This window comes from Streptomyces lydicamycinicus, assembly GCF_000829715.2.
GTDB classification, from domain to species: Bacteria; Actinomycetota; Actinomycetes; order Streptomycetales; family Streptomycetaceae; genus Streptomyces; species Streptomyces lydicamycinicus.
Genome location: NZ_BBNO01000010.1, coordinates 342,346 through 399,333, shown reverse-complemented (window position 1 = coordinate 399,333; position 56,988 = coordinate 342,346). Strand labels below are relative to the sequence as shown.

The window sequence follows — 56,988 nt, the reverse complement described above, 5'->3', positions numbered from 1 at the left end:
CCAGGTGGTCTCGACCGACCACTGCCCGTTCTGCTTCCAAGGGCAGAAGGAGCTCGGCCGCGGCGACTTCTCCAAGATCCCCAACGGGATGCCGGGCGTGGAGAACCGGATGGACCTCCTCCACCAGGGCGTCGTGGAGGGCCGGATCAGCCGCCGCCGCTGGATCGAGATCGCCTGCGCCACCCCGGCCCGGATGTTCGGCCTCTACCCGAAGAAGGGCACCCTCGCGCCCGGCTCCGACGCCGACCTCGTCATCTACGACCCCACCGCCCAGCAGACCGTCTCCGCCGAGACCCACCACATGAACGTCGACTACTCGCCCTACGAGGGCAAACGCCTCACCGGGCAGGTCGAAACCGTGCTCTCGCGGGGCGAACTCGTCCTCGACCGGCGGGAGTTCACCGGACGCGCGGGACACGGCCAGTACATCCCGCGTGGCACCTGCCAGTACCTCATCTAAGGAGCCCGCTGTGGACTTCGGAGTTGTCCTTCAGGCCGACCCGCCCGCTTCCGCCGTTGTGTCCCTGATGCGCCGCGCCGAGCGCAACGGCTTCCGCTACGGCTGGACCTTCGACTCGACCGTCCTGTGGCAGGAACCGTTCGTCATCTACAGCCGGGTGCTGGAACACACCGAGCGGCTGATCGTCGGCCCGATGGTCACCAACCCCTCCACCCGCACCCCCGAGGTCACCGCCTCCACCTTCGCCACCCTCAACGACATGTACGGCAACCGCACCGTCTGCGGCATCGGGCGCGGCGACTCCGCGATGCGGGTGGCCGGGCGCCCGCCCAACACCCTGGCCCGGCTGGGCGAGTCGATCGGCGTCATCCGTGATCTCGCCGAAGGCCGGGAGGCGTACATCGGCGACCACCGGATCAAGATCCCCTGGGTCAAGAACGGCAAGCTCCCGGTGTGGATGGCCGCCTACGGGCCCAAGGCCCTCGCCATGGCCGGCGAACTGGCCGACGGCTTCATCCTCCAGCTGGCCGACCCCTTCCTCACCGAATGGATGGTCAAGGCGGTGCGGAAGGCCGCGGTGGACGCCGGCCGCGATCCGGCCGACGTCACGATCTGTGTCGCCGCACCGGCCTATGTGGGCGACGACCTGGACCACGCCCGCGAGCAGTGCCGCTGGTTCGGCGGCATGGTCGGCAATCACGTCGCCGACCTCGTCGCACGCTACGGCGAGCACTCCGGCATGGTGCCGGACGAGCTGACCGCGTACATCGCGTCCCGGGAGAGCTACGACTACGCCCACCACGGCCGGTCGGGCAACCCCGACGCGGGCTTCGTGTCGGACGCGGTCGTCGACCGCTTCTGCCTGCTCGGCCCGGTCGCCGCGCACATCGAGAAGCTGCGGCAGCTCCAGGCGCTGGGCGTGGACCAGTTCGCGCTCTACGCCATGCACGACGCCAAGGAATCCACCATCGACGCCTACGGAGCAGAGATCCTTCCCGCGTTCGCCGACTGAACAGGCTCCGGGAGCAGGCGCGTTGCGGCCCCGCGCGCCGCCCCGGCCCGTCGGCCGGGCGCGGCGACCGTGCCACCGCCGTGCCGCCCGGCGACCGGCGGCCCGCACCCGGACGAAAGGTCCCCGCATGCCCGCGACCTCACCCGTGCCGCCGGAACTCCCCATAACGCCCACGGACCAGATCACCGCACCGGACGGCCGCGTCGAACCGGCGCCGGGCGCCATCGCCGCGCACGGCCGGTACGTCAACGCCGATCTGTACCCCGTGCCGCTGGCCGAACGCCGCTGGACCACCTACAACTTCGCCGCCCTGTGGGTCGGCATGGCCCACAACATCCCCTCCTGGACGCTCGCCTCCGGCCTGGTCGCACTCGGTATGGACTGGAAGCAGGCGGTCTTCACCATCGCGCTGGCGAACCTCGTCGTGCTGGTCCCGATGCTGCTCACCGGGCATGCCGGCCCCAAGTACGGCATCCCCTTCCCCGTCCTCGCACGGGCGTCGTTCGGGCTGCGCGGCGCCAACCTGCCGGCGCTGGTGCGTGCCGCCGTGGCCTGCTGCTGGTTCGGCATCCAGACCTGGATCGGCGGCCAGGGCATCTACATCCTGCTGGGCAAGATCTTCGGCGGCGACTGGGCCGGGGCGACGGAGATCGCCGGCTACCCCTGGACGCTGTGGCTCTGCTTCCTGGTCTTCTGGGCCGTCGAACTCGCCATCATCCTGCGGGGCATGGAGACCCTGCGCCGCTTCGAGAACTGGGCCGCGCCCTTCGTCCTCGTCGGCGCGCTGGCGCTGCTCGGATGGATGGCCGCCAAGGCGGGCGGGTTCGGCCCGCTGCTGGACCAGCCGAGCACCCTGGGCTGGGGCGAGAACTTCTGGCCGGTCTTCTTCCCGTCCCTCATGGGGATGATCGGTTTCTGGGCGACCCTGTCGCTGAACATCCCCGACTTCACCCGCTTCGGGGCCGGTCAGCGGGCCCAGGTATGGGGGCAGTCCCTGGGGCTGCCGACCACCATGACGGCGTTCGCCCTGCTCTCCGTACTGGTCACCTCGGGTTCGCAGGCGGTGTACGGGGCGCCGATCTGGGACCCGGTCGCGCTGGCCGGCAAGGCCGACAATGTCTTCGGCCTGCTCTTCGCGCTGGTCACCGTCCTGATCGCGACCATCTCCGTCAATATCGCGGCCAATGTCGTCTCGCCCGCCTACGACCTGGCCCATCTGGCGCCGAAACTCATCAACTTCCGTACGGGCGCGCTGATCACCGGTGTGGTCGGCGTGATCATCCTGCCGTGGAAGCTCACCGCCACCCCCGAGCTGTACATCTTCACCTGGCTCGGGGTGGTCGGCGGACTGCTCGGCACCGTCGCCGGCATCCTCATCGCCGACTACTGGATCATCCGCCGTACCGTCCTCGACCTCGCCGAGCTCTACCGCCCCGGCGGCCGCTACTGGTACACGGCCGGCTGGAACTGGCGGGCCGTCCTCGCCTTCGTCATCGGCGGACTGCTGGCGGTGGGCGGCTCCTACTCGCAGCCCGGCAAGGGACCCTTCCCCGCCGGCGGCCTCCTCCCGTTCCTGAAACCGCTGGCCGACTACGGCTGGGCGGTGGGCCTCGGCGTCGCGCTGACCCTCTACACGGTGCTGATGCGCGCCACGGGCGGTCCCGTGAGCGAACTCCGGGGAACGGAGGGCCGGTTGGGGTGAGGCGGCCCGGGGCGTGGCAGCTGCGCCGCTCATGAACCGCGTGACGACGCCCGCCCCCCACTGGGACCGTCTCGCCACCGCGGGCGATGTCACTGCCCCGCACTACGGTGGCGCGCATGACCGAGATCAGTTTCTGGACATCGCCGCCCGACCGGATGACGCGAGGCAGCGGTTGCCGCTACAACATCACCGTCGTTCAGCCCCCGTTCGAGGTGCGGGCGGAGGATCTGCCGCCCCATGACCCGGCCGCCGCGCGCGCCTTCGCCGAGACGTTCCCGACCGTCGACGCGGTGCTGGAAGAGCTGGAGCCGGTGGCCGCCTGCGCGAATCCCTATCTGGCGACGCGCGCCGACCTGGACGTGATCCAGGTGGGGTGCTGGGGCAACGTGACGGCCATATCCGATCCCGCGATGGCCGACAACGGCAATGACACCCCGCTGTGGTACGAGGTGAACAGGCTGCATGAGCGGTTTCCCGAAGCCCGGATCGTCGGCCGGGTGGAGGTGGACTGCGGCGAGTCCCATACCGAGGACATCATCCGCCTGCCGGGAGGACCGGTGTTCCACGCCTCGGGGTGGCCGACGATGGATCCATGGGAGCTGACCGGCGACCCCCGTGCGGTCGCCGCCGCGCTGGGCATCGGCGCCGACGTGCTGCAAGAGCATGACCTCGACTTCGACGCCGACCCCGGCGACGTCGAATGGGCGGACTTCGCCACCCTCGCGCTGGGGGAGGCCGACCCGTGGCCCATGAGCAGCCTCACGACCTCCGTCTTCCGCGTCCGGCACACCGAGTCCGCCACCCGGACGATGGAGGAGCTGTACTTCCTCGGCGGCTGAGCAACGCGCGGTCCGGGAAGGTCAGTTGGACGGGTGTTCCGCCAGCCCCGCCAGCAGCCGGGGCAGCGCACTGCCGATCGGCTCACGGATCACCTCGGCGGCGAGCTCGTCGTACGGGGTCGGCTCGGCGTTGACGATGATCAGCCGGGCGCCGTGCTCCGCGGCCACCCCCGCGAGCGAGGCCGCCGGCTGCACCTGAAGCGTCGTACCGACCGCGAGGAAGACCTCCGCCGCCTTGGCCACGCCCAGTGCCGTACCGAGCACCTGCGGATCCAGTCGCTCACCGAACATCACCGTCGCCGACTTCAGAATCCCGCCGCACACCAGACACGCCGGATCCGGCTCGCCCGCGGCCACCCGCGCCAGCGCCTCCTCCATCGAGGAGCGGGCATGACAGCGGGTGCAGGTCACCTTGCGTACCGTGCCGTGCAGTTCGAGCACCTTGCGTTCGGGCATCCCGGCGCGCTGATGCAGCCCGTCGACGTTCTGCGTGATCACCCGCACCGGAGTCCCGGACCGCTCCAGCCTGGCCACCGCCTCGTGCGCGGCATTCGGCTGCGCGCGGAACGCCGGGCTCTCCTGCCGCATCCGCCACGACCGCCGCCGGATCTCCGGATCGCCCATGTACGCGTCGTAGGTGACCAGCTTCTCCGCCTCCGGGTCCCGCCGCCACAGCCCGTTCGGCCCGCGGTAATCGGGAATCCCGGAGTCGGTGGAGATACCCGCCCCGGTGAGGATCGCGACGAGGGGGCGGCGGGGCGGCTGGTCCGGGGAGGGGGCGGTGCGGGTCATGGGGTGAGCGTATGCACTCCGTGGGCCGGCCGTCTTGTCAGCTATCGGTGTCGGGGTGCCGGCCGGGCGAGTGCGTTCCAGGCGGCGGGGCCGCCGGGGAGGGGCCGGCCCCGGGTGGGGTGAGAGCCGGCCGCGGCAGTCGTGCGCGGGGCTTTCGCTGAATGGGGCGAAATGGCCGCGGTCCGGATCGTGCTGCGCCAGCGTGTTCCGGTAGGTGTCGACCGCGTAAGCGGATCTGCCCGGCCGTAGTTGCCAATCCCCTTCATGCGGCGGCCCGTTGGTGCTCTCCCGTAGCGCGGTGGCGAAGTGATGCGCCCACCGGGCGCACCGGGCGTCCTCGTCCGGGCAGCTCTGCCGTCTCCGTGGCCCCTACGTACGATCGCGAGGGGCCGGCCGCCGACCGCCCGCGCCCGAGTGGCCCGTCCCGCACCGCTCTCACCGCAGCACAGAGGAGTCACCGTGTTCACCACCCGCCCGACCCTCCAAGGCACCTTCGGTATGGCCTCCACCACGCACTGGCTGGCGTCCCAGTCCGCGATGGCCGTCCTGGAGGACGGCGGAAACGCCTATGACGCAGCGGTGGCTGCCGGGTTCGTGCTGCATGTCGTGGAGCCGCATCTGAACGGTCCGGCGGGTGAGGTGCCGATCATCCTGGCGCCCGCGGACGGGCCGGTGCGGGTGCTGTGCGGCCAGGGCCCGGCACCGGCCGGTGCGAGCGTGGCGCACTACACCTCGCTGGGGCTCGACCTGGTGCCCGGCACCGGACCGCTCGCCGCCGCGGTCCCCGGTGCCTTCGACGCCTGGATGCTGCTGCTGCGCGACCACGGCAGCAAGTCCCTGGCCGAGGTGCTGCGGTACGCCATCGGCTACGCCGAGCACGGCCATCCCGCCGTCGAGCGGATCGGCGCGACCGTCGCCACGGTCCGTGAGCTCTTCGAGACGGAGTGGATCTCCTCCGCCGAGATCTATCTCCCCGACGGCCGGCCCGTCGCCCCCGGAGGGCTGCTCAGGAACCGGCCGCTGGCCGCCACGTGGCGCCGGCTGACCGCCGAGGCGGAGGCCGCCGCGACCGGCCGTGAAGCGCAGATCGAGGCCGCCCGCCGTATCTGGCGCGAAGGCTTCATCGGCGAGGCGCTCGCCGGCTTCGCGGCCCGCCCCGCCATGGACACCTCCGGCGAACGCCATGCGGGCACCCTCACCGGCGACGACCTGGCCGCCTTCACCGCCACCTACGAGGCGCCCGTCACCCACGACTGGAACGGCTGGACCGTCGCCAAGGCCGGCGGCTGGTCCCAGGGCCCCGCCTTCCTCCAGCAACTCGCCCTGCTGCCGCCGGAGTTGCCCGCGTACGGCAGCCCCGAGTACGTCCATCTGCTCATCGAGGGCAGCAAGCTGGCGATGGCCGACCGCGAGGCCTGGTACGGCGACGCCGCCGAGGTCCCGCTCGACGCCCTGCTGAGCGACGGCTACAACGCCGGCCGCCGGGCCCTCATCGGCGAGCGCGCCTCGTACGAGCTGCGCCCCGGCAGCCCGGACGGCCGCGCCCCGCGGCTGAGCAAGCACGCGGTGGCGGCCGCGACGGGCGCGGCCGGCTTTGACGCGCGGGGTGCCTCCGGGCGCGGGGCGGGCGAGCCGACCGTCGCGCACGGGGTGCCGGGGGCGGCCGGGCCGGGCGTACCGGCGGATGTCGCCCCCGAGATCGACCGGAACGGCGCCACCCGCGGCGACACCTGCCATATCGATGTCGTCGACCGCTGGGGCAATCTGGTCTCCGCCACCCCGTCCGGCGGCTGGCTCCAGTCCAACCCCGTCGTCCCGGCGCTCGGCTTCCCGCTCGGCACCCGGCTCCAGATGGCCTGGCTGGAGGAGGGCCTGCCCAACTCGCTCACCCCGGGTCGCCGCCCCCGCACCACCCTCACGCCGTCCCTCGCGCTGCGCGAGGGGGTCCCGGTGATGGCCTTCGGGACGCCGGGCGGCGATCAGCAGGACCAGTGGCAGGTGCACTTCTTCCTGGCCGTGGCGCTGCGCGGGGCGGTCCGTGGCGGCCTCGACCTCCAGGGCGCCATCGACGCCCCCAACTGGCACCAGGACTCCTTCCCCGGCTCCTTCTTCCCCCGCGGGATGCGGCCGGGGAGCGTGACGGTGGAGTCCCGGATCGGTCAGCGGGTCATCGACGGGCTGCGCCGGCGTGGTCACCGGGTCACGGTGGGTGATGCCTGGTCCGAGGGGCGGCTGTGTGCGGTGGCACGGGACCCGGAGTCCGGTGTGCTGTCCGCGGCGGCGAATCCGCGGGGGATGCAGGGGTACGCGGTCGGGCGCTGAGGCGCTGTACGGGGCCGGGGACGGGTGCGCGTCCGGCGTTCACCGGGCGGCCCGGGCCCCGGCCCGTGCCCGCCGCGGCATCCGGAATTCACCTGGAGTCCAGTCCTCGTGTCAGTGGCTCGTGTTTCGATGGACACATGATCGAAGCACTTCGTACCCAAGAAGCAGGAGAGACCGCGATTACCCCGATTGCCGCCACCCCGTCCGCCGCGACCCCGGGCCCCGCCCCGGACGGCCCGTCGCTCGACCTCTCGGCCCTGGACCTGGCCGCCGTCGAGGCCGCCGTCCGCCGTGCCGCGGCCGACGAGATCATGCCCCGCTTCCGGCAGCTCGCCGCCGAGGACATCGTCGAGAAGAACGGGCCGCACGACCTCGTCACGGTCGCCGACCGGCTCGCCGAGGAACACCTCACCGTCTCGCTCACGGCCCTGCTGCCCGGCTCCCGGGTGGTCGGCGAGGAAGCGGTGCACGCCGACCCGGGCGTGCTCGACGCGCTGCACGGTGACGCCCCCGTCTGGATCGTCGACCCGGTCGACGGCACCCGCCAGTTCGTGCACGGCGACCCCGGCTTCTGCACGCTCGTCGCGCTCGCCCACCGCGGCGAGGTGCTGGCCTCCTGGACGTACGCCCCCGCGCTCGGCCTGATGGCCGTCGCCCGCCGCGGTGCCGGCGCCCGGCTGAACGGGGTACCGCTCCAGGCCGGCAGCCCGTCCGCCGGTGCCGTCCTCGATGTCGCCACCTCCCACTACGACTTCACCGACGACGAGCAGAAGCGGGTGCTCGCCACCCTGGAGACCGGCGGTATCGCCCCGCGCCCCTGTGGCTCGGCGGGCCTGGAGTATCTGCACATAGCCCGCGGCGAGATCGACGCCACGGCCTTCAGCTGGGAGAACGCCTGGGACCACGCGGCCGGGCTGCTGCTGGTCCATGAGGCGGGCGGCGCCAGCGGCACGGTCGCCGGGCAGCCGTTCCGTATCGAAGGCGGCAATGCGCTGCCCTTCACCGCGGCGCGGGACGCCGAAACGGCGCGGCGTATCCTCGGACTGCTGGCAGCCGCCAACTGACCCTCAACGCCGAGGGCCGGACGTGAGGGGAGTGGCGCAGGTGCCGAGGATGCTCGATGCCGTGGTGATCGGAGCGGGACCCAACGGCCTGACGGCGGCCGCCGAACTGGCCCGCCGCGGTATGTCCGTGGAGGTCTTCGAGGCCCGCGACACCATCGGCGGCGGCGCCCGCACCGAGGAGCTGACCCTCCCCGGCTTCCGCCACGACCCCTGCTCGGCGGTGCACCCCACCGGCGTCGGCTCGCCCGCCTTCTCCGCCATGCCGCTGGACCGCTACGGCCTCGAATGGCTGCACCCCGACCTCCCGATGGCGCACCCCTTCCCGGACGGCACGGCCGCCGTGCTCGCCCACTCCGTCGGCGAGACCGCCATGTCCTTCGGGCCGCGGGACGCCGGCGCCTACCGCAGGCTGGTGGCGCCCTTCGTCGGCAAGTGGGACACCATGGCCCACGACTTCCTGCGCACCCAGTGGCTCGGCCTGCCGCAGGACCCCGTGACCTACGCCCGCTTCGGCCTGGTCGGGATCCAGCCGGTCAGCCTCCTCAACCGCCGCTTCCATGGCGCGAAGGCCCGCGGACTGCTGGCCGGACTCGGGGCGCACGCCAACGCCCCGCTCAGCGGCATCGGCACCTCCGGTATGGCCTTGATGTTCGCGCTCGCCGCGCACCACAAGGGCTGGCCGGTACCGCGCGGCGGCTCCCAGGCCATCTCCGACGCGCTCGCCGGTCTGCTGCGCGCCCACGGCGGAGTGGTGCACACCGACTTCGAGGTCAAGCGCCTGGACGATCTGCCGCCGGCCCGTGCGTATGTCTTCGACACCTCACCGACCGCGCTCGCCCGGATCGCCGGACTGGGCAACGCCTACCGCGAGGTGAAGTACGGCCCCAGCGTCTTCAAGATCGACTACGCGCTGTCGGCCCCGGTGCCGTGGACGGCCAAGGAGGCGCACCGCGCCGGCACCGTCCACATCGGCCCCACCAGCGGTGAGATCGGCGCCTCGCTCAACGCCGCCACCCACGGCCAGGACCCCGCCGTCCCCTTCCTGATCACCGCTCAGCCCAGCCTGATCGACCCCACCCGCGCCCCCGAGGGCAAGCACACCTTCTGGGCGTACGGGCATGTCCCCAACAGCTGGGAGGGCGACGCCACCGAGGTCGTCGAGCGCCAGATCGAGCGCTTCGCCCCCGGCTTCCGCGACCTGGTGCTGGCCCGCGCGGTCGCCGGCCCGCCCCAAATCGCCGCCCGCAACGCCAATTACGTCGGCGGCGACACCAACACCGGCTCCGCGGCCGGCCTGCGCCTGCTCATCCGCCCCAAGCTCGCCCGGGTCCCGTACGAAACCGCCCACCCCGCCATCTACCTCTGCTCCCAGGCCACCCCGCCCGGCCCCGGCGTCCACGGCATGTCCGGCCACTACGCCGCCAAGACCGTCTGGCGCCACCTGCGCGCCAACCACCGCTGAACGACGGGCCGTTCGGTCCTGCCGCGGGGCTACGGGGCAGGGGCGCCATGGGACCGCGGGCCAGGGGTGCCGTGGATCCCCGGCGTCCCCGGCCGCCCCGCTCGTCGTTCCCGGAGATCCGGCGGGACACGGCCTAGGCTCGTCCCCCATGAGCACCTCCCTCACCCTCATCCAGGGCGACATCACCGAACAGGCCGTGGACGCCGTGGTCAACGCCGCCAACTCGTCACTCCTCGGCGGCGGGGGAGTGGACGGCGCGATCCACCGGCGCGGCGGCCCGGAGATCCTCGACGAGTGCCGCGCCCTGCGCGCCGCCCAGTACGGCCGCGGTCTGCCCACCGGTCAGGCCGTCGCCACCACCGCCGGCCGGCTGCCGGCCCGCTGGGTCATCCACACCGTCGGCCCGGTGTGGGCGAAGAGCGAGGACCGCTCCGAGCTCCTGGCCTCCTGCTACCGCGAGTCCCTGCGGGTTGCCGACGACCTGGGCGCGCGGACGGTCGCCTTCCCGGCCATCTCCACGGGCGTGTACGGCTGGCCGCTCGCCGACGGCGCCCGCACCGCCGTCGCCACCGTCCGTGCCGCGGTCGCCGTGTCCCCCGACGCCTTCGACGAGATCCGCTTCGTCGTTTTCGACGACCACGCGCGCGAGACGTACGAGACGGCCCTGGCGGAGGAGGGCGGGGCGGGCTGACGGAGGAGAGCGGCGGGCCGCCCTGGTCACCCCACGTTGATGTCGGATTCTCGCCAGCCGGGGCGCCTCCGCTGAGGAATCCTGAGGTCATGCACACCGACACCGAGCGCTGTCTGCGCGCCGTGCAGTCCAAGGACGCCCGCTTCGACGGCTGGTTCTTCACGGCCGTGCTCACCACTCGTATCTACTGCCGTCCCAGCTGCCCCGTGGTGCCTCCCAAGCCGGAGAACATGCGCTTCTACCCGAGCGCGGCCGCCGCCCAGCAGGCCGGTTTCCGGGCCTGCAAGCGGTGCCGGCCGGACGCCAGCCCGGGGTCCCCGGAGTGGAACGAGCGGGCCGACCTCGTCGCCCGCGCCATGCGGCTGATCGCCGATGGCATCGTCGACCGCGAGGGTGTCCCCGGACTCGCGGCCCGGCTCGGCTACAGCACCCGGCAGACCGAGCGACAGCTGCTGGCCGAGCTGGGGGCCGGTCCGCTCGCCCTGGCCCGGGCCCAGCGGGCGCAGACCGCCCGGCTCCTGGTGGAGACCACCACACTGCCGATGGCCGAGGTCGCCTTCGCCGCGGGTTTCGCCAGCATCCGCACCTTCAACGAGACGGTCCGGGAGGTCTTCGCGCTGTCCCCGACGGAGCTGCGGCAGCGCGCCCGGCCGGGCCCGAGGGCGACGGTGCCCGGTGCGCTCGCGCTGCGGCTGCCCTTCCGGCAGCCGCTGAACCCCGACAACCTCTTCGGGCATCTCGCCGCCACCGCGGTCCCCGGCGTCGAGGAGTGGCGGGACGGCGCCTACCGCCGGACCCTGAACCTCCCCTACGGGCACGGCATCGTGGCCCTCGCGCCCCGCCCCGACCACATCGACTGCCGGCTCTCCCTCACCGATCTGCGCGATCTGGCCGGTGCCATCGCCCGCTGCCGCCGGATGCTCGACCTCGACGCGGACCCGGAAGCCGTCGACGGGCTGCTCCGCGAGGACCCGCGGCTGGCCCCGCTCGTCGACAAGGCGCCCGGCCGCCGGGTCCCGCGGACGGTCGACGCGGACGAATTCGCGGTCCGTGCCGTCCTGGGCCAGCAGGTCTCCACCGCGGCGGCCCGCACCCACGCTGGACGGCTGGTCCGTGCGCACGGCGAACCGGTCGACGACCCGGACGGCGGCCTCAGCCATCTCTTCCCGTCCGCCGCCGCGCTCGCCGGGCTGGACCCGGAGCAACTGGCGATGCCCCGCACCCGCCGGGCCACCCTCACCGGCGTCATCGCCGCCCTCGGCTCCGGTGCGCTGCAACTGGGCGTCGGCAGCGACCGGGACGTCGCCCGGGCGCAGCTCGCGGCGCTGCCCGGCATCGGCCCCTGGACCGTCGAATGCATCGCCATGCGCGCACTCGGCGACCCGGACGCCTTCACCCCCACCGACCTCGGGCTGCGCCGCGCGGCCGCCGGCCTCGGCCTGCCGCACACCCCGGCGGCCCTCATCCGGCACTCCGCGCTCTGGCGCCCCTGGCGCGCCTACGCCGTCCAGTACCTCTGGGCGACCGACGACCACCCCATCAATCACCTCCCGACGAACTGAGCCGCCATGACCGTGCACGCACCCGAACCCGCCGCCCCCGTCACCCACACCGTCCTGGACGACACCCCGGTGGGGCCGCTCACCCTCGTCGCCACCGGCGAGTCCCTCAGCGGTCTCTACATGACCGACCAGCGCCACCGCCCGCCCCAGGAGACCTTCGGCCACCCGGCGGACCCCGGCGAGCCCCCGTTCGCCGCGACCATCACCCAGCTCCGGGCCTATTTCCGCGGCGAGTTGACCACCTTCGACCTGCCGCTCGCCCTGCGCGGCACACCCTTCCAGCGCCGCGTGTGGGCGGCGCTGTGCACCATCCCGTACGGCGAGACCGTCTCCTACGGACAGCTCGCCGAGCGGCTCGGCACCCCGTCGGCGTCCCGCGCGGTCGGCCTGGCCAACGGCCGCAACCCGGTCGGCATCATCGTCCCTTGCCATCGCGTCGTCGGCGCCAACGGCAGCCTCACCGGCTACGGCGGCGGCCTCGACCGCAAGCGCCGCCTGCTCGCCTTCGAGCGCACGGCCGACACGCTCTTCCCGGCGGAGGCGTGCGGCTGACGGGGCCACCGCAGACCCCGCGCGATGCGCGCTGCGCCGGGACGGGGCCTCCGCCGGGGCGGGCCTCCGCCGGGACGGGCTCTGCCGGGTCGTGCCTCTGCCGGCACGGGGCCTTCGCCGGGACGGGCCCCTCGCTCCGCGAGCCCCGCCCTAGCCCCCCGTCACCTCCCGTACCTCTGCCACCAGCTCCTCCGCCGCAGTCAGCGAGCGGCCCAACTCCTCTTCCGTGTGGCCGAGTTCGCCGAGCAGGGCTTGGGCGCGGGCACCGAAGCCGGGCGGTGTCTCCGGCATCGCCGCGGCCGCCGTGAGTGCGCCCTTCTCGTTGAGGCACCAGGTGCGGTGGTGGGCGTGCAGGGCCTGGACGAGGTAGCCGACGGCGCGGGAGAGACACAGGGCGGAGTGCAGCACGTCCCGGGCGGCGTACGACTTGCCGGCCATCGCCACCGAGAACCCGGCGTCCCAGACCGCGCCGCCGGTCAGTGCCTTGCGCAGGGGCTCCGGATAGTCCTGGGTCTCCTGCCGGAGCCGGGCCAGTTCGCCCCCGGGGTCGGCGAGCACCCGGCCCAGCGCCGCCTCGCCCGGATAGGCGGGGGACCAGAAGCCGAGCGGGTGACCGGCCTGTACGCCGATCTCGAAGCGGCCCGCGCGGCACTCCTCCCAGACCTGCCGCACCCGGTCGACGTCCCGCAGGATCCAGTCCACCTGACGGCCGTCGGGCAGCTCCAGCCAGGCGCCGCCGTTGACCCACGCGCCCCAGGCCCCCGGCCCGTACACCTCGACGGGACCGCCGGTCACCTCCGCGGCCAGCGTCTCCAGCGCCGCCAGGTCCGGCTCACCCCGGTAATAGACCCCCAGATCCCAGTCGGAGTCAGGCCGGTGGGTGCCCCGGGCCCGGCTTCCGCCGAGCATCACCCCGACGATTCCCGGCACCTGTGCGATCTTGGCTGCGATGGCTTCCATGGCGGTCAGCCTAGGGAGCACGGCCGCCCCGGTGTCCACCTCATTTCGACGGGCCGTCAGCCCCGTTCGGCGGAACTCCGTCTTCCAGTTCTGTCGGGCCACGGCCGGCCGCGAGGGCCTTCAGCGCGGCGTCGACACGCAGCGCCATCTCCCGGTTCACCAGCGTCTGGGCCTCGTCCCAGTGCACCATGCGCCAGGACAGCAGCTCGGTCTCCTGGAGGCGGATCGCGGACAGCTGGGCGGCGTCCAGCACCCCGCCGTCGTAGAGGTACGACACCAGCGGCGGGCGGTCCGTGCCGCGTACCCAGTCGATGGCGAGCAGCGCGCCCGGCTCGATGTCCAGGCCGATCTCCTCGGCGGTCTCGCGGCGGGCGGCCTGCCGCGGCGATTCGCCGGCGTCCGACTCGACGGTGCCGCCGGGCAGGATCCAGGTGTCGCGGTAGTTGGGCTCCACGAGCAGCAGACGGCCCTCCGCGTCGCGGAAGAGGGTGCCTGCGCCCGCGATCACACGGGGCAGACCGGCGATGTAAGCGGCGTAGTCCATGGTCGTCACGGCGCGAGCCTAGATGGCGCGGGTCCGGGGCCGCGCCCGCCCGGCGGATCTTCGAGGGGCGCACACCGGGGGCGCTCGGCGGCACCGCGGACCGGTGTGCCCTGTTCGCCGTGGCGCGTGCCGGATAAGGTCACAGCGGCGCGACTGCCAGTTCGAAAGCAAGGGGAAACACGGTGGCGGACGCATCAAGGACACCCACAGCACATGTGCTGATCGCCGCGGACAAATTCAAGGGCTCGCTCACGGCCGTCGAGGTCGCCGAGCATGTCACCGCCGGTCTGCGGCGCGCGGTCCCCGGGCTGGCGGTCTCGGCCGTCCCGGTCGCGGACGGCGGCGACGGCACGACACAGGCGGCTGTCGCCGCTGGATTCGCGCCCCACAGGGTGCAGGTGACCGGTCCCACCGGCACGCCGGTCACGGCCACTTTCGCGCTGCGGGCCGACGGCACCGCGGTGGTGGAGATGGCGGAGGCCTCCGGACTCCAGCACCTCCCCGAGGGCGTCTTCGCGCCCCTGACGGCCACCACGTACGGCACCGGCGAGCTGCTGCTCGCCGCCCTCGACGCGGGCGCGACCTCGATCGTCTTCGGCGTCGGCGGCAGCGCCACGACCGACGGCGGGGCGGGGATGCTCGCGGCGCTCGGCGCGCGGTTCCTGGACGCGGACGGCGAGCCGGTCGCCCCCGGCGGCGGCCCGCTGCGCGACCTGGCCACCGCCGATCTGTCGGGGCTGGACCCCCGGCTCGCGAAGACCGCGATCGTGCTCGCCAGCGACGTCGACAACCCGCTCACGGGCCCGAAGGGCGCCCCGGCGGTCTACGGCCCGCAGAAGGGGGCGAGCGAGGAGGACGTGGCCACCCTGGACGCGGCCCTGGCGCACTATGCCGAGGTGCTGGCGGGTGCGGTGGGCCCCAGGGCCGCGGAACACGCCCTGGCGCCGGGCGCGGGCGCCGCGGGCGGTATCGGCTACGGCGCACTGGTCGGCCTGGACGCGGCCTTCCGGCCGGGCATCGACGTGATGCTGGACGTCCTGGGCTTCGCCCCGGCGCTGGCGAAGGCCACCTTCGTCATCACCGGCGAGGGTTCGCTCGACACGCAGACCCTGCACGGCAAGGCGCCGGCCGGGGTCGCCGCCGCGGCCCGTGCGGCCGGTCTGGACGTGGTCGCGGTCTGCGGCCGGCTCCAGCTGCCCCAGGAGGCGCTCGCCGCGGCCGGCATCCGGCGGGCCTACGCCCTGACGGATCTGGAACCGGACCCGGCCCGCTGCATGGCCGAGGCGGGCCCGCTGCTGGAGCGGGCGGCGGAGCGGCTGGCGCGGGACTTCCTGGTCTGAGGCCCGGTGCGGCCTCCGGCGGGCCGCACCCACCACGAACGCCGCGGGCCCCGAGCGAATCATTCGCTCGGGGCCCGCGGCGTGTGCTGCGTTCCGTTACGGGAGCTGTGCGGCGCGGGACTCCGCGCGCGACTCACGGCGGTTGTCGCGGAAGGTGTTGACCCTCCGGGCCGTCGCGAACAGCGGGATCATCGCGCCCAGGACCACCTGAAGGGAGCAGCCGGTCTGGAGCAGCAGCTGACCGCCGGGGGCGTCCAGGGCCCAGGCGGCGAGCATGCCCATGCTGAGCACGATCCAGCTGAGCATCGCCACCGCGAGGCGGCCCCGCGGCTTGGGGTACTCGACCCGGCTCACCATCAGCCAGGCCACGCCGATGATCGCCAGCAGCGTCGGCAGGAACGGCAGCTCCAGCAGCACGATGGCGACGACGGTCAGGGCGCCGAACGGGCTCGGCATGCCCTGGAAGATGCCGTCACGCAGCGTGACACAGGAGAACCGCGCAAGCCGGAGCACCACCGCCAGCAGCACCACGACCGCCGCGACGACCGACACCCGCTGATGCGCGTCCTGGGCGACCATGCCCCAGGTCACGACGAAGTAGGCGGGCGCCAGTCCGAAGCTGATCAGGTCGGAGAGGTTGTCGAGCTCGGCCCCCATCGCCGAGGCCCGCAGCTTGCGTGCCACCAGTCCGTCGAAGAGGTCGAAGACCGACGCGAGCAGCATCAGGATCACGGCCATCGCGGCACTGTGCCGGGCCATCCCGCCGTCCTCGTTGCCCGTCAGATGCGGGATGAGGACCCCGGTGGTCGTGAAGTACACGGCCATGAAGCCGCAGATCGCGTTGCCGAGGGTGAGGGTGTCCGCTATTGACAGCCGCGTGGACAGCGGCATGTCGTCCTCGTCCTCATCGGTCTCGGGCGCCCAGCCGGCCTGTGTTTCGGGATCAATCACGGTCAAGGCGAGTCACCCCCGCGGTGGTGGCCTGGCCGACCTCGACCGCGGCCTCGACGCCCTCCGGGAGGTAGACGTCGACCCGCGAGCCGAAGCGGATCAGGCCGATCCGTTCACCCTGCTCCACCTTGGTGCCCTGGGGCACGTAGGGGACGATTCGGCGGGCCACCGCGCCGGCGATCTGCACCATCTCGATGTCGCCGAGCTCGGTGTCGAAGTGCCAGACAACCCGCTCGTTGTTCTCGCTCTCCTTGTTGAACGCCGGAACGAATCCGCCGGGGATGTGCTCCACGGACGTCACCGTGCCGGCCAGCGGCGCACGGTTGACGTGAACGTTCAGCGGGCTCATGAAGATCGCGACGCGGGTGCGCCCGTCCTTCCACGGCATGATGCTCTGCACCACGCCGTCGGCCGGAGAGATGACCCGGCCCTGAGCGATCTCCCGCTCGGGGTCGCGGAAGAACCACAGCATGCCCGCCGCCAGTGCGGTGGTGGGCACGGCAACGGCGGCCCAGCGACCCGACCGGCGAGACCGGGCGAGGCTGACCGCTGCCGTGGCAACGGTCGGCAGGAGCCACGGCGACGCTCCGCGCGCGAGGCGGACGCGACCGCGTTGTGCAGAGGATTGGCTGTGGGGCATGGATGACCTTCGTAGCGGAGGATGCCGCTTATGGACACGGGGGACGGCGGCTTTCCATGGATGCTATCGGTTACGAGCGGCAACTGGCCAAGAGCCAGAGCCAATCCGTGGCCGAAGAACGATGACGGGGTGTGATCTTCGTCTAGGACAAAGTGCCGCAAACGGGATGTTCACCCCTGGATCCGGTACTCCTCCAGTAGCCGTCGCCCAATGATCATTTTCTGGATCTCGGCGGTACCTTCACCGATCAGGAGCATGGGGGCCTCGCGGTAGAGGCGCTCGATCTCGTACTCCTTCGAGAAGCCGTAGCCACCGTGGATACGGAACGCGTCTTCCACCACCTCCTTGCAGTACTCGGAGGCCAGGTACTTCGCCATGCCCGCTTCGAGGTCGTTTCGCTGGCCCGAGTCCTTTTTGCGAGCGGCGTTAACCATCATGGCATGGGCGGCTTCGACCTTTGTCGCCATTTCTGCCAGTTTGAACTGGATGGCCTGGTGCTGCGCGATCGGCTTGCCGAAGGTGTGTCGCTGCTGCGCGTACGAAACGCCCAGCTCGAAGGCGCGCTGGGCGACGCCGCAGCCGCGCGCGGCCACATTGACCCGGCCGACCTCGACGCCGTCCATCATGTGATAGAAGCCACGTCCGGTCTCGCCGCCGAGCACCCGATCGGCCGGGATCCGCAGCCCGTCCATGATCAGCTCGGTGGTGTCGACACCCTTGTAGCCCATCTTGTCGATCTTGCCCGGAATGGTCAGGCCGGGGCGCACCTCACCGAAGCCGGCCTCCTTCTCCACGAGGAAGGTCGTCATCGACTTGTGCGGCGCGGTGCCCTCCGGGTGGCCCTCGTCCGTACGGCAGAGCACCGCGACGAGGGTGGACGAACCGCCGTTGGTGAGCCACATCTTCTGGCCGTTCAGGACGTAATCGTCACCGTCCCGCACGCCCTTGGAAGAAATGGCCGAAACATCCGAGCCCAGTGCGGGCTCCGACATCGAGAAGGCGCCCCGGATCTCACCGGCCGCCATCTTCGGTAGGAAGTAGTCCTTCTGCTCCTGCGTGCCGTGCTGCTTGAGCATGTACGCCACGATGAAGTGCGTGTTGATGATGCCCGAGACGCTCATCCAGCCGCGGGCGATCTCCTCGACGGTCAGCGCATAGGTGAGAAGGGACTCACCCAGACCGCCGTACTCCTCGGGGATCATCAGCCCGAACACGCCGAGTTCCTTGAGGCCCTCGACGATCTGCGACGGGTATTCGTCGCGGTGCTCCAGCTCGGTGGCGACCGGCAGGATCTCCTTGTCCACGAAATCGCGGACGGTGGAGAGGATTTCCCGCTGAATGTCGGTCAGGCCCTCGGTCTGTGCGAGACGGGTCATGGCTACTTCTCCTTCTTGGCCGGCGGGGCCTGAAGCTCCGGGCGGCCGGGCTGCTCGCCGCCGCGCTCCTTGATGTACGTGGCCGTGGGAACCATGACCTTGCGCCGGAAGACGCAGACCAGGGTGCCGTCCTGCTTGTATCCCTTGGTCTCGACGTGCACGATGCCGCGGTCCGACTTGGAGCGGGACGGGGTCTTGTCGAGCACGGTCGTCTCGCCGTAGATCGTGTCGCCGTGGAAGGTGGGCGCCACATGCTTCAGCGACTCGATCTCCAGATTGGCGATGGCCTTTCCGGAGACGTCGGGCACCGACATGCCCAGCAGCAGGGAGTAGATGTAGTTACCGACGACGACGTTCTTTCCGAAGTCGGTGGTCTGCTCGGCGTAGTTGCTGTCCATGTGCAGCGGGTGATGATTCATGGTGAGCAGACAGAAGAGGTGGTCGTCGTATTCCGTGACGGTTTTCCCCGGCCAGTGCTTGTACACATCGCCGACGGTGAACTCTTCATAGGTGCGGCCGAACTGCATCGCGCTTAAGCCTCCGGGGCCTCGAACTTGGATGTGCGGATCATGCCGGCGGCCCGGCCCTTGCCGGCGACGACCAGTGCCATCTTCCGGCTCGCCTCGTCGATCATTTCATCGCCGAGCATCGCGGAACCCTTGGCTCCGCCCGCCGCCGAGGTGTGCCACTCGTAGGCGTCCAGAATCAGCTCGGCGTGGTCGTAGTCCTCCTGGGAGGGCGAGAACACCTCGTTGGCGGCCTCGACCTGACCCGGGTGCAGCACCCATTTGCCGTCGAAGCCGAGGGCGGCGGCGCGGCCGGCGACCTCGCGATAGCCGTCAACATTCTTGATCTGAAGGTACGGACCGTCGATGGCCTGGAGATCGTAGGTGCGTGCCGCCATCAGAATGCGCATCAGAATGTAGTGGTACGCATCCGCCCCATAGCCGGGCGGCTGCTCGCCGACCACCAGGGACTTCATGTTGATGGACGCCATGAAGTCGGCCGGGCCGAAGATGATGGTCTCCAGGCGCGGCGAGGCACCGGCGATCTCGTCGACGTTCACCAGGCCCTTGGCGTTCTCGATCTGCGCCTCGATGCCGATCCTGCCGACCTCGAAGCCCATGGTCTTCTCGATCTGCGTCAGCAGCAGGTCCAGCGCCACGATCTGCTGGGCGTCCTGCACCTTCGGCAGCATGATGCAGTCGAGGTTCTGCCCCGCGCCCTCGACGACCGTGATGACGTCCCGGTACGTCCAGTGCGTGGTCCAGTCGTTGACCCGCACGACCCGTGTCTTGCCGGTCCAGTCGCCCTCGTTCAGCGCCTCGACGATGTGGTGCCGGGCGCCTTCCTTGGCGAGCGGGGCGCAGGCGTCCTCCAGGTCCAGGAAGACCTGGTCGGCCGGGAGGCCCTGGGCCTTCTCCAGAAAGCGCGGGTTGCTGCCGGGGACCGCGAGGCAGGAGCGGCGCGGCCGGCCGCCGGGCGGGCGGTTCGCCTGGGTCATGCGGGGACCTCCAGGGGGTCGAGCTGGTTCGCTTTCCGGATTTCGTCGACGATACGGCCGATGATCTCCGTAATACCGAAATCCTTGGGGGTGAAGACGGCCGCCACTCCGGCTTCCCGGAGCGCGGTCGCATCGGCGGAGGGAATGATGCCGCCGACGATGACCGGCATGTCGTCGACGCCGGTGCGGCGCAGCCGGGCCAGGACGTCCGGCACCAGCTCGGCGTGCGAGCCGGACAGGATCGACAGCCCCACACAGTGCACGTCCTCGGCGACCGCGGCCGAGACGATCTGCTCCGGGGTGAGCCGGATGCCCTGGTAGATCACCTCGAAGCCGGCGTCCCGGGCCCGTACGGCGATCTGCTCGGCGCCGTTGCTGTGCCCGTCGAGGCCGGGCTTGCCGACCAGCAGCCGCAGCTTGCCGCTGCCGAGCTCGGCCGCGGTCTTGGCGACCTTCTCGCGGACCTCGGCGAGCGGGCTGCCCTCCTCGGCGGCGACCGCCAGGGGAGCGCTGGAGACGCCCGTAGGGGCCCGGAACTCGCCGAAGACGTCCCGCAGCGCCCAGGCCCACTCACCGGTCGTCACACCGGCACGTGCGCACTCCAGGGTGGCCGCGAAGAGGTTGCCGTCGCCCGCCGCGGTCTTCTTCAGGCCCGACAGGGCGTCCTGGGCGCGGGACTCGTCGCGGTTGTCCCGCCACTCGTGGAGCGCCTGGACGACCCGTGCCTCGTTGGCCGGGTCGACGGTCATGATGGCCGTGTCGAGGTCCGCGGTGAGCGGGTTGGGCTCGGTGCCCTCGAAGCAGTTGACGCCGACGATCTTCTCCTCGCCGGCCTCGATCCGGGCCCGCCGCTCGGCGTGCGCGGAGACCAGCTGCGACTTGAGATAGCCGGACTCCACCGCGGCCATCGCGCCGCCCATCTCCTGGATCCGCTCGATCTCCGCGAGGCAGTCGGTGACCAGGGCGTCCACCTTGGCCTCGATGACATGCGAGCCGGCGAAGATGTCCTCGTACTCCAGCAGATCGCTCTCGTGCGCCAGGACCTGCTGGATGCGCAGCGACCACTGCTGGTCCCAGGGGCGCGGCAGCCCCAACGCCTCGTTCCAGGCCGGGAGTTGCACCGCGCGGGCGCGGGCGTCCTTGGAGAGCGTGACGGCCAGCATCTCCAGCACGATCCGCTGGACGTTGTTCTCCGGCTGCGCCTCGGTCAGACCGAGCGAGTTGACCTGGACGCCGTAGCGGAACCGGCGCTGCTTCTCGTTCTCGATGCCGTAGCGCTCACGGGTGATCTTGTCCCAGATGCGGCCGAAGGCGCGCATCTTGCACATCTCCTCGATGAAGCGGACTCCGGCGTTCACGAAGAACGAGATACGGGCCACGACATCGCCGAACTTCTCCGGCGGCACCTGCCCGGAGTCCCGCACCGCGTCCAGTACCGCGATCGCGGTGGACATCGCATAGGCGATCTCCTGGACCGGTGTGGCGCCCGCCTCCTGCAGGTGGTAGCTGCAGATGTTGATCGGGTTCCACTTGGGGATGTGCGCCACCGTGTACGTGATCATGTCGGTGGTCAGCCGGAGCGAGGGTCCCGGCGGGAAGACATGCGTCCCGCGCGAGAGGTACTCCTTGACGATGTCGTTCTGCGTCGTCCCCGACAGCTTGGAGATGTCGGCGCCCTGCTCCTCGGCGACCACCTCGTACAGCGCCAGCAGCCACATGGCCGTCGCGTTGATGGTCATCGAGGTGTTCATCTGGTCCAGCGGGATGTCCTGGAACAGCCGTCGCATGTCACCGAGGTGGGACACGGGGACCCCGACCCGGCCGACCTCGCCGCGGGCGAGGACATGGTCGGGGTCGTAACCGGTCTGCGTCGGGAGGTCGAACGCGACCGACAGGCCGGTCTGGCCCTTGGCGAGGTTGCGACGGTACAGCTCGTTGGACGCCTCGGCGGTGGAGTGGCCGGCGTACGTCCGCATCAGCCACGGACGATCCTTCTGACGCTCAGTCATATCAGGCCCGTATCTTCGTGGTCCGCAGTCCGAGTTGCCTCAGACGTTCCGGAACCGGTTGATGGCGTCGAGGTGCTTGGCGCGCATTTCTTCGTCGCGCACGCCCATCCCCTCCTCGGGGGCCAGTGCCAGCACGCCGACCTTGCCCTGGTGGAGGTTGCGGTGCACGTCGTACGCCGCCTGTCCGGTCTCTTCGAGGGTGTACGTCTTCGACAGGGTCGGGTGGATCTTGCCCTTGGCGATCAGGCGGTTGGCCTCCCACGCCTCGCGGTAGTTGGCGAAGTGCGAGCCGACGATCCGCTTCAGCGACATCCACAGGTAGCGGTTGTCGTACTCGTGCATGTAGCCCGAGGTCGAGGCGCAGGTGGTGATGGTGCCGCCCTTGCGGGTGACGTAGATGCTCGCGCCGAAGGTCTCGCGGCCGGGGTGCTCGAAGACGATGTCGATGTCCTCGCCGCCGGTCAGCTCGCGGATGCGCTTGCCGAAGCGCTTCCACTCCTTGGGGTCCTGGGTCTGCTCGTCCTTCCAGAACTTGTAGCCCTCGGCGTTGCGGTTGATGATCGCCTCGGCGCCCATCTTCCGGCAGATCTCCGCCTTCTGGTCGGAGGAGACCACACAGATCGGGTTGGCGCCGCCGGCCAGCGCGAACTGGGTGGCGTACGAGCCGAGTCCGCCGCTCGCGCCCCAGATCAGGACGTTGTCGCCCTGCTTCATCGCGGCGCCGTTCTTCGAGACGAGCTGGCGGTAGGCGGTGGAGTTGACCAGACCGGGCGACGCCGCCTCCTCCCAGCTCAGGTGCTTCGGCTTGGGCATCAGCTGGTTCGACTTGACCAGCGCGATCTCGGCCAGGCCGCCGAAGTTGGTCTCGAAGCCCCAGATCCGCTGCTCGGGGTCGAGCATGGTGTCGTTGTGGCCGTCGGAGGACTCCAGCTCGACGGAGAGGCAGTGCGCGACGACCTCGTCGCCGGGGCCCCAGGCGTTGACACCGGGGCCGGTGCGCAGGACCACGCCCGCGAGGTCGGAGCCGATGACGTGGTACGGCAGGTCGTGCCGCTTGGTGAGCTCGGAGAGCTTGCCGTAGCGCTCCAGGAACCCGAACGTCGACATCGGCTCGAAGATCGAGGTCCACACGGAGTTGTAGTTCACGGAGGAGGCCATGACGGCCACCAGCGCCTCGCCCGGGCCCAGCTCGGGCACCGGCACCTCATCGACGTGCAGCGACTTGCGGGGGTCCTTCTCCTTGGTCTCCAGGCCGGAGAACATGTCGGCCTCGTCCTTGTGCACGGTCACCGCGCGGTAGGACTCGGGGATGGTCAGGCCGGCGAAGTCGGCGCTGGTGGTGTCAGGCGCGAGGATTGCGTCCAGGATCTCGTTCACGGGGTGCCTCCGGCGGTTGGGGCCTCCCCGGCTCGACCGCGGTGGAGAGCTCGGGGAACCGTTGAGGGAAACGGTTGGGGGGAACGTCGGGGGTGGTGCGGAGGTGGTGCCGTCGGTTCGGCCGGGTTTGGCGCCGTTGCCGTCGCCTCTGCGGGGATCGCAGAGCCGTCGGCCGCGGTGCCGTGGCAGCGCTGGTGAGCGCGGTGCCCAGCGGCAGCTGGGAAGTGCCTGTGACGCAGGCATCCGGGCGGACAGCCACATAGGGCTGGTGGGACAGCCGGCGCGCGTGGGTTCTCAGCACGCCGGCCGCCCGGACACCCTCAACGTATGACACCGCGTGCCAGGCGACAAGACACTGAGTGCCAAGAATTTCTCTCAGATGTCATCTCGTCGGCACGCATGAGCAAAAGAGGGCCGATGGGAAGCCTGGAGGTGACGCAAAGAGAAGAAAAATGTGCGGAGTGTGAGCGGCCTGGGGGTTACGCCATCCGGGTCGCGGCCCGGTCCGCTCATGGGCGCCGGGCCGCGCTCGGGTCCCGCTCCGGGCGGAAGGCCGTTACTTCCGCTCTTTGATGGCCTTGCGGATGGTGCGCATGACCTCGTCCAGCGGGGCGTCCGTACGGGCCACCGCGACCAGCACCTCGCCCTCCCGGGAGACGGACGCCGGCGGGGCCTCCTCGCCGCCGGGTCGGCCCGCGCCGATACCGGCGCCGAAGGTCTCCCGGACGATCTCGAAGGCATGGTCGAGCTGGGCCTCGACATCGCCCTGCGCGTCGGCCCGCAGCCAGCGCCGCAGCACATGGTTGTGCGCGGTGACCACGGCGGAGGCCGCGACCTCGGCGAGCAGCGGATCGTCGTCGCCCTCGCGGTGGGCGCCCTCGTCGAAGTGGCCCAGCAGATAGCGGGTGAACAGCCGCTCGTAGCGGGCCACCGAGGCGATCTCGGCCTCGCGCAGCGTGGGGACCTCACGGGTCAGGCGGTAGCGGGCCACCGAAACGGCCGGGGAGGCCGCGTACATCCGCATGACCTCCTTGATGCCGCGGCAGACCGTGTCGAGCGGGTTCTCGTGCGGCGGAGCGGCGTCCAGGACGGCCTCCGCGCGGACGAGGGTGTCGTCGTGGTCGGGGAAGATCGCCTCTTCCTTGGAGCGGAAGTGGCGGAAGAAGGTGCGCCGGGCGACGCCCGCAGCGGCCGCGATCTCATCGACCGTCGTCGCCTCATAGCCCTTGGTCGCGAACAGCTCCATCGCCGCAGCCGACAATTCACGGCGCATTTTGAGCCGTTGCGCGGCCGCTCGGCGGGTACCGGGGGTGGCGGCGTCGGGGTCGGAGTGCTGCGTACGAGCGGGCTGGGACATGTGGGGACGGTACTGCATATTTACGCGACCTGCGGCATGAGGTGCCACCTCCGCCCCGGTGAGCGGGGGTGGACCGCCGTCGGGTTCCAGCAGTCCACCCCACCCTCCTCCCCCCGCCGGGCGGGGGCGCCGCCACGCGTCAGCGCCGGGCGTACTCACGGAAGCCGCGGCCGGTCTTGCGGCCGAGGCAGCCGGCGGCGACGAGGTGCTCCAGCAGCGGCGACGGGGCCAGCCCCGGGTCGCGGAACTCGGCGTGCAGCACCTTCTCGATGGCCAGGGACACGTCCAGGCCGACCACGTCGAGGAGTTCGAACGGGCCCATCGGGTAGCCGCCGCCGAGCTTCATGGCCGCGTCGATGTCGTCCAGGCTCGCGTAGTGCTCCTCGACCATCTTGATCGCGTTGTTCAAGTACGGGAACAGCAGCGCGTTCACGATGAATCCGGCCCGGTCGCCGCAGTCCACGGGGTGCTTGCGGACCTTGGCGCAGACCGCCCGCACGGTGGCGTGGACATCGTCGGCCGTCAGGACCGTACGGACCACCTCGACCAGCTTCATGGCGGGCGCCGGGTTGAAGAAGTGCATCCCGATGACGTCCTGCGGGCGCGAGGTGGCGCGGGCGCAGGCCACGACCGGCAGCGACGAGGTGGTGGTGGCCAGGACGGCGCCCGGCTTGCAGACCTTGTCCAGCGTCCTGAACAGCTCCTGCTTGACCGCCAGATCCTCGGCCACCGCCTCGACCGCGAGGTCCACGTCGGCGAAGGCGTCGAGCGACCCGGCCGGGGTGACCGCCGCCAGCGCGGCGTCCCGGGCCTCGGCGGTCATCCGGCCCTTGTCCACCGAGCGGCCCAGCGACTTGGCGATCCGGGCCTTCGCCTTCTCGGCCTTCTCCAGGCTGCGGGCCGCCAGCACGACCTTGTAGCCCGCCTTGGCGAAGACCTCGGCGATACCGCTCGCCATCGTCCCGGAACCGGCCACGCCGACGCCGGAGACCGTACGCCCGCCGGCCAGCTCGTCGGCGGCCGCCGGGCTCTCCGCGTCCGGCACGATCGTCGCGCTGCCCGGCGCGTCGTACGTGTAGAAGCCGCGGCCCGCCTTGCGGCCGGTCAGCCCCGCCTCGGCCAGCTGGCCCAGGATCGGCGCGGGGGCGTGCAGCCGGTCCTGGGACTCGGCGTACATCGCCTCCAGGACCGTACGGGCGGTGTCCACCCCGATCAGGTCGAGCAGCGCCAGCGGGCCCATGGGCAGACCGCAGCCGAGCTTCATGGCGGCGTCGATGTCCTCGCGGGTGGCGTACCTGGACTCGTACATCGCCGCGGCCTGGTTCAGATAGCCGAACAGCAGGCCGTCCGCGACGAAGCCGGGGCGGTCACCCACCGCGATCGGGTCCTTGCCCAGGTCGTGGGCGAGCTCCGTGACGGCCGTGACCGCGGTCGGCGCGGTGAGCACCGAGGAGACCACCTCGACCAGCTTCATGGCCGGCGCCGGGTTGAAGAAGTGCACACCGAGCACCCGCTCGGGGCGCTGCGAATCCGCGGCCAGCCGGGTCACGGACAGTGCGTTGGTGCCGGTGGCCAGGATGGTGTCCGGCCGGACCACCGCGTCCAGCTCGGCGAAGACCTGCCGCTTGAGCTCGTAGTCCTCGGGGACCACCTCGATGACGAGATCGGCGTCCGCGGCGGCCTGGAGATCGGTAAAGGTACGGAACCGGGCCAGGGCGTCCTGGCGCTCGCGCTCCGTGAGCCGCTCGCGCTGCACGGCGCGGGCGGTCGCGGCTTCGAGGGCGGAGACGGCGCGGCGGGCCGCGGTTTCGTCGGTGTCGATACCGATGACCTCGCGGCCGGCCCGGGTCAGCACCTCGGCGATACCGGTGCCCATGGTGCCCAGACCGACGACGGCGACGGTGGAAAGGGACGGCGAAGAGGCTTGAGTTGAGAGATCAGGGGTGGACTGAGGGCCCATCGCGAGACTCCTGAGGGTGTTCCCCTGAGGGCAGGGGAGAAGTGACGACTGAGGGGTATCCGCGGACGCGGGGCCTGCGATCGCCGCGGCGGAACAGCGGCGGAGAGCCGCGAGGAGCCGCAGCGCCATGGCAGCGCCGGCGGTGCGGGAGACGCGGCGAGAGCCCTGTCCCGGGGCCTTGCCGTGTGCTCCGTACTGTGTCGTGCTGTGCCGAACCGACTTCACTCTGTGGCGGCTGCGTCACCAGGCCGCCCGAGCAGTGGTGCTGCTCGTTCCAGCAGGTTAACCGGTGAGTAACCAGAGCGCCAGGGGTAGCAGGGGTCACTAGGCTGTGGCACAGGCCACGTCGCGGGAACCGGGGCGGCCCGGCGGGAGGGGAACGGCAAATGGAAGAGGAATTCCACGAGTTGACCGACCGGGTGCGGGCCGAACTCCGCTCCCCACAGGATCTGGTCGCCTACGAGCGGTTGCTCGGGCTGGCCCGCAAGAACACCCCGGCCGGGCGGGAGGAACTGGCCCGGATGCTGGTCGCCGTCGAACGTCCGCTGTGGGCCCGGGAGATCGCCGCCTTCGTCCTCGGCTGCGCCGGTGACAAGCGGGCCTTCGAGACGCTCGTGCTGTTACTGAACTACCGCGAACCGGTGCGCTGCGCCACCGCCGCGCATGCGCTGGGCCGGCTCGGCGACCCCCGCACCGCCCGCGCCGCGGCCGCGCTCGCCACCAACCCGCTGCGCACCGCGTACGCCCTGCACCCGGTCCGGCTACTCGCCGAACTCCGCGCCCCGCAGTCCGTCCCCGCGCTGATCGCGACCCTGGAGCGACTGCTGACCCCGCACACCCCCTACTGGCGGGTGGCACTCGCCTGCGTAGAGGGCCTCGGCGCCCTAGGCGACCGCCGTGCCGTCCCCGCCCTCACCGCCGCCGTCACCCACCCCCGCCTGGCGGCCGCCGCGGCGGCGTCCCTGGCGCGGCTGGGGGTGCATGAGGAAGCGCCGACGGGGGAGCGGGCGGCGTCGGAGGGCGCACCCTCGGGCGGGGGCGAGGTGGAGGGGGCCTCGGCGGACGGAACGTAGGTGGCGGGTGGGGCACAGGCGGGCGCCGGGTGAGCCCGTCGGCCCGCCCCGCGACACAAGGACGCCGAGCCGCGCCGGCCCCCGATTGTCAGTGCCGGGGTCTATAAGTGGTGACCATGACCGCAACCCCCCTGCACTGGAAGCTCGTCGTCGACGCCCACGACCCGCACGCCCAGGCCGACTTCTGGGCGGCCGCCCTCCACTACGAGGTCGAGGACCACAGCACCCTCATCGCCAAGCTCCTCGACCTCGGCGCCATCCCGCCCGAGATCCTCCTCGACCACCACGACCGACGCGCCTGGCGGGACGCGGCGGCCGTACGCCACCCCGACGACCCGTACGACGCGGAGAGCGGCACGGGCCTGGGACGCCGGCTGCTCTTCAACCGCGTCCCGCGCCAGGAGCAGAAGACGGCCAAGAACCGCCTGCACATCGACCTGCACGGCCCCACGGGCGAACGGGACACCGAGGTCGAACGCCTCCGCGCCCTCGGCGCCCGGGTGGAGAGCCACATCCAGGAACCGGGCGGCGAGTGGGTGATCATGACGGACCCGGAGGGCAACGAGTTCTGCGTGCACTAGGGCGGCGCACTGCCCCCCAAGACCAGCGACCGTCGATAGCGCAGTTCCGGGACGCTGCTGCCGCCCACCTCGTGGGTCTCCTCGGCGCCGTCCGGGGTGAAACCGGCCCGTTCGTAGAAGCGCTGGGCGCGGGTGTTGCCGCGTACGACCCACAGGTACAGCGTGTGGAAGCCGTGGGCCCGTGCGCGGGTGGTGCCGGCGGTCAGCAGGGTGCGGCCGATGCCGGTGCCGATCAGGGTGGGGGCGACGTAGAGGGCGAGCAGTTCGCCCGCGGTCGGCCGGGGGGCGGGCAACTCCGCGGGTCCTGGGGCGATATCGGGGTCGCGGGCCGGGCCGACGCACGCCCAGCCGACGACCTCGCCGTTCCGCTCGGCCACCAGGTCCGAGACCTCCGGCGACCTGCGTGCGAACCATGAGCGCCGCCGCTCGGCATCCGCCGTCACGCTCATCGCGTCCAGATACGCCTGGGGCATCAGCCCGCGGTAGGCCGTCTGCCAGCCGTGGACCCGCACCGCGGAGACCGCTTCGATATCGGCTTCGGTCATCTCCCGTATCCGTACGGGGGGTAGTGGCTGGGTGGGGGCGCGTTCGGAAGTCCTCTCGGTCCGGTCCATGCCGGAGAGGTTAGGGCCTGGCCCCAGGGGGCTCTCAAGGGGAATTCCGCGGACGGGAGGCCAGGGAGACGCTTGACCTTGTCCCAGGGGTCAGGGTTCGAGACTCGCGGTATGGAACAGGTAAACGCCGGGACGCACAGGTCCGCAACGTACAGGTCCGGAACGCACCGCAGGGTGGTGATCGTCACCGGCGCGGGGACCGGCATCGGGCGGGCCACCGCCCACGCCTTCGCGGCGGAAGGGGCGCGGGTGCTGGTGGTGGGGCGCCGGCCCGGGCCGCTGGCGGAGACGGCGGCGGGGGCCGGCCCCGGGTGCGGCGAGATCGTGCCGTACGTCGCCGACATCACGGCGGACGGGGTGCCCGAGGAGCTCGTCCGGCACGCGGTCGAGACCTTCGGCCGGCTGGATGTGCTGGTCAACAATGCCGCGGTGGTGGGCAGCGGGGCGCTCGGCAGCTTCACCAAGGAGGGGATGGGGCCGCTGCTGGCGACGAACCTCGTCGCGCCGGTACTGCTGACCCAGGCGGCCGTTCCTCAGCTGGAGCGGGCCGGCGGGGTGGTGGTCAACATCAGCACCTCGGTCGGTCAGCGGGGCTGGCCGGGCAATGCGGTCTACGCCGCGACGAAGACCGGCCTCGAACTCCTCACCCGTAGTTGGGCGGTGGAGCTGGCACCGCGCGGCGTACGGGTCGTGGCGGTCGCGCCCGGTGCGATCGAGACCCCGATCGCCCGGCATCAGGGATGGTCGCCGGAGCAGCGGGAGGCCCTACGGGAGTGGCAGATCGCGCACACGCCTCTGGGGCGGGTGGGCAGTCCGGAAGAGGTGGCCTGGGCCGTCACCCGGCTCGCCGCGCCGGAGGCGTCGTTCGTGACCGGGGTGGTCCTCCCGGTCGACGGGGGAGCGGTGGTCGGCTGAGCGGTGGCCGGCTGACGGGTGAGGTGGGACCGGGGCGGGGCCGGGCCGCCCGGCACCGTCCTGGTAGAAACGGTGCCGGACGGGGAGGTGAGCCGGTGCGGATCGGGGAGCTGGCGCAGATCACGGGGGCGTCGCCGCGGGCGCTGCGCAACTACGAGCGCGAGGGGCTGATCGCCTCGGAGCGGATGGCGAACGGCTATCGCGTCTACGACGAGCGCGCGGCCGTACGGGTCCGCAATATCCTCCACCTCCTGGCGGCCGGGCTCACGCTCGCCGATGTCCACTGCTTCTCGCCCTGCCTGGACGGCGATATGACCACCGCAGCGCCCTCACCCGAGGGGCTGCGCATCGCCCGCGCACGGCTCGCCGTCATCGAGGAGCGGATCGCCGCCCAGACCGCGGTCCGCGACCGGCTGGCGCGGGCCCTGGAGTCGGTGCCGGTCACCCCCGTCTGAGGGCTGCGTCAGGGTCATATCAGGGTCAACTGGGTGGGTTCCGCGGGGCGGTGGGCCTCGTCGCCGGGGCTGCCGGCTGGTTCGGGAGCGGCGTCCGGCGGCGGGATCCGGCGGGCCTCGCCGGGCCGGGCGGGCCCGATGCCGTACTCCGCGGCGAGTTCATGGACCTGGCGGGTGATCCGGCGCTGGTACCACTTGGGGGCGTAGGCGCCGTCCGCGTACATCGTGGTGTAACGCCGCACCAGATGCGGGTGGTGCTCCCCCAGCCACGCCATGAACCACTCACGGGCGCCGGGCCGCAGATGCAGCACCAGCGGGGTGACGGACCCGGCGCCGGCCTCCGCGATGGCCCGGACCGTGGCCCGCAGCTGGTCCGGTGCGTCCCCGAGGAACGGGATCACCGGCGCCATCAGCACACCGCAGGGGATGCCGTGCGCGGTGAGCGTGCGCACCACGTCCAGCCGGCGGTCCGGGGCGGGGGTACCGGGCTCGACCGTGCGCCACAGCTCGCGGTCCAGGAAGCCGACCGAGACCGAGATGCCGACGTCGGTGACCTCGGCGGCCTGCTGAAGCAGCGGCAGATCGCGCAGGATGAGCGTGCCCTTGGTGAGGATCGAGAACGGGTTGGCGTGATCGCGCAGCGCCTCGATGATGCCGGGCATCAGGCGGTAGCGGCCCTCGGCGCGCTGATAGCAGTCGACGTTGGTGCCCATCGCTATGTGGTCACCGCGCCAGCGGCGCCCGGCCAGCTCGCGGCGCAGCAGTTCGGGGGCGTTGACCTTCACCACGATCTGCGAGTCGAAGCCCTGCCCGGTGTCCAGGTCGAGGTAGCTGTGCGTCTTGCGGGCGAAGCAGTAGACGCAGGCGTGGCTACAGCCGCGGTAGGGGTTCACGGTCCATTCGAACGGCATCCGGGAGGCGCCCGGGACACGGTTCACGATCGAGCGGGCGCGCACCTCGTGGAAGGTGATGCCGCGGAAGTCGGGGCTGTCGATCGTCCGGCTGACGACATCCGTGCCGAACAGCGCGGACGGGCTTTCGCCGAGATTGTCCCAGCGCATCGGGCCTCCTTCTGGATCCTGCCGAGCCCCCGTTCGCCATAATAGAACACATGTTCCCTTGCGGCTCGACGGCCCTGAATTTGGGCGCGTCGCCGCGGGGTGGTTGGCTTGGCGGCGCATCGCAGGACCGGCAGCCGAGTACTGGAGGAAGACACACATGGGGCAGGTCGAGGCCATCACGCAGCGCGAGATCGCGGCGGACCCGGAGGACGTGTTCGACGCGCTCGCCGACTACAACGGCACGCGCCGGCAGCTGCTGCCCGAGCACTTCAGCGAGTACGAGGTCCGCGAGGGCGGCGACGGCAAGGGCACCCTCGTCCACTGGAAGCTCCAGGCCACGAGCAAGCGGGTGCGCGACTGCCTGCTGGAGGTCGACGAGCCGACCGACGGCCAGCTCGTGGAGAAGGACCGCAACTCCTCGATGGTGACCACCTGGGTCGTCACCCCGGCTGGTGAGCGGCGTGCCAAGGTCGTCGTCACCACCACCTGGCAGGGCGCCGGCGGCATCGGCGGCTTCTTCGAGCGGACCTTCGCCCCCAAGGGGCTCGGCCGGATCTACGACGCCCTGCTGGCCAACCTCGCGGCCCACGTGGAGAAGTGAGCGGCAGTCACTTCCGTCACCCGGCATGCATGCCGTCACACTCACTGGTTCGGGTGGTTTCCGGTGAATCGAAGTGTGCGGCCCGCCGGAGCGCTTCGGTACGGAAAGCCCTGATGGGAGCCCAATAGGCGTCCCGGGCAACGTACTTGACGTCCGGTCCCGCCCCGCCCGCACCCCTTTGCCGCGCTTGAACCGTGTTGTCGCCCAATGCGAGAACTTGGGCGGCAACAGGCGTGACGAGGGGAGCAGCACGTGGGCGGGACCACCCTGGGTGAGCGGGTCGAGCGAACCGATCCGCCCGTTTCCGGTGCGGCAGCGGGACCGGCACCGGAGCCGGCTCCGCATATGGCCCCGAATACGGGCCCGGCTCCGGCTTCGCATCCAACTCCGGCTCCCGCTCCGAAGTCGGCACCGGTTCCGAGCCCGGCTTCGGCTCCGGTTCCCGCCGCGAGCGCCGGGCCCGCGGAGCCCGGTCCCGGTGCGCCGGTGCCGGTCAGCCCCCGCCGCAGCCTTCTGGTCTTCGCCGGCCTGATGCCGGCGCTGCTGCTCGCGGCCCTCGCCCAGACAGTCGTCGCCACCGCGCTCCCGAAGATCGTCGGTGAGCTGCACGGTCCGGGCGCGATGCCCTGGGTGATGACCGCCTACCTGCTCGCCTCGGCCATCGGACTGCCGCTCCACGGCAAGCTCGGCGACCGCTTCGGCCGGAAGCCCGTCTTCCTCTTCGCCCTCCTCGTCTTCATGGCCGGCTCGGCGCTGGCCGGCTGGTCACGGACCATGGACGAACTGATCGCCTTCCGGGCCGTCCAGGGCGTGGCCGGCGGCGGACTGATCATCGGCGTCCAGGCGATCGTCGCCGATGTCGTACCGCCACGGGCCCGCGGCCGCTTCATGGGCCTGATCGGTGCCGCCTACGGTCTGGCCTCCGCCGCCGGGCCGCTCATCGGCGGCTTCTGCACCGACCATGCCTCCTGGCGCTGGTGCTTCTACCTCAATGTCCCGTTCGGCGCGCTGACGTTCCTGGTCATCGCCTGTGTGCGGAAGCTGCCCCGGCCCGCGCGGCGCGGCCGGCCGGACATCGCCGGGGCGCTGCTGCTCGCCGCGTTCTCCACCTTCCTGTTCCTGCTGGCCAGTTGGGGCGGTACCACCTACGCCTGGGGCTCGCGGGTCGTCCTCGGCCTCGGCGCCGGTGCGCTCGGCACCGCCCTGCTGTTCCTGGCGGTCGAGTACTTCGCCGCCGAACCGCTGCTCCGGTTGCGGCTGTTCCGCGGCGCGGTCTTCCCTGTCACGGGTCTGATCGGCGCCGCCGTCGGCATCGCGCTCTTCGGCGCCGCCAGCTGTCTGCCGACCTTCCTTCAGATGGTCGACGGCGCCACGGCGACCGAGTCCGGGCTGCTGATGCTGCCACTGACGGGCGGCATCGTGATCGCCTCCCTCGTCTCCGGCCAACTCATCAGCCGCACCGGCCACTACAGGGTCTTCCCGGTCCTGGGGTGCGCGTTGGCCGCGGTGGGGATGTGGCTGCTGTCGCGGATGCCGCAGAACACCGCGTGGGACGACTTCAGCCTCTGGACGGGCCTGCTCGGCCTCGGTATCGGCTGCGTCCTGCCGGTGCTGGTGCTCGCCGCCCGGAACGCCGTACGCGCCACCGGCCTCGGCACCGCGACCGGCGCCCACCACTGCTTCCGGCGGATCGGCGGCAGCGCCGGCGTGGCGCTCTTCGGCACCCTGCTCGCCGACCGGCTGGCCCGCCGGCTCGACGACCGGCCGGCGTCGGTGCAGCTGCCCGGTCCGGAGTCGATCACCCCGCAACTGGTCCGTGCGCTGCCCGCCTCGCTGCGCGACAGCTCGCTCGCCGCGTACGCGGACGCCATGCCAAGGATCTTCGTCTACCTCGTGCCGGTGCTCGTCCTGGGCCTTGTGCTCGCCTTCTTCCTGAAAGAGAAACCCCTGGTGTCCCACGCCCCTCATGCTCCGCAGGCCACTCCGTCCCCGCAGGTCTCGTACGGCGCCCCGGCCGACCCCGCCGCCGTACCGCAGGCGCGTACCGCCCCGGACCCCGCCGCCGTCAACTCCCGTGATTCCGGTGCCTCTTATGCCCGCGCGCACAGCTACACCGCCAACGGACACGCCGCCAACGGACACGCCACCGCCATGGCCGGCCTCCCGGTCTGCGGCACCGTCCAGCACCACGACGGCAGCATCGTGCCGCGCGCGGCGCTGACGCTCATCGATGTCGCCGGCCGGCAGATCGGCCGCGGTGCCACCGGAGAGGACGGACGGTATGCGCTGAGCACACCGGGCGCCGGCTCCTATGTGCTGATCGCGGCGGCGGGTGGCCATCAGCCGCAGGCGGTGACCGTCACCGTCGGCGAGCGGCCGGTCGAGCTGGATGTCGTGCTCGGTGGCGCGGGGCGGCTCGCGGGCACCGTCACCACCGCCGACGGCACCCCCGTACGCGATGCCATGGTCACCCTCACGGATGTACGCGGCGAGGTCGTCGCCACCACCCGCAGCGGGCGCGAAGGCGGCTATGTCATCGGGGAGCTGGTGGCCGGTGAGTACACCCTGGCCTCCAGCGCCCCGGCGTTCCGGCCCGCCGCGCTGCCGGTGACCGTCCAGGCATCCCGGGAGACCCGCCAGGACATCGAGCTCGCCGGTGGTGCGGTGCTGCGCGGGACCGTACGGGCCGGCGGCGGGCGCCCCGTCGAGGACGCCAGGGTCACCCTGCTGGACGCCGCCGGGAATGTCGTCGATACCGCGACCACCGGGCCCGACGGGCTGTTCCGCTTCGTGGATCTGTCAGCCGGTGAGTACACCGTCATTGCCGCCGGATACCCGCCGGTGGCCACCGTCCTCCAGGTGGCCGGTGGCGGCCGCACCGAACGCGACCTCCAGCTGGGGCACGAGGACTGATCGGGACGGCGACGGTCGGCCCGAAGGGCGTATCTGATGCCTCGTCATATATGCCTGCCGCCAAGGGAGATGGGGGTCGGGTGTCGCCCCCCCCGGCGGCCCGGCGGCAGGCGCGGCCGTGATGGGATGGCCGTATGACGGAGATCAGCTTTCCGGAGCCCCGCATCGGACCCGAATGGGCCCGGCGGCGCATCGGTGCGTTCCGTGACCCGGCGGCGTTCGAGCGGTTCGCGGCGGTGTACCGGGAGGCGATGGACGGCCTGCCCGAGCCCGATGAGCAGCGGACCGTGGACACCTCGTACGGGACGGTGCGGGTGTACCGGTTCGGCTCGGGGGACGGCCTGCCGCTCGTCCTGATGCCGGGGCGGCAGTCATGCACCCCGTTGTGGCGGACGAATCTGCCGGGGCTGATGGGGAGCGGACGTCCCGTTTACGCCGTCGACGGGCTCGGGGAGCCGGGCTGTAGCGTGCAGTCGGCGCCGATGACGTCCGGTGCCGATCAGGCGGCCTGGATCGACGAGATGCTCGCCCGGCTCGCACTGCCCCGGGCGCATGTGCTGGGGGTGTCGATCGGGGGCTGGCTGGCGGTGCAGGTCGCGCTGCACCGTCCGGAGCGGATCGCGTCGGTGATCGTGCTGGATCCGGCGAACACCTTCGCGCCGCTGAGCTGGAAGATGATCGTGGTCTCGCTGGGCAGTGTCCTCCCCGGGATGCCGGAGGGGCTGCGCAACCGGCTGCTGGGCTGGATCTCCGGAGGGATCGACAACGCCTCGGAGCACATCGAGGGCCGGCTGATCGCCTCCGGTATGCGGGACTTCAAGGTCAGCTTCCCGGCGCCCGCCCTGCCCGGCGCGGACGCGTTGCGCTCGATCGATGTCCCCGTGCTCGCACTGATCGCCGGGAAGAGCATCGTGCATGACGCCGGGAAGGCCGCGGCCCGCGCCCGCACCCTGCGCGACAGCACCGTGGAGGTCTGGCCGGAGGCGTCCCACGCGATCAACGGGGAGTACCCGGAGCGGCTCGCGGAACGGGTGCGCGCCTTTCTCGACGGGGTGCACGAGCACCGTCAGGGCTGACCCGTAAGGGAGGCGGGGGCCGCCCCGAAACGCAGCCGGGTGATGAGCGGGCGGTCGGTGCGGAGCAGGGGTACGGACGCGGCGCGCGGAGCGAGATGGCCCAGGAAGCCGCGACCCACGGGGAACGGCACCTCGGACACCTCGCTGATGGCCGGATGGGCCTGGCGCAGCTGGTCCCGGTCGGCCGCGTCCATGCCCCAGGGCATCGGGGGCAGCCGATGGCCGCCCGGCCCCTTCGCACGGGCGCGGGTGCGGGCGCTGAACCGCCGCGAGACGGTGTCGAACACCATCGTGCCGCCGGGGAACGCACCGGCGCAGGCGGCGATGAGCCGGGTCACCTGGTCGGGCTGGAGATACATCAGCAGCCCCTGAGCGGTCACCAGGACGCCGCGCGAGGGATCGATGCCCGCCATCCATTGGCTGTCGCGGGCGTCGCAGGCCACCAGGCGCTGCCGCTCCCCGTGGGGCAGCAGGCGCCGCCGCAGTGCCAACGGGGCGTCCAGGTCGACGGTGACCCACTGGGCCCGGCCGTTGTCCACCCGCCAGAACTGGGTCTCCAGGCCCTCGCCGAGAGCGACCACGGTGCCGTCCGGACGGTCGGCGAGAAACGCGCGCACCACGCCGTCGAATCCGAGGGCCCGCAGGGCGAGGGCCTGCGCCAGCCAGGGACGGGCGGCGCCCAGCCGCTCCTGGAAGGGGAATTCGATCTCGGTGACGAGCTGTACGGCGCGTGGATCGGGCAGCACCGTGTCCGGGCGGGCGGACTCGGCGGCGCGGTGATGGAGCGTCCACAACGCCGTTTCGGGAACGCCTTCGAGGTCTGCCTTGACGCGGCCTGGCACCGAGTTCCTCCCGGAGTGCGGTGTGGGGTGGTGAGCGGGCGGCGGGTATGCCTGCCGGACCAGCGGCTGCACGGTCTCGCTCATGCGGCGTTGATATCCCGGTCCCGTCCCGTATGGGGCCGTTCGGGGTGCCGGTCACCCGGGGGAGTGCAAAGTCGTACCGCCACGTCGGACGGCGGATGCGGCCGAACGCGGCCGGATGCGGCCGGGGCGCCCCGCCGACGCCCCGTCCGCCCCGCCAACGGCCCCTGCACGGGCGGTGCGTAGTGTTTTCCGCCGCGGGTTCCCCGGGGAATCCGCGGCGGAACCAAGGGGGATGGGGGGGCATGGCAGCAGGGGGATGGCGGCGGCGGATGCCGGGCGGACGGGCGGTGGCCGTCCTCGTGGTGGTCCTGGTGGTGCTCGCGGGCGGGGGATACGCCGCGAAACCGCTGTGGCAGCCGTGGTGGTACGCGTCGCACCTCTGCGCGGGGCTGCTTTCGGCGGACGACCTGGCGGAGGTCCTCCCCACCAAGCAGCTGCGGGCCGGCAAGGAAGACGTGGATCTCGCCCACGGGCGGATGACCTGCGGTGTGGACACACCGGACGACCATTTCGCGCTGGCGGTGGAGGTCGAGTCCGACCCCGACGAGGTGGCGCGCCGGCTCAACGGCGAATTCACCATCCCGACCACGCCGCGGTTCGTCTTCCCCGCGGGAATCCCGGGCTTCCAGGGCGAACTGGGGCACTACGTCGTCCAGGAGTGCCCCGATCTGCGGCGGGACTCCCTCGGCCGCAAACGGCGGCTGGTCACCCGGGTGATCGGCAAGTGGGACGAGAAGCACGGCACGCCCGCCACCCTGCGGATCGCGGTCGCGCTCGCCAACGGCGCCGCGGAGAAGGCTGGTTGCGGCGCACCGAAGCTGCCCTATCCCCAGCGGGCGGTGCTGCATCCGACGCCGGTACCGCCGGCGAAGGGCGGTGCCGGCTGCGGCTGGCTGGCCCGTGTCCGGCTCCCCGAGAACCCTACGGGCAAGCCCTGGCGGGTCGTCCCGCGCTCCGACCCGCATGCGGCGATCACCCACTGCGCACTCGTGGACGGTACGAGCGGGGTGACGGCTGCCGACTTCACCGGCTGGTACGGGGACTGGACCGACAAGTCCTTCGACACCCTGGTCGGCGCCAACGTCCGTCTGCCGCGCGGCTTCCCGGACGACGGCCAGGTGATGAGCGAACACTTCGGCACCGCCGCCGCCCGCTGCGATGGCGAGCCCGCCCACTACGAAGCGAGCAGCTACTCGGGCCAGGGCGTCCGCGGTGTCCCGGCGCGTGAACTGCGGCCGCTGCTGGTCGCGTTCGCCCGGGACCAGGCCGAGCGCCGCGGCTGCGGGCATCTGGCGCTGCCGGGGAAGCGGATCTTCCCGAGCGGGAGATGACACAGCGCGTCGTCCGCCGCCGCGGGCAGGTGTGCGCCGGCCGCCTACGCGGGCACCCGCCCGACGCCGCCGGGCCGGAGGTCAGTGCGTCAGATCGCGGTGGATGACCCGGGCGGCGCGCTCGACGGTGGCCACGCCGTCGTCCATGGTGTGGCTGCCGGTGGAGAGGACGGCCATGCCGTAGTCGTTCCCGCCGCCGTTGAAGGTGCCGACGCTGTTCACCCGCCAGCCGTCGGTCTTGCGCGGCAGCCAGCCGTTCTTGACGTGCACGGAGGCGCCGCCGGGGGCGCCCGCGGGGACACCCCAGCGCTGGTCGGGGACGACCCGGTGCATCAGGTCGAGGGCGTAGCCGCGGGAGGCGGCGGTGAGCACCCGGTTGTCCGTGGTGAGCAGCTCCATCAGCTTGAGCTGGTCACCGGCGGTGATCTGGGTGAGACCCCAGGCACCGTGCGGGCCGGGGACGGTGTGCCGCATACCGGCCAGGGACAGGAAGTGCTGGACGCCGGCCGGGCGGACCCGGCGCCAGAGCGCGGTGGTCGCGTCGTTGTCCGACTTGGTGATCATGGCGGTGGTCAGCCGCACCTCGTGCGGGGTCAGCTTGCGGTGCGCCTCCTCGGCCTGCCGCAGCAGGGCCGCGAGTACCGTGACCTTCACCACACTCGCCGAGTCGAAGTGGGCGCCGGCCTTGAACTCGCAGTGGGTCCGGGTGCGCCGGTCGTAGATGGCCAGCGCCGAGGCGCCCTCCCGCCCGTGGAGGGCGTCGGCGATGTCCTGGGACAGCACGGGCGCCAGGCCCGGCTGCTTGGAGGTGCACACGACCTCGGAGCCGCCCACCGGCGTGCTGGCGGAGCCGGCCGCGGCCGGGGTCGCCGTGGTGAGCACCGTGAGCAGCGATCCGGCAGCCACGACCGCGGCCAGCCCGCGGCGCGCGCAGGTCGATATGCGTGATCCGTGCATGGAGGTGGTGTCCTGTCCCGCTGTGTATCGGAGGCTGCGCCGTCGGGCGGCCGGCCTCGTGCGACCGGCGCTGCCGGGTCACCGCGGCCGTGCGGCCGGCCGGTGTCCCGCTTCATGGGTCACGGCGACGATACGTGGCGGGGGTGGGGGCACCCCGGGCGAGATGGGTAGTTTGTCCGTATTTGGGGGGTGGGCTGGAGTGTGAGATTCGCCAAAATCACGGGCGAATCCGGGCATGCCGCTAGCGGCGTGGCAGGGCCTTGCGGGGGCTGGGGGCGGCGCGCGGTCGGCGGGTGGCGGCCGCCCGGCGCCGGCGGGTGGCGGCCATCAGCTGGCGGCTGCGGAGGGCCATCTCGATCTCGAAGCGGGTCCGTGGGTCCCGGAGGCGGGCGCCGAACAGCTTCTCCAGCTGGCGCATCCGGTAGCGGACCGTCTGGGGGTGGATGCTGAGTGCCTTGGCCACCTCCGGAGCGCCCATGCCGCCGAGCCAGGCGAGCAGGGTGGCCTCCAGGCGCTCGCACCGCTCCGGCGTGAGCCCCGCGAGCGGGCGCAGACGGCGGGCGATCAGGGTGTGGGCCAGCGACTCGTCCTGGAGGAGGACGAGCGAGGAGAGGTGGTCGTCGACGAACACCACTCCGGCCTCCGGTCCGTCGTGCGCGGACGCCAGGTCCAGCAGCCGGGTCGCGGCGCGTACCGAGGAGGCGGCCTCCGCAGGCGGCACCGCATGGCCGACCACCGCGGCGCGATGGCGCAGGACGCCCTTCAGCCTGGCCCGGCCGCTCTTGCCGTCGGCCAGCGACGCGGGGATCAGCAGACCCGGCGGTTCGTCCGGTGCGCTGACGAGGCAGTCGCCCAGCGCGGACGCCACCAGATGGATGTCGGTGTCGGTGCGCAGCATGACCGCGCGCACCTTCTCGGGCAGCGGACGGCCGGACCGCAACACGTCCTCGATCAGCCGGGCCACCTGCTGGTGACCGCCCCGTTCGATGACTTCCTTGAAGCTCGGGTTGCGATCGCAAAGGGCCTGCGCGATCAGTTCGGTCAAGATCGCGAGTTGGCCTTCGCTGTCGGCTCGCGTGTCACCGCAGTGCGGTAAACGGACGCCATTGAGTGCCTCGCTCACCATTCTTGCCTCTGTTTCCTTGCGTGGGAAGCTGGTCCGGCCTGTTGTACCTCACCTGGCATGTGCCGTCGGCAGCTGACAGAACTCGTTCAGAAGTCCTTACGGATTCCGTCGGAAGTCCTTCCGCTTTGCGACAGAAACTGTGCGAGATGCGGTGGGAGACGAGCGTACCCCCAGCTTCCGCTTGGAAGGAATCGTGGTGCTGAGATGAAGAAAACGTGCGGTTGGCCACAACAGGGCCGTCCTGGAAGGTGCTGGACGGGGCGTCAGACCGAAGGCCCTGGTTAGGCTGGGCAAGCCGTCCGGGATCGCCGAAACTGTGGATCCGGGCGACGTCGGGTGTCGTGCGTACCGCCCCCTAGCTGCGACGGGACTGGTGCAAGTGAAGATCCTCATCTCCGCGGACATGGAGGGCGCCACGGGCGTGACCTGGCCGGCCGATGTGCTGCCGGGAACACCCCAGTGGGAGCGCTGCCGCCATATGTTCACGTCCGACGTGAACGCGGCGATCGCCGGATTCTTCGACGGCGGGGCCGATGAGGTGCTGGTCAACGAGGCCCACTGGACGATGCGCAATCTGCTGCTGGAACAGCTCGACGAGCGCGCGCAGATGCTCACCGGGCGGCACAAATCGCTCAGCATGGTCGAGGGGGTGCAGCACGGAGACGTCGACGGGATCGCCTTCGTCGGCTACCACACCGGCGCGGGCACCGAAGGCGTCCTCGCGCACACCTACCTCGCCAACACCCTCACCGGCGTCTGGGTCGACGGCACCCGCGCGAGCGAGGGCTATCTGAACTCCCTGGTGGTGGCCGAGTACGGGGTCCCCGTGGTGCTGGTCACCGGCGACGACCGCACCTGCCAGGACGCCCTCGGCTACGCCCCGCAGGCGCCCGGTGTGGCGGTCAAGGACTATGTGTCGCGCTATGCAGCGGTCTGCCGGCCGCCGGCCCGTACCGCGGCCGAGATCCGGGCCGCCGCTCACAAGGGAGCAGCCCTGGCGGTGCGTCATGAACCGTCCCGGCGCGGGCCGTTCCGCTTCGAGCTGGAATTCGACGCCGAACACCTGGTGGGCGCGGCCACCTGCGTGCCGGGCGTGGAACGATGCGGGGAGCGCCGCATCGCGTACACCAGCCAGAACATGTACGAGGCCATCCGGTGCTTCAAGGCGGTGACCACCGTCGTGTCGTCCGCCGTGGAGGAGCAATATGGCTGAGGTGGAGTTCGCCGGGCAGCCCGGGGCCGGGCAGGTCCCCGGCGTGGACCGGCAGGCGCTCGACGAGGTGGTGCGGTTCACCTCCGAGCTGATCCGGATCGACACCAGCAACGCCGGTGACGGCGCCTGTCAGGAGCGCCCGGCCGCCGAGTACGTCGCCGAGCGGCTGACCGGGGCCGGACTGGCGCCCACGCTGCTGGAGCGCAGCAAGGGCCGTACGAACGTGGTCGCCCGCATCGAGGGCACCGACCCCTCCGCCGATGCCCTGTTGGTGCACGGCCATCTCGACGTGGTGCCCGCCGAGCCCGCTGAGTGGACTGTGCACCCCTTCTCCGGGGAGATCCGCGACGGTGTGGTCTGGGGCCGCGGCGCCATCGACATGAAGAACATGGACGCGATGGTGCTCGCCACGGTCCGCCAGTGGGCCCGCAGCGGGGTGCGGCCGCGGCGGGACATCGTGCTCGCCTTCACGGCCGACGAAGAGGCCAGCGCCGAGGACGGCTCCGGCTTCCTGGCCGACCGGCACCCAGAGCTCTTCGAGGGTTGCACCGAAGGCATCAGCGAGTCCGGGGCCTTCACCTTCCACGCCGGCAACGGGAGGCAGTTGTACCCGGTCGCGGCGGGGGAGCGCGGGACGGCCTGGCTGAAGCTGACCGCCCGGGGGCGGGCCGGGCACGGCTCGAAGGTCAACCGCGACAACGCCGTCAGCCGGCTCGCCGCGGCCGTGGCCCGGATCGGCGCGCACGACTGGCCGGTCCGGCTCACCCCGACGGTGCGGGCCGCGCTCCGTGAACTCGCCGCGCTGTACGGCGTCGACACCGATGTCGACGCGCCGGACTTCGACGTCGATGCGCTGCTGAGCAGGCTCGGCACGGCCGCCAGGCTGGTCGAGCCGACGGTGCGCAACAGCGCCAATCCGACGATGCTGGCGGCCGGTTACAAGGTCAATGTGATTCCGGGGACCGCCGTCGCCCATATCGACGGCCGGGTGGTCCCCGGCGGCGAGGCGGAGTTCCGTACGACCATGGATGAGCTCACGGGCCCCGAGGTGAGCTGGGAGTACCACCATCGCGAGATCGCGCTGGAGGCCCCGGTCGACTCCCCGACGTTCGCCGCGATGCGGGCCGCGATCGAGCGCTTCGACCCGGACGGCCAGGTCGTGCCGTACTGCATGTCCGGCGGAACCGACGCCAAGCAGTTCTCCCGGCTGGGCATCACCGGCTATGGCTTCTCCCCGCTGAAGCTGCCCGAGGGCTTCGACTACCAGGCGCTCTTCCACGGTGTGGACGAATGTGTGCCGGTCGAGGGGCTGCATTTCGGGGTCCGGGTGCTCGATCATTTCCTGCGCGCGGTCTGACCGGCCGACGCGTTGCCCGACCGGTGGTGGAGAGGAACGACAGCATGGTGACCACGGCTCCGTACGGCGGCTGGACGTCCCCGATAGATGCCCGGATGGTCGCCGCGCACGACGGCCGGCCGGCCTTTGTCGGGGTGGTCGGCGACGAGGTGTGGTGGACGGAGCCGCGGCCCGGCGAGGGCGGCCGGCGGGCGCTGGTCCGCCGGCGGCCGGACGGCACCGAGGAGTCGGTGCTTCCCGCGCCCTGGAACGTCCGCAGCCGGGTGCTGGAGTACGGCGGTCAGCCCTGGGCCGGTGCCGTCACCGAGCGCGGGCCGCTGGTCGTCTTCAGCAACTTCGCCGACCAGCGGCTGTACGCCTACGCACCGGACAGTGACCAGGCCCCGCGCCCGCTCACCCCGCACTCCGGCACCGGTGACGGGCTGCGCTGGGCCGATCCGGTGCTGCGCCCCGAGCTCGGTGAGGTCTGGTGCGTCCTGGAGGAGTTCACGGGCGACCGGCCGACCGATGTGCGCCGGGTGATCGCGGCCGTGCCGCTCGATGGCTCCGCCGCCGAACACCGCTCGTCCGTAAGAGAGTTGAGCGACGGTCAACATCGCTTCGTGACCGGTCCGCGGCTCTCCCCGGACGGGCGGAAGGTGGCCTGGCTCGCCTGGGACCATCCCCGTATGCCCTGGGAGGGCACCCTGGCGATGGTCGCCAGGGTCACCGGGAAGGGCGAGTTCGAGGACATCCGGCCGCTCGCCGGCGACCTCGGCGCGGACGCGCCGCACGGCGGTGCGGCCGGTGAGTCCGTCGCCCAGATCGAGTGGGCGGCCGACGGCTCACTGCTGTTCGTCTCGGACGTCAGCGGCTGGTGGGAGCTCCAGCGCCTCGACCCCGACGGCGACGCGACGAGCCGCGGTCTGTGCCCGTCCCGGCAGGAGGAGTTCGGCGGGCCGCTGTGGACCGTCGGCCAGCGCTGGTTCCTGCCCCTGGACAACGGCACCCTCGCGGTGATCCACGGCCGGGGCGCCACCTCCCTGGGCATCCTCGACCCGGTGAGCGGAGAACTGGTCGATGCCGCGGGGCCGTGGACCGAATGGGCGCCCAGCCTCGCCGTGCACGGCAGCCGCGTCGTCGGCATCGCCGCCGGCCCGCACAGCTCGTACGAGATCGTCGAGCTGGACACCTGCACCGGACGCGCCCGGGTACTGGCCTGCCGGCACGCCGATGTCCTGGACCCGGCCTACTATCCCCGGCCGCTGAGCCGCACCTTCACCGGCCCCGGCGGACGGGACATCCACGCCCACATCTACCCGCCGCACAACCCCGACCACCGCGCCCCCGACGGGGAGCTGCCGCCCTTCGTGGTGTGGGCGCACGGCGGCCCCACCGGCCGGGCACCGCTGGTCCTCGACCTGGAGATCGCCTACTTCACCACCCGGGGCATCGGCGTCGCCGAGGTCAATTACGGCGGCTCGACGGGCTATGGCCGGGAGTACCGCGAGCGGTTGCGCGGCCAGTGGGGAGTGGTGGACGTCGAGGACTGTGCCGCCGTCGCCCGCGCACTGGCCGATGAGGGCACCGCCGACCGCGCCCGGCTCGCCATCCGCGGCGGCAGCGCCGGCGGCTGGACCGCCGCCGCCTCCCTGACCGCCACCGACCTCTACGCCTGCGGCACCATCAGCTATCCGATCCTGGACCTGACCGGCTGGGCCACCGGCGAGACCCATGACTTTGAATCGCGGTATCTGGACTCGCTGGTCGGACCGCTCGCCGAGGTGCCCGACCGCTATCGCGAACGCTCGCCGCTGCACCGCGCGGACCGGATCACCGCGCCGTTCCTGCTGCTCCAGGGCCTGGACGATGTGATCTGCCCGCCCACGCAGTGCGACCGGTTCCTCGCGGCGGTCGCCGGGCGCGGCATACGGCACGCCTATCTGTCGTTCCCCGGCGAGGGCCACGGCTTCCGCCGTGCGGAGACCATCGTGCGCGCCGTGGAGGCCGAACTCTCCCTCTACCTCCAGACCTTCGGCATCACCCGCGGCGATGTCCCGACGCTGGAGCTGCGCGGATGACGGGGCCGGGGCCGGTCAGGCCCCCGCGGCTGCGGTCCGGCGACCGGGTGGCGGTGGTGGCGCCCAGCGGCCCGCTCGTGGCGGAGCGGCTGGACCGCGGACTGGATGTGCTCCGCGGCTGGGATCTCGACCCGGTCGCCGCGCCCCATGCCCGCGGCACCCACCCCACGCTGGGCCATCTCGCCGCGTCCGACGGGGAGCGGGCCCGCGATCTCCAGGACGCGTGGTGCGATCCGTCCGTGAAGGCGGTGTTCGCGGCGCGCGGTGGCTACGGCGCCCAGCGGATGGTCGACCTGCTGGACTGGGACGCGCTCCGTGCCGCGGCCCCCAAACCGCTGATCGGCTTCAGCGATGTGACGGTGCTGCACGAGGCGTTCGCGGTGCGTGCCGGGGTGTCCACGCTGCACGGACCGGCCGTCGCGGGTGAGGTCTTCCTCAAGGACGACGCCACCCGGGAACATCTGCGGCGCACGCTGTTCGCGCCGGAGACCGTCCGCACCCTGGCCCCGCCGTCCGCCCGGCCGCTGGTGCCGGGCCGGGCCCGCGGGGTCACCCTCGGCGGCTGTCTGGCCCTGCTCGCCGCCGAGCTGGGCACCCCGCGGGCCCGGCAGGGCGCGGCGGGCGGGCTGCTCCTACTGGAGGACGTCGGGGAACCGCCGTACCGCATCGACCGGGCGCTCACCCAACTCCTGCGGGCCGGCTGGCTGGAGGGGGTCGCCGGAGTCGTCCTCGGCTCCTGGGCCCGCTGCGGGCCCTACGAGCAGGTGCGGGAGGTGCTGGTGGACCGGCTGGCCGGGCTCGGGGTGCCGGTGGTCGAGGAGTTCGGCTTCGGACACGGCGATTCCGCACTGACCGTGCCGCTGGGCGTCCCCGCCGAGCTGGACGCGACGGCCGGCACGCTGACCTTCGAGGTGCCGGCAACGGCGTGAGCGCACCACCGGTTTGATGGCCGCTCACCCCTCCACCGTCCAGGGCCTCATGGGGTCGCCACGACTCCTCTCGCCCGAAGACGGCACTGAACGCACGTCCTAACCACGACGTGTGTGCGGAGCGTTGACATGCCGTTACCCGTGTCACAGCATGAGCGCGCCGCTACCGACTGGTTGGTACGACCTGTGTGGAGGTCCTCGTGCCCAGCGTGTCCCGAGCCGTGTCCCGCCCCGTGCTCCGCAGGTCCCTCGCCCTGCTGGCCGGCTCCGCCCTCGCCGCGCCGCTCTTCCTGACCGCCCCCGCGGTGGCCGCCGCCGACCCGTACACCGTCACCGCGCTGAAGGTCACCGTCCAGGGCGGGGAACGCCGCTGCACCGTGGACGCGGATGTCTACCGCCCCGCCGGAGTCGACGCCGCCCACCCGGCACCCGCCGTGCTGACCACCAACGGCTTCGGCGGCAGCAAGAAGGACGGCTCGACCGACGGCCTCGCCAAGGCCCTCGCCGCCCGCGGCTATGTGGCGCTGGCCTACTCCGGGCTCGGCTTCGGCAAGACCGGTTGCCCGATCTCCCTCGACGACCCCGGAATCGACGGCCGGGCGGCGAGCGGGCTGGTCGACCTGCTGGCCGGCGCCCGTACGGCCGACGACGGGACACGTCTCGACTACATCGCCAAGGACGGCGTACGCGATCCGCGGGTCGGCATGATCGGTGGCTCCTACGGGGGCGCGATCCAGCTGGCCACCGCCGCCGTCGACCACCGGGTCGACGCACTGGTCCCGCTCATCACCTGGAACGACCTCTCCTACTCCCTGGATCCGAACAACGCCGGGCGTACCCACGGGGTCACCGGCCCGCTGCCCGGTGCCTACAAGTGGCAGTGGACGAACGGGTTCTTCCTGATCGGCGAGGCGCAGGGGCTGCTGCATCCGCAGCTCGACCCGTCGCGCACCGGCGGCTCCGGCTGTCTGCACTTCGTCGCGCGGGCCTGTGAGACCAAGCGGCTGCTGGACTCCGATAAGTACCCGGCGCAGAAGACCGACGCCGTGCTCCGCTATGCGCGCAGCGTCTCCCCGGTCTCGTATCTGCCGTCGGTGCAGGCGCCGACGCTGCTGGTGCAGGGCCAGAACGACAGCCTGTTCAACCTCAACGAGGCCACCGCCACCTACCGGACGCTTGCCGCGCAGGGCACCCCGGTCAAGATGATCTGGCAGGCATGGGGCCACAGCGGCGGGATGAAGAAGCCGGTGCAGGGTGAACTCAACCTGGCGCAGGGCAACCTGGACACCAGTTACGTGGGCCGGCGGGTCCTGGCGTGGTTCGACCGCTATCTGCGGCGCCGGACGGCGACCGGCACCGGCCCGGCCTTCGCGTATCACCGGGACTGGGTGACCGCCGGTTCCGCCTACGCCACCTCGCCCGCCTTCCCTGCGGGCGGCACCCGGCGGCTGTATCTCTCCGGGGACGGCAAGCTCGTCGGCCACCGCAGTGAGGTGACGCGCGGCAGCCGGGCGTACCGCAATCTGCGGATGGCCACCAGCCACTCGGAGAGTTCGCTGGCCGGGCTGCTGGGGCTGCCGGACGTGGCGCCGTATGACGCCAGGGGCAGCTACCTCGACTGGACCTCACAGCCGGTGTCGGGCGGGCCGGTGGACGTGGTGGGCGCGCCCAGGGTGACGCTGAAGGTCACCTCGCCGCAGGCCGAGCGGGCCCAGCGGTCCGCGGACGCGGCCGACAAACTGGTGCTGTTCGCCAAGCTCTACGATGTCGCGCCGGACGGCAGGAAGACGCTGGTGCACCGGTTGGTGGCCCCGGCCCGGGTGCCCGATGTGACCCGGCGGTTCACCGTGGAACTGCCGGGCATCGTGCACCGCTACGAGCCGGGGCACCGACTGCGCTTCGTGATCGCCGCGAGCGACGACGCCTATGTGGGCAATCGCGGCGTGAAGCCGGTGACGGTCACCAGTACGCCCGGGGACACCGGGGTCCTCGAACTGCCCGTCACCCAAGGGGTGTTGCGGTAGCGGATGGGGTGGATGCCGTAGGGACAAGTGGAGGGGCGGACGGCTCGGGCGCGGGTGTGGGCCGGGGCCGCGCGCGTCAGCCGGGTCGTCCGCGGGGTGCTACCGGTCGTCCATGACCGTGATGGCCTGCACGGGGCAGGCGCGGGCGGCTTCCCGTGCCAGCGGGTCGCCCGCGCCGTCCTCACGGCCGGGCAGCAGTGCACTGAAACCGTCGTCGTCCTGGGTGAAGACCCCCGGCGCGGTCAGGGCACACTGGCCGGCGCCGATACAGCGGTCGGTGTCGATCGCGATCCGCATTCCGGACCCCTTTCTCTGGTCTGCCGTCCTGGCTGCTACCAGGCCAGCGGCAGTTCGATCATTCCTTGCAGGGTGTCACCGGCCTTGAACGGAATCTCGGCGGCCGGTACGGCGAGCCGCAGCTGCGGGATCCTGGTGAACAGCGAGCGCAGCGCGATCTCCATCTCCGCGCGGGCGAGGTTCTGCCCCAGGCACTGGTGGATCCCGAAGCCGAAGGCCACGTGATGGCGGGCCGAACGGCCGAGGTCCAGCTCGTCCGGTGACGGGTAGGTGGCCTCGTCCCGGTTGATCAGCGAGGCGGGGAACAGGACCCCGTCGTCGGCGCGGATGACCTGTCCGCCGATCTCGATGTCCTCCGTCGCCACCCGCAGCAGGCCGTCCGCGATGGACAGGAACCGCAGCAACTCCTCGATGGCGGCCGGCATCAGGCCCTCTTCGGCCTTGAGCTGCGCCAGCTGCTCGGGGTGCTCCAACAGGGTGAAGGTGGCGAGCGAGATCATGTTGGCGGTGGTCTCATGACCGGCCACCAGCAGGATCATGGCGATCTGGACCAGCTCGTCGCGGGGGAGCGCGCCGGTCCGCAGCCGGTCCTCGATCAGCTCGTCCAGCAGCCCGTCGCCCGGGTTCTTCTCCTTGGCGGCGATCAGCCCGGTGAAGTACTCCTCCAGCTTCAGCCGGGCGTCCTCCGCCTCCGCGGCCGACCGTCCGCGCAGGATCCGGCGGGACTCCTCCTCGAAGAACTCATGGTCGGCGTACGGGACTCCGAGCAGTGCGCAGATCACCATCGAGGGGACCGGCAGGGCGAACGCGGAGACCAGCTCGGCGGGCGGGCCCTGCTCCAGCATCCGGTCGAGCAGTCCGTCGACGATCTGCTGGATCTGCGGCCGCAGTGCGGCGGTCCGCTTGAGGCTGAAGCTGGGGATCAGCATCCGGCGCTGGGTGTTGTGCTCCGGATCGTCGACCCCGATCAGCGGGGCCCGGACGCGGCGGATGGCGGCGAAGCGTTCGAACGGGATCGGGAAGGCCGGGTTCTGCCGGTCGGCGGAGAGTCGCTGGTCGGTCAGCAGCGCCCGTGCCTCGGTGTGGCCGGTGACCGCCCACACCTTGCGGCCGCCGTAGAGCGTGACCTGGGTCAGCGGGCCGGCCTCGCGCAGTGGTCGGTATGCGGCGGGCGGGTGGTACGGACAGGTGCGGTTCTGAAAGTAGGGGATGGCTTCGGTCACGAAATTCCTCCCGTACGAGTCTTGAGTGGCTCAAGTTGCTCGTGTGTGAGATGGCAACGCTGTGGCGCGCCGTGTTCGCCGCGCCGATCTCACCTCATGCCTCGGATACTGGGCATGTCTACGCGCAGTTCGGCCAACTTCGCTCAGATTGCGACATGTTGGGCTTCATCGACTCCGTCCCGCGGCCGTACGAGGGTGTCGATCACGCCATCCAGATAGCGGTCCCGTGCCGCCTCGGCCGGCAGGCTCTGCGGGACGGCGTGCCCGAGCTGGGTGTGGCCGAGGTAGGCGGTGTACGCCAGCAGGCCGCGGTGCCGCGCCTCGCCCTCGGGGAAGCCCAGCGCGGCGAAGAGTGCGGCGAGATAGCCGATGCGCCGGTCGGTGACCCGGGCGAGCGCGGCGGCCACCCGTGGGTCCGTCGCGTTCGCCAGCAGGGAGACCTCCAGTGGGTCCGTGGCGGCCCGGGAGGTGGCCAGCGCGAGCAGCCGGCGCAGTCGTCTGCCGGGGTCGGGCTCGGCCTCCACCTCGGTGATCACGGCCTCGGTGCCGGCCTCTTCCCAGCGCTCCAGCGCGGCCTCGATCAGCGCGTCCCGGTTGCTGAAGTGCCAGTAGAAGCTGCCCTTGGTGGTGCCCAGCCGGGCGGCCAGCGGCTCCACGGCCACCGCGGCGAGGCCGCCTTCGCCCATGGCCGCCAGGGCGGCATCGGCCCAGTCCCGGGCGGTCAGCCGGGGTCGTGCACTGCTGCCGCGGGGGGCCTTCGCTCGCTGCTGCGCCATATCCATACGGTACCGTACGGTCAAACATACGCCACCGTATGGAGGTGCCTCGTGCGTACCGTCCGCGATGTTCATGCCCGCACCGTCCACGCCCCGGCCGGTGCCGTCGGGGCGCTGCTCGACCGGCTCGGCGGCGCGGACGACCCGCTCTTCCCCACACCGGTCTGGCCGCCGATGCGCTTCGACCGCCCCCTGGGTGTCGGCGCCGACGGCGGGCACGGCTTCATCCGCTATCGCGTCACGGCGTACGAACCCGGCCGCCGTATCCGCTTCGACTTCACCGGCGGCGAGGACGGGTGGCACGAGATCACCGTCCGGCCCCTGGGGCCCGACAGCTGCCGGGTGGAGCACATCCTGCACAGCCGGCTCCGGCCGGCCGGGGCGGTGGTCTGGGCACTGGCGCTCCGGGCCGTGCACGGCACCGTCGTGGAGGAGATCTTCGACAACATCGAACGGGTCGCCACCGGCCGGGTGGCGGCCCCGGTCCGCCGGTCCCCGCGGGTGCGCCTGTTCAACCGGCTGCTCTGGGACCGGCCCCGGGCCGTCGAGCTCCCCGCCGCGGCCCGGCTGGCGCACCGGGCCTTCCCGCGTACCGACTTCCAGGACGCCTGGCAGATGGATCTGCTGCCCGGTATGCCGCAGGAACCGGAGGCGTGGGAGGGCGTCCTGCGCGGCGCCTCCTTCCCGGTCGTCGGGCGCGCGGACACGGAGATCCTGCTCGGCGAGGACGCCCGGCACCTGGACTTCCGGGCCTCGATCCTGGTCGCCGACGGCCGGGTCACACTCGGTACGGTCGTCCGCCTCCACCGCACCGCCGGCCGCCTCTACTTCGCCGTCGTACGCCGGGTCCACCCCTTCATGGCCCGTCTGATGCTGCGCCGCATCCACCGTCGACTGGCGCTCGCCGCACCGACCGCGGGGGAGCGGGCGGCGGCCCGGGGGTGACGCACCGGCCACCTGGACCACCCCGCCCGGTCCGTGCGGGACGGACGCGCCGGTGTGGCGGGAGGGCGGCTGACGGCCGGAACGGCCCTGGCGCGCCGCCCGGCCGGCTGGCCTGCCGCTGCCGCCCTTCGTACGATCTGCCGATGACGAGCAACGACCGCTACCTCGCGCGCGGCCCGCGGGTGGGTATCCGGCACTTCACCGCCGCCGACCGGGCAGAGTTCACCGCGCTCGCGCGGGAGAGCGCGGAACTGCACCGCCCCTGGCTCTTCCCGCCCACCACGGACGCCGCGTACGACGGCTATCTGCTGCGGCTCCAGGAGCCGCAGCGCGAGGGGTTCTTGATCTGTGAGCCGGCCGACGGCCGGATCGCCGGTTACCTCACGATCAACAACATCGTGCACGGCGCGTTCCGCTGTGGCGCGATCGGCTACGGCGTCTTTGCGCACGCCGCCGGCCGCGGGCTGATGACCGAGGGCCTGCGGCTGGTGATCCACCACGCCTTCACACAGCTGGGGCTGCACCGGCTGGAGGCCAACATCCAGCCGGCCAACGAGCAGTCGATCGCCCTGGTCAAGCGGGCGGGCTTCCGGCTGGAGGGGTTCTCCCCGGACTTCCTCTTCATCGACGGCGCCTGGCGCGACCACGAGCGCTGGGCGATCACCGCCGAGATGGTCTCCGGGCGGGCGGGATGAGGCGACGGGCGTGCGGGGTGAGCCGATGTCAGTGCGGTGTGCTGCGATGTCCCTCATGACCATCGACTTCCGACGCAGCGTGCCGGTCTTCCGGATCTTCGACGTCACCAAGGCCCATGAGTTCTATGTCGACTACCTCGGCTGCACGGTCGACTGGGAGCACCGCTTCGCTCCCGGTATGCCGCTCTACACGCAGGTCTCCCGCGGTGGCCTCGTGCTGCACCTGTCGGAGCACCACGGCGACGCGACGCCCGGCTCCACGCTCTACACCGAGCTGAGCGGGGTGCGCGCCCTGCACGCCGAGCTCGCCGGGAAGAACTATCCGTATCTGCGGCCCGGTCTGGAGCAGGACGAGATCGGTACCTCGCTCACGCTGACCGATCCCTTCGGGAACCGGCTGCGCTTCAACGAACCGGACGCCGCCGCGCAGCCGTCCGACAGGGCCCCGGCTAGCGGGACTTGCGGTTGATCTTCATGGTGTCCATGTCGGTGGCCGAGGACCGCAGGTCGCGGTAGCCCAGCCCGGCGGCCCGTAGCGCGGTCTCCGCCTTGTCCTCGGCGAGCGCGGCCGCCATCTCCTCGCCGTCCGCCGCGTCCGAGACGATGACGAAGCGGTAGCTGAAGGAGTGCAGCGGGGTGTCGTACGCCAGCGAGCCCTCCGGTGTGAACGTGAACCGGTCCAGCCCGTGCGCGTCCACCTCGGTCAGCAGCTTCGTCCGGGACTCGGCCGTCAGACCGTCCCACTTGCCGCGGACGATGACTCGGTAGGTGTGCTGGGTCGCCATGGGTGCCCCTTTCCGTTTCTGCCTGCGTCAATGAGCCGAAGGGCCAGGCTATTTCGCCGCATCCTCGCGGGCCTCCCCATTTCCGGGGCGGCTGTGTGACGATCACGGCATGCGCCGAACCGTACTGATCGATGCCCCCTCCAACCTGGGACTGCGACCGCCCGCGCCCGGCACCGTTCCCGGCTGCTACAAGCTCGCGGGCGCACTGCGCGAACAGGGACTGCTGCGCCGGCTCGGTGCGCTGGAGGGCGGTGTGGTGGTGCCCCCGCGCTACGACCTGGGGGACTGGAAGGAGGGGGACGGCGACTTCAACGCCGCCGCCCTCGCCGCCTATACGGGCCGGCTCGCGACCCGTATCGAGGGGCATGTGGCCAGCGGTGACTTCCCGGTGGTGCTGGGCGGGGATTGCAGCATCCTGCTCGGCGCGGTGCTCGCACTGCGCCGGCTGGGGCGCTACGGCGTCGCCTACCTCGACGGGCACGGCGACTTCCGGCACCCGGGCAATGCGGCGGTCTCCGGCCCGGTCGGTGCCGCGGCCGGGGAGGGCCTGGCGCAGATCACCGGGCGAGGACAGGCGGACCTGACGGACCTCGACGGGCTGCGGCCGTACGTCCGCGACGAGGACGTATGTGTCCTCGGCATCCGCGATGTGGACGAGGACCAGGAGGAGTTGACCGGCCTCGGGATCAGCCACGCCCCGGTCGGGGAGATCCGGCGGCGCGGCCCGGAGGCGGTGGCCCGCGACGTCCTCACCCACTTCCAGCGCGCGCACCTCGACGGCTTCTGGATCCACCTCGACGCGGATGTCCTCGACCCGTCCGTTATGCCGGCCGTCGACAGCCCCGACCCCGGCGGCCTGCTGACCGGTGAACTCCTGGCTCTGCTGGGCCCGTTGGCCGCCTCGCCGCGCTGCGCCGGCATCAACGTCACCATCTACGACCCGGACCGCGACCCCGAAGGGACCGGCGCGGCGCTGCTCACCGAGCTCCTTGAGAGTGTCTTTGCGCAACCCTGACCTCGCCCGGCCCCGGGAGACCCTGTGCAGAGCGGCGATCGCACGGTTCCATGGTCAACAGGAGGCCGCCGCAGCCGAGGTGGCCCGGTCCAGCATTGCGAGGCAGCCGTGGCCACGAGTGTGCGACGCACCACCCTGACCCTCCCCGCCGCCCCCCTCGGCCCGGACAACCCCCTCCCCGCGCTGCGGGCCGGTCAGGACGTGCACCACATCGAGGTCCCCCAGGACGCCGGACTGCCCGCCGACATGGCGCGGCAGATCGGCTGTGCACCGCTGCGCTCGCTCCTGCCCGCCCCGCTGCGCGACGGCTACGGCCGGTCCCGCCGCCCCACCGACCTCGACGCGCTGGTCCTGGAGAACGACCGGCTGCGCGCCACCGTCCTGCCCGGCCTCGGCGGCCGGGTGTACTCCCTGCACCACAAGCCCACCGACCGCGAACTCCTCTACCGCAACCCGGTGTTGCAGCCCGCGGCCTTCGCCCTCAACGGCGCCTGGTTCTCCGGCGGTATCGAGTGGAACATCGGCGCCACCGGACACACCACGCTCTCCTGCGCCCCGCTGCACGCCGCCCGGGTTCCGGCGCCGGACGGCGGGGAGATGCTGCGGCTGTGGGAGTGGGAGCGGCTGCGCGATCTGCCCTTCCAGGTGGACCTGTGGCTGCCCGAGGGCTCCGACTTCCTCCATGTGGGCGTGCGCATCCGTAATCCGCACCACCACACCGTGCCGGTCTACTGGTGGTCCAACACCGCCGTGCCCGAAGGGGAGCGCACCCGCGTCCTGGCCCCCGCCGACGCGGCCTGGCACTTCGGCTACGAACGGACCCTGCGCCGGGTCCCGGTCCCCGACGCCGACGGCACCGACCGCAGTTACCCGCTGCGCAGCACCTACCCCGCCGACTACTTCTACGACGTGCCCGACGGCGCCCGCCGCTGGGTCACCTCCCTCGACGCCGACGGCCGCGGTCTGGTGCAGACCTCCACCGACACCCTGCGCGGCCGCAAGCTCTTCCTGTGGGGCGCGGGGCGGGCGGGGCGGCGCTGGCAGCGGTGGCTCACCGAACCGGGCAGCGGCGGCTACGCCGAGATCCAGGCGGGGCTGGCACGTACCCAGCTGGAGCATGTGCCGCTGGACGCCGGCGGCGAGTTCAGCTGGCTGGAGGCGTACGGGCCGCTGGACACCGATCCCGCGGCGGTGCACGGCGCGGACTGGGGCGCGGCCCGCGCCGAGGTCGCGGCCCGGCTGGAGGCCGCCCTGCCCCGGGCGGATGTCGAGGCCGCCTACGCCGCCTGGCTGCCGTACGCCGATCAGGAACCGAAGGAGTCGCTGGCCACCGGCTCGGGCTGGGGCGCGCTGGAGGTGGCCCGCACGGGACTGGACCTGCCCGGTACGCCCTTCGGCCCGGCCACCCTGGGCGCCGAACAGGAGCCGTGGCTGACGCTGCTGAGAACCGGGGACCTGCCGGCCGGCGGCCCGGTACCCGGACCGGTGCTGACCGCGCCGGCCTGGCGCGATCTGCTGGAGTCCGCACCGCCCGGCCCGTCCATCGACTACCACCTGGGACTCGCCCAGTGGCAGGCCGGCGACCGCGCCCAGGCCGTCCGCAGCTGGGAGCGGGCCCACGGGCACGGCGCCGGCTGTCTGCCGCTGTACTGCCTGGCGGTCGCCGAGTCCACGGCGGGTGAGCCGGCCCGCGCCGCCGACCGGTATGCGCAGGCCTGTGCCGAAGCGGCGCGGGCGGCCTCGGCACCGGACCCGGCCGCACGGGCCTGGCGGGTGGTGCTGCCGGCGCTCGCCCGGGAGGCGGTGCCCGCGCTGCTCGCGGCCGGCCGTACCGAGGAGGCCGCGCAGCTGCTCGCGGGCCTGCCGCCGGCCGACCCGGCCGACGGCCGCTTCCGGCTGCTGACCGCGCAGGTGCTGCTCGCCCAGGGGCAGCCGGCCGCGGCCCGGGGGATCTTCGAGGCCGGCTTCGAGATCGCCGGTCTGCGGGAGGGCGACGAGGTGCTCGGCGACACCTGGTACGCCATCGCCGAGCAACTGGTCGCGGGCGGCGGCCCGGTCACCGAGGAGGTCCGCGCCGCGGCCCGGTCCGCGCATCCGCTCCCGGAGCGCTACGAGTACCGGATGCGGCCGGTGTAGTCCGCGGACGGCGCCCGGGGCCGGGCGGACGGCATCGTCCGCCCGGCCGCCGTCACGCCACCGGCCGCCCGTCCGTCCGCCGTCAGGCCAGCGGCTTGTCCAGCACCGCCTTGGTGTGGCTGAAGGTGTCCAGCGAGTACTCGCCGTGGTAGCGCCCCATACCGCTCTCGCCGACCCCGCCGAACGGCAGCCCGGGCGCGGTGAGATGGGCGACCGGCAGCCCGAAGGTGAGCGCGCCCGAGGAGGTCTCGGCCAGCAGCCGCCGCTTGGTGTCCTCGGAGGCGGTGAACGCGTAGAGCGCCAGCGGCTTGTCCCGTTCGTTGATGAAGGCGATCGCCGCGTCCAGGTCGGGCACCGGCACGATCGGCAGGACCGGGCCGAAGATCTCCTCCCGCATCACCGGTGCGTCGGGGTCGACATCGGCGAGGATGGTGGGCGCCAGATAGCGCGTGGCGCGGTCGTGCGCACCGCCGATGACCGTGCGCCCGCTGTCGAGCAGGGCGGTAAGCCGGTCGAAGTGCCGGGTGTTGACGATCCGTCCGTACTCGTCCGCGGCGGCCGGGTCGTCGCCGTACGTCTCGCGCACCGCCGCGACGAGATGCGGCTCGATTTCCCGGGCGGTGTCACCGATCGCCAGGACGTAGTCGGGCGCCACACAGGTCTGGCCGGCGTTGAGGAACTTGCCGGCCACCAGCCGCCGGGCCGCCGCGGCCAGATCCGTCCCCGGATCGAGGACGACCGGGCTCTTGCCGCCCAGCTCCAGGGTGACCGGCGTCAGATGCGGTGCGGCAGCCGCCAGCACGATCCGGCCGACGGTGCCGTTGCCGGTGTAGAAGATGTGGTCGAAGCGCTCGGCCAGCAGGGCGGTGGTCTCCGGGACGGCGCCCTCGACGACGGCCACCGCGTCGCCGTCCAGATAGCGCGGCAGCAGCCGGGCGATCGCGGCCGAGGTGGCCGGGGCGAGTTCGCTGGGCTTGACGACGGCGCAGTTGCCTGCGGCCAGCGCGCCGACGAGCGGGGCGAGCGCCAGTTGCAGCGGATAGTTCCAGGGGGCGATCACCAGGACGACGCCGAGCGGTTCCCGGACGGTGTGCGCGGTCGCCGGGAGCAGCCGCTCGGGCAGCTCCGCGGGACGGGGCGCCAGCCAGCCGTCGAGCCGGTCCAGGGTGTGGTCGATCTCGTGCAGGGTGAAGCCGATCTCGGTGCGATAGGCCTCCTCCGGGCCCTTGCCGAGGTCGTCGGCGAGGGCCCGGAGGAGCTCGTCGCGGTGGTCGGTGAGCAGGGTGCGCAGGGCCGTCAGCTGGCCGCGGCGCCATTCCGGGGAGGCGGTGCGGTGGGTGGTGAAGGTGCGGCGGAGCCGGCCGACGACTGCGGCGGCGTCCAGGTCGGTGGAGTGGGTCGGAGAGGCCATGGCGCCGAGGCTACACG

At 72.1% G+C, this 56,988-nt stretch carries 51 protein-coding genes (1 of these 51 only partly in view); 29 read left to right on the top strand and 22 right to left on the bottom strand.

All coding sequences use genetic code 11. The features are described from left to right. From hydA to TU31_RS32550, 4 genes are all read left to right on the top strand, one after another. A protein-coding gene (gene hydA, locus TU31_RS32565; protein ID WP_042161308.1) for a dihydropyrimidinase crosses the window boundary here: on the top strand, positions 1-460 show its 3' portion. It extends 947 nt beyond the left edge of the window; 460 of the gene's 1,407 nt are visible here — the last part of the coding sequence; its start codon lies off the left edge, out of view; its stop codon occupies positions 458-460. A gap of 10 nt (positions 461-470) precedes the next feature. Continuing rightward, a complete protein-coding gene (locus TU31_RS32560) occupies positions 471-1,472 on the top strand; it encodes a TIGR03842 family LLM class F420-dependent oxidoreductase (protein ID WP_042161306.1) in 1,002 nt (333 codons plus the stop codon). Between the two features lie 127 nt (positions 1,473-1,599). Beyond that, on the top strand, positions 1,600-3,174 hold the full coding sequence (locus TU31_RS32555) for an NCS1 family nucleobase:cation symporter-1 (RefSeq protein ID WP_042161303.1): 1,575 nt from the start codon (positions 1,600-1,602) through the stop codon (positions 3,172-3,174). 116 nt (positions 3,175-3,290) lie between these two features. Beyond that, positions 3,291-4,013 (top strand): DUF6333 family protein, encoded by a 723-nt coding sequence (locus TU31_RS32550; RefSeq protein WP_052719133.1) that lies wholly within the window; start codon positions 3,291-3,293, stop codon positions 4,011-4,013. 21 nt (positions 4,014-4,034) lie between these two features. Here the strand turns inward: TU31_RS32550 and TU31_RS32545 are convergent, their stop codons facing one another. After that, positions 4,035-4,805, bottom strand: a complete 771-nt coding sequence (locus tag TU31_RS32545; protein ID WP_042161296.1) for an SIR2 family NAD-dependent protein deacylase — start codon at positions 4,803-4,805, stop codon at positions 4,035-4,037. A gap of 459 nt (positions 4,806-5,264) precedes the next feature. Between TU31_RS32545 and TU31_RS32540 the strand changes: the two genes are divergently transcribed. The 6 genes from TU31_RS32540 to TU31_RS32515 all read left to right on the top strand — a co-directional run bounded on the left by TU31_RS32540 (position 5,265) and on the right by TU31_RS32515 (position 12,458). After that, a complete protein-coding gene (locus TU31_RS32540; RefSeq protein WP_042161294.1) occupies positions 5,265-7,127 on the top strand; it encodes a gamma-glutamyltransferase family protein in 1,863 nt (620 codons plus the stop codon). A gap of 137 nt (positions 7,128-7,264) precedes the next feature. After that, a complete protein-coding gene (locus TU31_RS32535; protein ID WP_042161293.1) occupies positions 7,265-8,191 on the top strand; it encodes an inositol monophosphatase family protein in 927 nt (308 codons plus the stop codon). Positions 8,192-8,240: 49 nt separating this feature from the next. Continuing rightward, positions 8,241-9,653, top strand: a complete 1,413-nt coding sequence (locus tag TU31_RS32530; protein ID WP_042161291.1) for a phytoene desaturase family protein — start codon at positions 8,241-8,243, stop codon at positions 9,651-9,653. Positions 9,654-9,801: 148 nt separating this feature from the next. Continuing rightward, complete coding sequence (locus tag TU31_RS32525; RefSeq protein WP_042161289.1) at positions 9,802-10,344, top strand: O-acetyl-ADP-ribose deacetylase; 543 nt, start codon at positions 9,802-9,804, stop codon at positions 10,342-10,344. 89 nt (positions 10,345-10,433) lie between these two features. After that, positions 10,434-11,906, top strand: a complete 1,473-nt coding sequence (locus tag TU31_RS32520; protein WP_042161287.1) for a DNA-3-methyladenine glycosylase 2 — start codon at positions 10,434-10,436, stop codon at positions 11,904-11,906. Positions 11,907-11,912: 6 nt separating this feature from the next. Continuing rightward, positions 11,913-12,458, top strand: coding sequence for a methylated-DNA--[protein]-cysteine S-methyltransferase (locus TU31_RS32515; RefSeq protein ID WP_042161285.1), 546 nt, complete (start codon positions 11,913-11,915; stop codon positions 12,456-12,458). 150 nt (positions 12,459-12,608) lie between these two features. On the opposite strand, the gene TU31_RS32510 is transcribed toward TU31_RS32515, so the two are convergent. Together TU31_RS32510 and TU31_RS32505 are read right to left on the bottom strand one after the other, a co-directional pair. Continuing rightward, on the bottom strand, positions 12,609-13,418 hold the full coding sequence (locus TU31_RS32510) for a DUF4037 domain-containing protein (RefSeq protein ID WP_042161476.1): 810 nt from the start codon (positions 13,416-13,418) through the stop codon (positions 12,609-12,611). A 40-nt stretch (positions 13,419-13,458) separates the two neighbouring features. Beyond that, the gene (locus tag TU31_RS32505; RefSeq protein ID WP_042161282.1) at positions 13,459-13,971 is read right to left on the bottom strand and encodes an NUDIX domain-containing protein; all 513 of its coding nucleotides are present in this window, start codon (positions 13,969-13,971) and stop codon (positions 13,459-13,461) included. A gap of 206 nt (positions 13,972-14,177) precedes the next feature. On the opposite strand from TU31_RS32505, the gene TU31_RS32500 reads away from it, so the two are divergent. Beyond that, positions 14,178-15,302 (top strand): glycerate kinase, encoded by a 1,125-nt coding sequence (locus TU31_RS32500; protein WP_042161280.1) that lies wholly within the window; start codon positions 14,178-14,180, stop codon positions 15,300-15,302. 96 nt (positions 15,303-15,398) lie between these two features. Here TU31_RS32500 and pssA read toward each other — a convergent pair whose 3' ends face one another. The 9 genes from pssA to TU31_RS32455 all read right to left on the bottom strand — a co-directional run bounded on the left by pssA (position 15,399) and on the right by TU31_RS32455 (position 26,476). After that, positions 15,399-16,259 (bottom strand): CDP-diacylglycerol--serine O-phosphatidyltransferase, encoded by an 861-nt coding sequence (pssA, locus tag TU31_RS32495; protein ID WP_181018717.1) that lies wholly within the window; start codon positions 16,257-16,259, stop codon positions 15,399-15,401. Next, entirely contained in the window at positions 16,246-16,893 is a 648-nt protein-coding gene (locus TU31_RS32490) for a phosphatidylserine decarboxylase (RefSeq protein WP_042161276.1), read from the bottom strand. The genes pssA and TU31_RS32490 overlap by 14 nt, the downstream gene beginning before the upstream one ends. Before the next feature lie 170 nt (positions 16,894-17,063). After that, positions 17,064-18,269, bottom strand: a complete 1,206-nt coding sequence (locus tag TU31_RS32485; RefSeq protein ID WP_042161274.1) for an acyl-CoA dehydrogenase family protein — start codon at positions 18,267-18,269, stop codon at positions 17,064-17,066. A 2-nt stretch (positions 18,270-18,271) separates the two neighbouring features. After that, on the bottom strand, positions 18,272-18,796 hold the full coding sequence (locus TU31_RS32480) for a MaoC family dehydratase (RefSeq protein WP_018090465.1): 525 nt from the start codon (positions 18,794-18,796) through the stop codon (positions 18,272-18,274). Positions 18,797-18,801: 5 nt separating this feature from the next. Next, on the bottom strand, positions 18,802-19,773 hold the full coding sequence (locus tag TU31_RS32475; RefSeq protein WP_042161270.1) for an HpcH/HpaI aldolase/citrate lyase family protein: 972 nt from the start codon (positions 19,771-19,773) through the stop codon (positions 18,802-18,804). Beyond that, positions 19,770-21,782, bottom strand: coding sequence for an ethylmalonyl-CoA mutase (locus TU31_RS32470; protein ID WP_042161268.1), 2,013 nt, complete (start codon positions 21,780-21,782; stop codon positions 19,770-19,772). Before TU31_RS32470 ends, TU31_RS32475 begins: the two co-directional genes overlap by 4 nt. 39 nt (positions 21,783-21,821) lie before the next feature. Continuing rightward, on the bottom strand, positions 21,822-23,159 hold the full coding sequence (gene ccrA / locus TU31_RS32465) for a crotonyl-CoA carboxylase/reductase (protein WP_042161266.1): 1,338 nt from the start codon (positions 23,157-23,159) through the stop codon (positions 21,822-21,824). Between the two features lie 556 nt (positions 23,160-23,715). Then, entirely contained in the window at positions 23,716-24,516 is an 801-nt protein-coding gene (locus TU31_RS32460) for a TetR family transcriptional regulator (RefSeq protein WP_181018716.1), read from the bottom strand. A gap of 139 nt (positions 24,517-24,655) precedes the next feature. Beyond that, positions 24,656-26,476: a 3-hydroxyacyl-CoA dehydrogenase family protein gene (locus tag TU31_RS32455; RefSeq protein ID WP_042161264.1), complete on the bottom strand. Its 1,821-nt coding sequence runs from the start codon at positions 26,474-26,476 to the stop codon at positions 24,656-24,658. A gap of 386 nt (positions 26,477-26,862) precedes the next feature. Here TU31_RS32455 and TU31_RS32450 point away from each other — a divergent pair, with 386 nt between their 5' ends. Next, positions 26,863-27,549, top strand: coding sequence for a HEAT repeat domain-containing protein (locus tag TU31_RS32450; protein ID WP_042161262.1), 687 nt, complete (start codon positions 26,863-26,865; stop codon positions 27,547-27,549). Between the two features lie 116 nt (positions 27,550-27,665). After that, positions 27,666-28,130, top strand: coding sequence for a VOC family protein (locus TU31_RS32445; RefSeq protein WP_042161260.1), 465 nt, complete (start codon positions 27,666-27,668; stop codon positions 28,128-28,130). On the opposite strand, the gene TU31_RS32440 is transcribed toward TU31_RS32445, so the two are convergent. Then, complete coding sequence (locus TU31_RS32440; RefSeq protein ID WP_042161258.1) at positions 28,127-28,675, bottom strand: GNAT family N-acetyltransferase; 549 nt, start codon at positions 28,673-28,675, stop codon at positions 28,127-28,129. The genes TU31_RS32445 and TU31_RS32440 overlap by 4 nt on opposite strands. Before the next feature lie 180 nt (positions 28,676-28,855). Between TU31_RS32440 and TU31_RS32435 the strand changes: the two genes are divergently transcribed. Next, positions 28,856-29,659 carry an SDR family NAD(P)-dependent oxidoreductase gene (locus tag TU31_RS32435; protein ID WP_042161256.1) on the top strand — a complete coding sequence of 268 codons (804 nt, stop codon included), beginning with the start codon at positions 28,856-28,858 and terminating at the stop codon, positions 29,657-29,659. A 95-nt stretch (positions 29,660-29,754) separates the two neighbouring features. Further along, positions 29,755-30,114, top strand: coding sequence for a MerR family transcriptional regulator (locus tag TU31_RS32430; protein ID WP_042161254.1), 360 nt, complete (start codon positions 29,755-29,757; stop codon positions 30,112-30,114). A gap of 14 nt (positions 30,115-30,128) precedes the next feature. On the opposite strand, the gene TU31_RS32425 is transcribed toward TU31_RS32430, so the two are convergent. Beyond that, positions 30,129-31,175 carry an Rv2578c family radical SAM protein gene (locus tag TU31_RS32425; protein WP_042161252.1) on the bottom strand — a complete coding sequence of 349 codons (1,047 nt, stop codon included), beginning with the start codon at positions 31,173-31,175 and terminating at the stop codon, positions 30,129-30,131. A gap of 157 nt (positions 31,176-31,332) precedes the next feature. Between TU31_RS32425 and TU31_RS32420 the strand changes: the two genes are divergently transcribed. From TU31_RS32420 to TU31_RS32410, 3 genes are all read left to right on the top strand, one after another. Beyond that, positions 31,333-31,776 carry an SRPBCC family protein gene (locus tag TU31_RS32420; RefSeq protein WP_042161250.1) on the top strand — a complete coding sequence of 148 codons (444 nt, stop codon included), beginning with the start codon at positions 31,333-31,335 and terminating at the stop codon, positions 31,774-31,776. A 252-nt stretch (positions 31,777-32,028) separates the two neighbouring features. Next, complete coding sequence (locus tag TU31_RS32415; RefSeq protein WP_042161249.1) at positions 32,029-34,689, top strand: MFS transporter; 2,661 nt, start codon at positions 32,029-32,031, stop codon at positions 34,687-34,689. Between the two features lie 134 nt (positions 34,690-34,823). Further along, positions 34,824-35,765: an alpha/beta fold hydrolase gene (locus TU31_RS32410; RefSeq protein WP_042161247.1), complete on the top strand. Its 942-nt coding sequence runs from the start codon at positions 34,824-34,826 to the stop codon at positions 35,763-35,765. On the opposite strand, the gene TU31_RS32405 is transcribed toward TU31_RS32410, so the two are convergent. Beyond that, positions 35,756-36,691, bottom strand: a complete 936-nt coding sequence (locus tag TU31_RS32405; RefSeq protein ID WP_181018715.1) for a class I SAM-dependent methyltransferase — start codon at positions 36,689-36,691, stop codon at positions 35,756-35,758. The two genes, TU31_RS32410 and TU31_RS32405, sit on opposite strands and share 10 nt — an antisense overlap. 242 nt (positions 36,692-36,933) lie before the next feature. Here TU31_RS32405 and TU31_RS32400 point away from each other — a divergent pair, with 242 nt between their 5' ends. Next, positions 36,934-38,022 carry a hypothetical protein gene (locus TU31_RS32400; protein ID WP_158894814.1) on the top strand — a complete coding sequence of 363 codons (1,089 nt, stop codon included), beginning with the start codon at positions 36,934-36,936 and terminating at the stop codon, positions 38,020-38,022. An 81-nt stretch (positions 38,023-38,103) separates the two neighbouring features. Here the strand turns inward: TU31_RS32400 and TU31_RS32395 are convergent, their stop codons facing one another. Beyond that, positions 38,104-38,979, bottom strand: a complete 876-nt coding sequence (locus tag TU31_RS32395) for a serine hydrolase (RefSeq protein ID WP_042161243.1) — start codon at positions 38,977-38,979, stop codon at positions 38,104-38,106. Positions 38,980-39,220: 241 nt separating this feature from the next. Continuing rightward, positions 39,221-40,024, bottom strand: coding sequence for a PucR family transcriptional regulator (locus TU31_RS32390; protein ID WP_245698935.1), 804 nt, complete (start codon positions 40,022-40,024; stop codon positions 39,221-39,223). Positions 40,025-40,484: 460 nt separating this feature from the next. Here TU31_RS32390 and TU31_RS32385 point away from each other — a divergent pair, with 460 nt between their 5' ends. The 5 genes from TU31_RS32385 to TU31_RS32365 all read left to right on the top strand — a co-directional run bounded on the left by TU31_RS32385 (position 40,485) and on the right by TU31_RS32365 (position 47,688). Continuing rightward, the gene (locus tag TU31_RS32385; protein ID WP_042161240.1) at positions 40,485-41,318 is read left to right on the top strand and encodes a M55 family metallopeptidase; all 834 of its coding nucleotides are present in this window, start codon (positions 40,485-40,487) and stop codon (positions 41,316-41,318) included. Further along, positions 41,311-42,675, top strand: coding sequence for a M20/M25/M40 family metallo-hydrolase (locus TU31_RS32380; protein WP_042161239.1), 1,365 nt, complete (start codon positions 41,311-41,313; stop codon positions 42,673-42,675). The genes TU31_RS32385 and TU31_RS32380 overlap by 8 nt, the downstream gene beginning before the upstream one ends. A 44-nt stretch (positions 42,676-42,719) precedes the next feature. Further along, positions 42,720-44,735, top strand: a complete 2,016-nt coding sequence (locus TU31_RS32375) for a prolyl oligopeptidase family serine peptidase (protein WP_042161237.1) — start codon at positions 42,720-42,722, stop codon at positions 44,733-44,735. Then, a complete protein-coding gene (locus TU31_RS32370; protein WP_042161235.1) occupies positions 44,732-45,664 on the top strand; it encodes a S66 peptidase family protein in 933 nt (310 codons plus the stop codon). Before TU31_RS32375 ends, TU31_RS32370 begins: the two co-directional genes overlap by 4 nt. 200 nt (positions 45,665-45,864) lie before the next feature. Continuing rightward, complete coding sequence (locus tag TU31_RS32365; protein WP_370682780.1) at positions 45,865-47,688, top strand: alpha/beta fold hydrolase; 1,824 nt, start codon at positions 45,865-45,867, stop codon at positions 47,686-47,688. Between the two features lie 99 nt (positions 47,689-47,787). Here the strand turns inward: TU31_RS32365 and TU31_RS32360 are convergent, their stop codons facing one another. The 3 genes from TU31_RS32360 to TU31_RS32350 all read right to left on the bottom strand — a co-directional run bounded on the left by TU31_RS32360 (position 47,788) and on the right by TU31_RS32350 (position 49,990). Then, positions 47,788-47,985 carry a ferredoxin gene (locus tag TU31_RS32360; RefSeq protein WP_042161231.1) on the bottom strand — a complete coding sequence of 66 codons (198 nt, stop codon included), beginning with the start codon at positions 47,983-47,985 and terminating at the stop codon, positions 47,788-47,790. A gap of 35 nt (positions 47,986-48,020) precedes the next feature. After that, complete coding sequence (locus TU31_RS32355; RefSeq protein WP_042161229.1) at positions 48,021-49,208, bottom strand: cytochrome P450; 1,188 nt, start codon at positions 49,206-49,208, stop codon at positions 48,021-48,023. Between the two features lie 143 nt (positions 49,209-49,351). Continuing rightward, positions 49,352-49,990, bottom strand: coding sequence for a TetR/AcrR family transcriptional regulator (locus TU31_RS32350; RefSeq protein WP_042161227.1), 639 nt, complete (start codon positions 49,988-49,990; stop codon positions 49,352-49,354). A gap of 45 nt (positions 49,991-50,035) precedes the next feature. Here TU31_RS32350 and TU31_RS32345 point away from each other — a divergent pair, with 45 nt between their 5' ends. From TU31_RS32345 to TU31_RS32335, 3 genes are all read left to right on the top strand, one after another. Further along, complete coding sequence (locus TU31_RS32345) at positions 50,036-50,929, top strand: DUF2867 domain-containing protein (RefSeq protein ID WP_042161225.1); 894 nt, start codon at positions 50,036-50,038, stop codon at positions 50,927-50,929. A gap of 143 nt (positions 50,930-51,072) precedes the next feature. Next, positions 51,073-51,624, top strand: a complete 552-nt coding sequence (locus tag TU31_RS32340; RefSeq protein WP_042161223.1) for a GNAT family N-acetyltransferase — start codon at positions 51,073-51,075, stop codon at positions 51,622-51,624. 55 nt (positions 51,625-51,679) lie between these two features. Then, positions 51,680-52,093 carry a glyoxalase superfamily protein gene (locus TU31_RS32335; protein ID WP_042161470.1) on the top strand — a complete coding sequence of 138 codons (414 nt, stop codon included), beginning with the start codon at positions 51,680-51,682 and terminating at the stop codon, positions 52,091-52,093. Here the strand turns inward: TU31_RS32335 and TU31_RS32330 are convergent. Next, positions 52,074-52,409 (bottom strand): DUF6204 family protein, encoded by a 336-nt coding sequence (locus TU31_RS32330; RefSeq protein ID WP_042161220.1) that lies wholly within the window; start codon positions 52,407-52,409, stop codon positions 52,074-52,076. The genes TU31_RS32335 and TU31_RS32330 overlap by 20 nt on opposite strands. Positions 52,410-52,518: 109 nt before the next feature. Between TU31_RS32330 and TU31_RS32325 the strand changes: the two genes are divergently transcribed. Further along, on the top strand, positions 52,519-53,424 hold the full coding sequence (locus TU31_RS32325) for an arginase family protein (RefSeq protein ID WP_042161218.1): 906 nt from the start codon (positions 52,519-52,521) through the stop codon (positions 53,422-53,424). 108 nt (positions 53,425-53,532) lie between these two features. Further along, a complete protein-coding gene (locus TU31_RS32320) occupies positions 53,533-55,560 on the top strand; it encodes a DUF5107 domain-containing protein (RefSeq protein WP_042161217.1) in 2,028 nt (675 codons plus the stop codon). Between the two features lie 82 nt (positions 55,561-55,642). Here TU31_RS32320 and TU31_RS32315 read toward each other — a convergent pair whose 3' ends face one another. Then, positions 55,643-56,971 (bottom strand): aldehyde dehydrogenase family protein, encoded by a 1,329-nt coding sequence (locus tag TU31_RS32315; RefSeq protein ID WP_042161215.1) that lies wholly within the window; start codon positions 56,969-56,971, stop codon positions 55,643-55,645. Positions 56,972-56,988 lie beyond the last annotated feature (17 nt).

Bases quoted from the DNA above. Each gene is read 5' to 3' on its own strand.
- TU31_RS32470 (WP_042161268.1), bottom strand. From the start codon at position 21,782: ATGACTGAGCGTCAGAAGGATCGTCCGTGGCTGATGCGGACGTACGCC.
- TU31_RS32405 (WP_181018715.1), bottom strand. From the start codon at position 36,691: ATGAGCGAGACCGTGCAGCCGCTGGTCCGGCAGGCATACCCGCCGCCC.
- TU31_RS32480 (WP_018090465.1), bottom strand. From the start codon at position 18,796: ATGCAGTTCGGCCGCACCTATGAAGAGTTCACCGTCGGCGATGTGTAC.
- TU31_RS32370 (WP_042161235.1), top strand. From the start codon at position 44,732: ATGACGGGGCCGGGGCCGGTCAGGCCCCCGCGGCTGCGGTCCGGCGAC.
- TU31_RS32425 (WP_042161252.1), bottom strand. From the start codon at position 31,175: ATGCGCTGGGACAATCTCGGCGAAAGCCCGTCCGCGCTGTTCGGCACG.
- TU31_RS32315 (WP_042161215.1), bottom strand. From the start codon at position 56,971: ATGGCCTCTCCGACCCACTCCACCGACCTGGACGCCGCCGCAGTCGTC.
- TU31_RS32350 (WP_042161227.1), bottom strand. From the start codon at position 49,990: ATGGATATGGCGCAGCAGCGAGCGAAGGCCCCCCGCGGCAGCAGTGCA.
- TU31_RS32535 (WP_042161293.1), top strand. From the start codon at position 7,265: ATGATCGAAGCACTTCGTACCCAAGAAGCAGGAGAGACCGCGATTACC.
- TU31_RS32550 (WP_052719133.1), top strand. From the start codon at position 3,291: ATGACCGAGATCAGTTTCTGGACATCGCCGCCCGACCGGATGACGCGA.
- TU31_RS32435 (WP_042161256.1), top strand. From the start codon at position 28,856: ATGGAACAGGTAAACGCCGGGACGCACAGGTCCGCAACGTACAGGTCC.
- TU31_RS32515 (WP_042161285.1), top strand. From the start codon at position 11,913: ATGACCGTGCACGCACCCGAACCCGCCGCCCCCGTCACCCACACCGTC.
- TU31_RS32445 (WP_042161260.1), top strand. From the start codon at position 27,666: ATGACCGCAACCCCCCTGCACTGGAAGCTCGTCGTCGACGCCCACGAC.
- TU31_RS32455 (WP_042161264.1), bottom strand. From the start codon at position 26,476: ATGGGCCCTCAGTCCACCCCTGATCTCTCAACTCAAGCCTCTTCGCCG.
- TU31_RS32380 (WP_042161239.1), top strand. From the start codon at position 41,311: ATGGCTGAGGTGGAGTTCGCCGGGCAGCCCGGGGCCGGGCAGGTCCCC.
- TU31_RS32335 (WP_042161470.1), top strand. From the start codon at position 51,680: ATGACCATCGACTTCCGACGCAGCGTGCCGGTCTTCCGGATCTTCGAC.
- TU31_RS32545 (WP_042161296.1), bottom strand. From the start codon at position 4,805: ATGACCCGCACCGCCCCCTCCCCGGACCAGCCGCCCCGCCGCCCCCTC.
- TU31_RS32420 (WP_042161250.1), top strand. From the start codon at position 31,333: ATGGGGCAGGTCGAGGCCATCACGCAGCGCGAGATCGCGGCGGACCCG.
- TU31_RS32530 (WP_042161291.1), top strand. From the start codon at position 8,241: ATGCTCGATGCCGTGGTGATCGGAGCGGGACCCAACGGCCTGACGGCG.
- TU31_RS32475 (WP_042161270.1), bottom strand. From the start codon at position 19,773: ATGACCCAGGCGAACCGCCCGCCCGGCGGCCGGCCGCGCCGCTCCTGC.
- TU31_RS32450 (WP_042161262.1), top strand. From the start codon at position 26,863: ATGGAAGAGGAATTCCACGAGTTGACCGACCGGGTGCGGGCCGAACTC.
- TU31_RS32485 (WP_042161274.1), bottom strand. From the start codon at position 18,269: ATGACCCGTCTCGCACAGACCGAGGGCCTGACCGACATTCAGCGGGAA.
- TU31_RS32375 (WP_042161237.1), top strand. From the start codon at position 42,720: ATGGTGACCACGGCTCCGTACGGCGGCTGGACGTCCCCGATAGATGCC.
- TU31_RS32400 (WP_158894814.1), top strand. From the start codon at position 36,934: ATGGCAGCAGGGGGATGGCGGCGGCGGATGCCGGGCGGACGGGCGGTG.
- TU31_RS32510 (WP_042161476.1), bottom strand. From the start codon at position 13,418: ATGGAAGCCATCGCAGCCAAGATCGCACAGGTGCCGGGAATCGTCGGG.
- TU31_RS32440 (WP_042161258.1), bottom strand. From the start codon at position 28,675: ATGACCGAAGCCGATATCGAAGCGGTCTCCGCGGTGCGGGTCCACGGC.
- TU31_RS32525 (WP_042161289.1), top strand. From the start codon at position 9,802: ATGAGCACCTCCCTCACCCTCATCCAGGGCGACATCACCGAACAGGCC.
- TU31_RS32460 (WP_181018716.1), bottom strand. From the start codon at position 24,516: ATGTCCCAGCCCGCTCGTACGCAGCACTCCGACCCCGACGCCGCCACC.
- TU31_RS32410 (WP_042161247.1), top strand. From the start codon at position 34,824: ATGACGGAGATCAGCTTTCCGGAGCCCCGCATCGGACCCGAATGGGCC.
- TU31_RS32395 (WP_042161243.1), bottom strand. From the start codon at position 38,979: ATGCACGGATCACGCATATCGACCTGCGCGCGCCGCGGGCTGGCCGCG.
- TU31_RS32340 (WP_042161223.1), top strand. From the start codon at position 51,073: ATGACGAGCAACGACCGCTACCTCGCGCGCGGCCCGCGGGTGGGTATC.
- TU31_RS32325 (WP_042161218.1), top strand. From the start codon at position 52,519: ATGCGCCGAACCGTACTGATCGATGCCCCCTCCAACCTGGGACTGCGA.
- TU31_RS32555 (WP_042161303.1), top strand. From the start codon at position 1,600: ATGCCCGCGACCTCACCCGTGCCGCCGGAACTCCCCATAACGCCCACG.
- TU31_RS32490 (WP_042161276.1), bottom strand. From the start codon at position 16,893: ATGCCCCACAGCCAATCCTCTGCACAACGCGGTCGCGTCCGCCTCGCG.
- TU31_RS32330 (WP_042161220.1), bottom strand. From the start codon at position 52,409: ATGGCGACCCAGCACACCTACCGAGTCATCGTCCGCGGCAAGTGGGAC.
- TU31_RS32520 (WP_042161287.1), top strand. From the start codon at position 10,434: ATGCACACCGACACCGAGCGCTGTCTGCGCGCCGTGCAGTCCAAGGAC.
- TU31_RS32360 (WP_042161231.1), bottom strand. From the start codon at position 47,985: ATGCGGATCGCGATCGACACCGACCGCTGTATCGGCGCCGGCCAGTGT.